Annotated in this window: 37 protein-coding genes and 1 pseudogene; 22 read left to right on the forward strand and 16 right to left on the reverse strand. The window is 72.4% G+C overall.

The genetic code is table 11. From position 1 onward, the window contains the following. Nucleotides 1-467: 467 nt before the first annotated feature. The 4 genes from ABGB17_RS35415 (at nucleotide 468) to ABGB17_RS35430 (ending at nucleotide 5,519) form a co-directional block, all read left to right on the forward strand. Nucleotides 468-2,066: an ABC-F family ATP-binding cassette domain-containing protein gene (locus ABGB17_RS35415; RefSeq protein ID WP_347638088.1), complete on the forward strand. Its 1,599-nt coding sequence runs from the start codon at nucleotides 468-470 to the stop codon at nucleotides 2,064-2,066. Nucleotides 2,067-2,180: 114 nt separating this feature from the next. Then, nucleotides 2,181-2,396, forward strand: a complete 216-nt coding sequence (locus ABGB17_RS35420) for a helix-turn-helix domain-containing protein (RefSeq protein WP_093173121.1) — start codon at nucleotides 2,181-2,183, stop codon at nucleotides 2,394-2,396. A gap of 323 nt (nucleotides 2,397-2,719) precedes the next feature. Continuing rightward, entirely contained in the window at nucleotides 2,720-3,535 is an 816-nt protein-coding gene (locus ABGB17_RS35425) for an enoyl-CoA hydratase/isomerase family protein (RefSeq protein ID WP_347638091.1), read from the forward strand. A gap of 109 nt (nucleotides 3,536-3,644) precedes the next feature. After that, nucleotides 3,645-5,519, forward strand: a complete 1,875-nt coding sequence (locus ABGB17_RS35430; protein ID WP_347638093.1) for an ABC transporter ATP-binding protein — start codon at nucleotides 3,645-3,647, stop codon at nucleotides 5,517-5,519. A 12-nt stretch (nucleotides 5,520-5,531) separates the two neighbouring features. Here the strand turns inward: ABGB17_RS35430 and ABGB17_RS35435 are convergent, their stop codons facing one another. Then, nucleotides 5,532-6,443 (reverse strand): sulfotransferase, encoded by a 912-nt coding sequence (locus tag ABGB17_RS35435; protein ID WP_347638095.1) that lies wholly within the window; start codon nucleotides 6,441-6,443, stop codon nucleotides 5,532-5,534. Nucleotides 6,444-6,614: 171 nt separating this feature from the next. Here ABGB17_RS35435 and ABGB17_RS35440 point away from each other — a divergent pair, with 171 nt between their 5' ends. Both ABGB17_RS35440 and ABGB17_RS35445 read left to right on the forward strand, forming a co-directional pair. Then, nucleotides 6,615-7,541 (forward strand): LD-carboxypeptidase, encoded by a 927-nt coding sequence (locus tag ABGB17_RS35440; RefSeq protein ID WP_347638097.1) that lies wholly within the window; start codon nucleotides 6,615-6,617, stop codon nucleotides 7,539-7,541. 38 nt (nucleotides 7,542-7,579) lie between these two features. Further along, nucleotides 7,580-8,521, forward strand: coding sequence for a hypothetical protein (locus tag ABGB17_RS35445; RefSeq protein WP_347638099.1), 942 nt, complete (start codon nucleotides 7,580-7,582; stop codon nucleotides 8,519-8,521). Nucleotides 8,522-8,598: 77 nt separating this feature from the next. Here ABGB17_RS35445 and ABGB17_RS35450 read toward each other — a convergent pair whose 3' ends face one another. Both ABGB17_RS35450 and ABGB17_RS35455 read right to left on the reverse strand, forming a co-directional pair. Further along, nucleotides 8,599-10,407, reverse strand: coding sequence for a glycoside hydrolase family 15 protein (locus tag ABGB17_RS35450; protein WP_347638101.1), 1,809 nt, complete (start codon nucleotides 10,405-10,407; stop codon nucleotides 8,599-8,601). Nucleotides 10,408-10,416: 9 nt separating this feature from the next. Next, nucleotides 10,417-11,049: a hypothetical protein gene (locus ABGB17_RS35455; RefSeq protein WP_347638103.1), complete on the reverse strand. Its 633-nt coding sequence runs from the start codon at nucleotides 11,047-11,049 to the stop codon at nucleotides 10,417-10,419. Nucleotides 11,050-11,111: 62 nt separating this feature from the next. Between ABGB17_RS35455 and ABGB17_RS35460 the strand changes: the two genes are divergently transcribed. Then, nucleotides 11,112-12,554, forward strand: coding sequence for a PLP-dependent aminotransferase family protein (locus ABGB17_RS35460; RefSeq protein WP_347638105.1), 1,443 nt, complete (start codon nucleotides 11,112-11,114; stop codon nucleotides 12,552-12,554). Here ABGB17_RS35460 and ABGB17_RS35465 read toward each other — a convergent pair. Further along, the gene (locus ABGB17_RS35465) at nucleotides 12,538-14,046 is read right to left on the reverse strand and encodes an oligopeptide:H+ symporter (protein WP_347638108.1); all 1,509 of its coding nucleotides are present in this window, start codon (nucleotides 14,044-14,046) and stop codon (nucleotides 12,538-12,540) included. The two genes, ABGB17_RS35460 and ABGB17_RS35465, sit on opposite strands and share 17 nt — an antisense overlap. A gap of 269 nt (nucleotides 14,047-14,315) precedes the next feature. Here ABGB17_RS35465 and ABGB17_RS35470 point away from each other — a divergent pair, with 269 nt between their 5' ends. Next, nucleotides 14,316-16,154, forward strand: coding sequence for an AMP-dependent synthetase/ligase (locus ABGB17_RS35470; protein ID WP_347638110.1), 1,839 nt, complete (start codon nucleotides 14,316-14,318; stop codon nucleotides 16,152-16,154). A gap of 186 nt (nucleotides 16,155-16,340) precedes the next feature. After that, complete coding sequence (locus tag ABGB17_RS35475; RefSeq protein ID WP_347638112.1) at nucleotides 16,341-17,159, forward strand: hypothetical protein; 819 nt, start codon at nucleotides 16,341-16,343, stop codon at nucleotides 17,157-17,159. A gap of 54 nt (nucleotides 17,160-17,213) precedes the next feature. On the opposite strand, the gene ABGB17_RS35480 is transcribed toward ABGB17_RS35475, so the two are convergent. Both ABGB17_RS35480 and mihF read right to left on the reverse strand, forming a co-directional pair. Further along, on the reverse strand, nucleotides 17,214-17,519 hold the full coding sequence (locus ABGB17_RS35480; protein WP_347638114.1) for a hypothetical protein: 306 nt from the start codon (nucleotides 17,517-17,519) through the stop codon (nucleotides 17,214-17,216). 137 nt (nucleotides 17,520-17,656) lie between these two features. After that, the gene (gene mihF, locus ABGB17_RS35485; protein WP_347638116.1) at nucleotides 17,657-17,962 is read right to left on the reverse strand and encodes an integration host factor, actinobacterial type; all 306 of its coding nucleotides are present in this window, start codon (nucleotides 17,960-17,962) and stop codon (nucleotides 17,657-17,659) included. Between the two features lie 269 nt (nucleotides 17,963-18,231). Between mihF and ABGB17_RS35490 the strand changes: the two genes are divergently transcribed. Together ABGB17_RS35490 and ABGB17_RS35495 are read left to right on the forward strand one after the other, a co-directional pair. After that, nucleotides 18,232-19,515 carry a M14 family metallopeptidase gene (locus tag ABGB17_RS35490; protein ID WP_347638118.1) on the forward strand — a complete coding sequence of 428 codons (1,284 nt, stop codon included), beginning with the start codon at nucleotides 18,232-18,234 and terminating at the stop codon, nucleotides 19,513-19,515. A gap of 271 nt (nucleotides 19,516-19,786) precedes the next feature. Continuing rightward, on the forward strand, nucleotides 19,787-21,463 hold the full coding sequence (locus ABGB17_RS35495) for a DEAD/DEAH box helicase (RefSeq protein ID WP_347638120.1): 1,677 nt from the start codon (nucleotides 19,787-19,789) through the stop codon (nucleotides 21,461-21,463). Between the two features lie 115 nt (nucleotides 21,464-21,578). Here ABGB17_RS35495 and ABGB17_RS35500 read toward each other — a convergent pair whose 3' ends face one another. The 4 genes from ABGB17_RS35500 to ABGB17_RS35515 form a co-directional block, all read right to left on the reverse strand. Next, nucleotides 21,579-22,967: an FAD-dependent monooxygenase gene (locus ABGB17_RS35500; protein WP_347638122.1), complete on the reverse strand. Its 1,389-nt coding sequence runs from the start codon at nucleotides 22,965-22,967 to the stop codon at nucleotides 21,579-21,581. A 220-nt stretch (nucleotides 22,968-23,187) separates the two neighbouring features. Next, entirely contained in the window at nucleotides 23,188-23,712 is a 525-nt protein-coding gene (locus tag ABGB17_RS35505) for an isoprenylcysteine carboxylmethyltransferase family protein (RefSeq protein ID WP_347638124.1), read from the reverse strand. Nucleotides 23,713-23,759: 47 nt separating this feature from the next. Next, the gene (locus tag ABGB17_RS35510; RefSeq protein WP_347638126.1) at nucleotides 23,760-24,815 is read right to left on the reverse strand and encodes a 3-oxoacyl-[acyl-carrier-protein] synthase III C-terminal domain-containing protein; all 1,056 of its coding nucleotides are present in this window, start codon (nucleotides 24,813-24,815) and stop codon (nucleotides 23,760-23,762) included. 237 nt (nucleotides 24,816-25,052) lie between these two features. Beyond that, on the reverse strand, nucleotides 25,053-26,051 hold the full coding sequence (locus ABGB17_RS35515; RefSeq protein WP_347638128.1) for a glycosyltransferase: 999 nt from the start codon (nucleotides 26,049-26,051) through the stop codon (nucleotides 25,053-25,055). Nucleotides 26,052-26,508: 457 nt separating this feature from the next. Between ABGB17_RS35515 and moaA the strand changes: the two genes are divergently transcribed. The 3 genes from moaA to ABGB17_RS35530 are packed head-to-tail and all read left to right on the forward strand — an operon-like array spanning nucleotide 26,509 to nucleotide 28,360. Then, a complete protein-coding gene (moaA, locus tag ABGB17_RS35520) occupies nucleotides 26,509-27,498 on the forward strand; it encodes a GTP 3',8-cyclase MoaA (protein WP_347638130.1) in 990 nt (329 codons plus the stop codon). Nucleotides 27,499-27,503: 5 nt separating this feature from the next. Beyond that, the gene (locus ABGB17_RS35525) at nucleotides 27,504-28,106 is read left to right on the forward strand and encodes a molybdenum cofactor guanylyltransferase (RefSeq protein WP_347638132.1); all 603 of its coding nucleotides are present in this window, start codon (nucleotides 27,504-27,506) and stop codon (nucleotides 28,104-28,106) included. Further along, entirely contained in the window at nucleotides 28,103-28,360 is a 258-nt protein-coding gene (locus ABGB17_RS35530; RefSeq protein ID WP_347638134.1) for a DUF6457 domain-containing protein, read from the forward strand. Before ABGB17_RS35525 ends, ABGB17_RS35530 begins: the two co-directional genes overlap by 4 nt. 300 nt (nucleotides 28,361-28,660) lie before the next feature. Here ABGB17_RS35530 and ABGB17_RS35535 read toward each other — a convergent pair whose 3' ends face one another. Then, on the reverse strand, nucleotides 28,661-28,972 hold the full coding sequence (locus ABGB17_RS35535) for a DUF3099 domain-containing protein (protein ID WP_347638136.1): 312 nt from the start codon (nucleotides 28,970-28,972) through the stop codon (nucleotides 28,661-28,663). Between the two features lie 101 nt (nucleotides 28,973-29,073). Here ABGB17_RS35535 and ABGB17_RS35540 point away from each other — a divergent pair, with 101 nt between their 5' ends. Then, nucleotides 29,074-29,286, forward strand: coding sequence for a dodecin (locus tag ABGB17_RS35540; protein ID WP_347638138.1), 213 nt, complete (start codon nucleotides 29,074-29,076; stop codon nucleotides 29,284-29,286). Nucleotides 29,287-29,436: 150 nt separating this feature from the next. Here the strand turns inward: ABGB17_RS35540 and ABGB17_RS35545 are convergent, their stop codons facing one another. Together ABGB17_RS35545 and ABGB17_RS35550 are read right to left on the reverse strand one after the other, a co-directional pair. Next, nucleotides 29,437-30,804, reverse strand: coding sequence for a metallopeptidase TldD-related protein (locus tag ABGB17_RS35545; protein ID WP_347638140.1), 1,368 nt, complete (start codon nucleotides 30,802-30,804; stop codon nucleotides 29,437-29,439). Continuing rightward, nucleotides 30,801-32,300, reverse strand: a complete 1,500-nt coding sequence (locus ABGB17_RS35550) for a TldD/PmbA family protein (protein WP_347638142.1) — start codon at nucleotides 32,298-32,300, stop codon at nucleotides 30,801-30,803. Before ABGB17_RS35550 ends, ABGB17_RS35545 begins: the two co-directional genes overlap by 4 nt. A gap of 76 nt (nucleotides 32,301-32,376) precedes the next feature. Between ABGB17_RS35550 and fabG the strand changes: the two genes are divergently transcribed. Together fabG and fabI are read left to right on the forward strand one after the other, a co-directional pair. Next, the gene (fabG, locus tag ABGB17_RS35555; RefSeq protein ID WP_347638144.1) at nucleotides 32,377-33,081 is read left to right on the forward strand and encodes a 3-oxoacyl-ACP reductase FabG; all 705 of its coding nucleotides are present in this window, start codon (nucleotides 32,377-32,379) and stop codon (nucleotides 33,079-33,081) included. A 2-nt stretch (nucleotides 33,082-33,083) separates the two neighbouring features. Further along, nucleotides 33,084-33,848: an enoyl-ACP reductase FabI gene (gene fabI / locus ABGB17_RS35560; RefSeq protein WP_347638146.1), complete on the forward strand. Its 765-nt coding sequence runs from the start codon at nucleotides 33,084-33,086 to the stop codon at nucleotides 33,846-33,848. Between the two features lie 177 nt (nucleotides 33,849-34,025). On the opposite strand, the gene ABGB17_RS35565 is transcribed toward fabI, so the two are convergent. Continuing rightward, on the reverse strand, nucleotides 34,026-35,009 hold the full coding sequence (locus tag ABGB17_RS35565; protein ID WP_347638148.1) for a hypothetical protein: 984 nt from the start codon (nucleotides 35,007-35,009) through the stop codon (nucleotides 34,026-34,028). 309 nt (nucleotides 35,010-35,318) lie between these two features. Then, nucleotides 35,319-36,266 carry an aldo/keto reductase gene (locus ABGB17_RS35570; protein ID WP_347638150.1) on the reverse strand — a complete coding sequence of 316 codons (948 nt, stop codon included), beginning with the start codon at nucleotides 36,264-36,266 and terminating at the stop codon, nucleotides 35,319-35,321. A 208-nt stretch (nucleotides 36,267-36,474) separates the two neighbouring features. Between ABGB17_RS35570 and ABGB17_RS35575 the strand changes: the two genes are divergently transcribed. The 5 genes from ABGB17_RS35575 to ABGB17_RS35595 are packed head-to-tail and all read left to right on the forward strand — an operon-like array spanning nucleotide 36,475 to nucleotide 39,675. Next, complete coding sequence (locus tag ABGB17_RS35575) at nucleotides 36,475-36,831, forward strand: undecaprenyl-diphosphate phosphatase (RefSeq protein ID WP_347638152.1); 357 nt, start codon at nucleotides 36,475-36,477, stop codon at nucleotides 36,829-36,831. A 9-nt stretch (nucleotides 36,832-36,840) separates the two neighbouring features. Then, entirely contained in the window at nucleotides 36,841-37,554 is a 714-nt protein-coding gene (locus tag ABGB17_RS35580; protein ID WP_347638154.1) for a histidine phosphatase family protein, read from the forward strand. A gap of 9 nt (nucleotides 37,555-37,563) precedes the next feature. Beyond that, nucleotides 37,564-38,127: a DUF3090 domain-containing protein gene (locus tag ABGB17_RS35585; RefSeq protein WP_347638156.1), complete on the forward strand. Its 564-nt coding sequence runs from the start codon at nucleotides 37,564-37,566 to the stop codon at nucleotides 38,125-38,127. After that, entirely contained in the window at nucleotides 38,124-38,888 is a 765-nt protein-coding gene (locus tag ABGB17_RS35590; RefSeq protein WP_347638158.1) for an SCO1664 family protein, read from the forward strand. Before ABGB17_RS35585 ends, ABGB17_RS35590 begins: the two co-directional genes overlap by 4 nt. 37 nt (nucleotides 38,889-38,925) lie before the next feature. Then, nucleotides 38,926-39,675: an NRDE family protein gene (locus ABGB17_RS35595; protein ID WP_347638160.1), complete on the forward strand. Its 750-nt coding sequence runs from the start codon at nucleotides 38,926-38,928 to the stop codon at nucleotides 39,673-39,675. A 514-nt stretch (nucleotides 39,676-40,189) separates the two neighbouring features. Here ABGB17_RS35595 and ABGB17_RS35600 read toward each other — a convergent pair. Then, nucleotides 40,190-41,492 (reverse strand): annotated as a pseudogene (locus tag ABGB17_RS35600) (hypothetical protein); the annotation flags it as partial.

Below are 41,492 nucleotides of genomic sequence, written 5' to 3' on the forward strand. Positions count from 1 at the left end.
GGGGTGTTGGGGTCGGTGGTGGGCTGGGGTGTTGGGGTCGGTGGTGGGCTGGGGTGTTGGGGTCGGTGGTGGGCTGGGGTGTTGGGGTCGGTGGTGGGCTGGGGTGTTGGGGTCGGTGGTGGGCTGGGGTGTTGGGGTCGGTGGTGGGCCGAGGTGCTGAGGTCGGTGGTGGGCCGAGGTGCTGAGGTCGGTGGTGGGCCGAGGTGCTGAGGTCGGTGGTGGGCCGGGATGTTGGGGTCGGTGGTGGGCTGGGGTGCTGAGGCCGGGGTGGGTGGTGGGGGGGTGGGTGGATAACCAGGAGTGCTTGGGGGAGGGGGGTCGTACACTAGCTCTATGCGCACTCCCGATTGATCGGCGCAGCATGGACGAGGGGCGGGCCTGCCGGTGGGTCGCCCGCTGTGGTCGTTCTTCACGTCGGCGTTTTCGAAAGATCCCCGTCACCCGTTTCCGGGAGTGTTTCCCTCATCATGATCATCGCGTCTGAAGTCGAACTGCGCGCCGGGTCGCGCCTGCTCATCGAAGGGGCGTCCTTCCGGGTGAACCCGGGGGACCGCATCGGGCTCGTCGGCAGGAACGGCGCGGGGAAGACCACGCTGTGCAAGGTGCTGGCGGGGGAGGGGCTGCCGGCGGCGGGGACCGTGTCGTCGACCGGGAGTGTGGGGTATCTGCCGCAGGATCCGCGCACGGGCGATCTCAGCACGCTGGCACGCGACCGGGTGTTGTCGGCCCGGGGGCTGGACGAGGTGCTGCGGGAGTTGCGGGCGGCCGAGGCCGGCATGGCGTCGGAGGACTCGCGGGTGCGGGACCGGGCGGTGCGGGCGTACGGGCGCCTGGAGGACCGGCTGCACGTGCTGGGAGGGTACGCGGCGGAGGCGGAGGCGGCGTCGATCGCTTCCAGCCTGGGGCTGCCGGACCGGGTGCTGACCCAGCCGCTGGAGACCCTGTCCGGCGGGCAGCGGCGGCGTGTGGAACTGGCCCGCATCTTGTTCAGCGGAGCGGAGACTCTCCTGCTCGACGAGCCGACAAACCACCTCGATGCCGACTCAATCGGGTGGCTTCGTGATTTTTTACGATCCCACCAGGGCGGTTTGATCATTATCAGCCACGACGTCGGGCTTCTTGAAGCCACGGTCAACCGCGTCCTGCACCTCGACGCCAACCGCTGCGTCATCGACACCTACAATGTCGGCTGGACCGCCTACCTCGCCCAGCGCGAGACCGACGAGCGCCGCCGCAAGCGCGAGCGGGCCAACGCCGAGCGCCAGGCCTCCCAGCTCCTGTCCCAGGCCGACCGCATGCGCGCCAAGGCCACCAAGGCCAAGGCCGCCCAGGAGATGGAGCGCCGTGCCCGTCGCCTGCTGTCCGGTGTGGAGGAGGAGCGCCGCGGCGACAAGGTCGCCAAGCTCCGATTCCCCGACCCCGCCCCCTGTGGCCGCACGCCGCTGACGGCCACCGGCCTGTCCAAGTCGTACGGCTCGCTCGAGGTCTTCACCGACGTGGACGCCGCCGTCGACCGCGGCAGCCGGGTCGTCGTGCTCGGCCTGAACGGCGCAGGCAAGACCACGCTGCTGCGCGTGCTCGGCGGCCTGGAGAAGCCCGACACCGGCGAGGTCCGTCCGGGCCACGGCCTCAAGCTCGGCTACTACGCCCAGGAGCACGAGACCCTGGACCCCGGCCGCAGCGTGCTGGAGAACATGCGCTCGGCCGGTCCGGACGTCCCGGACGTGGCGCTGCGCAAGGTCCTCGGCTCCTTCCTGTTCTCCGGCGACGACGCCGACAAGCCCGCTTCCGTGTTGTCCGGAGGGGAGAAGACCCGCCTGGCCCTGGCCACTCTCGTGCTCTCCAGCGCCAACGTCCTGTTGCTCGACGAGCCCACCAACAACCTGGATCCGATCAGCCGCGATCAAGTACTTTCGGCATTGAGGTCGTATTCTGGGGCAATTGTCCTGGTAACACATGACGAAGGGGCCGTTGAGGCGCTACGACCGGATAGGGTGATCTTGCTACCGGACGGAGTGGAAGACGCTTGGAGCGATGAATTTTCCGATCTTGTGGCACTCGCCTGATCTTAATTTGAACGGGTACGGATCTTTTCCCATGGAGTAGGTAGCCGATCCGGCCGAAATGACTGATCATGGCGTGAGTAACGCTGCGGAAGTCTGGCACTACAGGAGGTACTCGTGGCCGAGACTCTGAAGAAGGGCACCCGGGTCACCGGGGCCGATCGCGAAAAACTGGCCGCCGACCTGAAGAAGCGCTACGCCGCGGGTGAGAGCATCCGCGCGCTCGCCGCTTCCACCGGCAGGTCGTACGGGTTCATCCACCGCATCCTGAGCGAGTCCGGCGTGACTCTGCGCGGGCGCGGCGGGGCCACCCGGGGCAAGTCGAAGCGCTAGCAGCCGCCTCGGAAACGCGCGACCGCAGCCGCTCGTTCCCGTGCGGTCGCCGGCTCAGCGCACGTCGGTAGAATCTGATTCTGGAACTGCCAGAAGGTTCGGGACGTGACGGGACGGCGACCCACGAAAAGGAGCGGGCGATGCCGGAAGCGACGCTTGGGGGGAGTGCGGCGGCGATCTCGGCGGGAGATCGGGCCGAGCCGGGTACCGACGGAACGCCCGAGCGTGGCGGAGGTTCGCGTGACGAAGGTTCGCGCGGTGAACCAGAGGTGGCGCCCGAGCGGTTCGGGTCGCGGCACGAAGGTTCGCGCGGTGAACCGGAGATGACGTCCGAGGAGCTCGCGGAGATCGGTTTGCGCTTCGAGGTGGGCGGCGAGATCGCGACGATCACATTGGACCGGCCGGACAAGCGGAACGCCCAGACGTTCGCGACCTGGTCGGCACTGGCACGGATCGGCAGGACCCTGCCGGAGCACGTGCGCGTCGTCGTGGTCAGAGGCGAGGGGCCGTCCTTCTCAGCGGGCATCGACCTGCGCATGTTCACGACGAAGGGATTGCCGGGACAGGGCTCGTTCGCGTCCGTGGCCGCGCTCGACGGCGAGACGTTCCTGGCGCGCATCACCGAGGCCCAGCAGGGCTTCCTGTGGCTGCGCCGCCCGGACATCGTGTCGATAGCGGTGGTACAGGGACACGCGATCGGGGCCGGATTCCAACTGGCCCTGTCCTGTGACCTGAGAATTCTGGCCGACGACGCCAAGTTCTGCATGAAGGAAGCCGCCCTCGGGCTGGTCCCCGACCTGACCGGCACCAAGCCGCTGGTCGAGCTCGTCGGCGTGGCGAAAGCCGTGGAGATCTGCCTCACCGCCCGGACCGTGGGGGCCGAGGAGGCCCTGCGCCTCGGCCTGGCCGAGCGGGTGGTGCCGCGAGAGAGGCTGGACGAGGCGGTGGGTGAGCTGGCGGCCGCGCTGCTCACCACCGACCGGGCCGCGGCGGCGGCCACCAAACGCCTGCTGCTCGGTGCCGCGGACCGCACCCTGGAGGAACAGAGCGCCGCCGAGCGCGCCGAGCAGGCCGAACGGCTGCGGGCGCTGTTCGGGGCGAAGGGCGCCGCGCGGAGGGACGGTTCCGCCCAGAGCTGAGCGGGGAATCGCGCGATCGGTCCGCGCGCTTCGCCGGAGTGGGAACGGGGGGCGTGGCACGCCTCCGGCCCACGCGGGGCCAGGGTTCGGCGAGGACGACAGGGCGGCGATGTCGATGTTGGGCGGGGGATACGGACCCCAGGTGATGCGGTCCCTGAGGCGGGACAGCTCGGTCACCAAGGAACGGCTGACGCCGGGCACGGTGCCGCGCATCGCCCGGTACGCCGGGCCGTACCGGCGGCAGATCGCCGCGTTCCTGCTCCTCGTCGTGGTGGACGCGATGATCGTCATCGCCAACCCGCTGCTGCTCAAATCGATCATCGACGAGGGCATCACGCCCCGCCGCACCGACGTGGTGATCATGCTGGCCCTGGTGATCGCCGGGCTGGCCCTGGTGGACGCCGGCCTCAGCCTGGTGCAGCGGTGGTTCTCCTCCCGCATCGGCGAGGGCCTGATCTACGACCTGCGCACCGAGGTGTTCGACCACGTGCAGCGCATGCCGGTGGCGTTCTTCATGCGGGCGCAGACCGGCGCCCTGGTGTCCCGGCTGAACAGCGACGTCATCGGCGCCCAGCGCGCCATCACCAGCACCCTGTCCACCGTCGTCTCCAACGTCGTGAGCCTCGTCATGGTGCTCGGCGCGATGCTCGTGCTGTCCTGGCAGGTCACGCTGGTCGCCCTGGTCCTGCTTCCGGTCTTCGTGTTCCCCGCCCGCTGGGTGGGGCGCCGCATGTCCAAGCTGACCCGCGAGCAGATGCAACTGGACGCGGAGATGAGCTCGGTGATGACCGAGCGCTTCAACGTCGCGGGCGCCATGGTCGCCAAGCTGTACGGCCGCCCGGCGGACGAGGCGGCCCACTTCAGCGAGCGGGCGGGACGGGTGCGCGATCTCGGCATCGTGGTCGGCATGTACGGCACGGTGTTCCGCGTCGCCCTCGGCCTGGTCGCCGCGCTCGCCACCGCGCTGGTGTACGGCGTGGGCGGCGTTTTCGTGATCACCGGCGCGTTCGAGGTGGGCACCCTGGTGGCGCTGGCCGCGATGCTGATGCGGCTGTACGGGCCGCTGACCAGCCTGTCCAACGTCCACGTGGACGTGATGACGGCCCTGGTGAGCTTCGACCGGGTCTTCGAGGTGCTGGACCTCAAGCCGATGGTCGCCGAGCGGCCGGACGCGCGGCCCGTGCCGGACGGCCCGGTCACCGTCGAGTTCGACGACGTGCGCTTCCGCTACCCCGCGGCCGAGGAGGTGTCGCTGGCCTCCCTGGAGTCGGTGGCCCGGCCGGACACCGGCCAGAGCCAGGAGGTGCTGCGCGGCGTCTCCTTCACCGCCCGCCCGGGTGAGCTGGTCGCGCTGGTCGGCCACTCGGGGGCCGGCAAGACGACGATCACCTCGCTGGTGTCGCGCCTGTACGACGTGACCGGCGGCGCGGTGCTGGTCAACGGGCGGGACGTGCGGGAGCTCACCCTGGCGTCGCTGCACGAGACGGTCGGGGTCGTCATGCAGGACGCCCACCTGTACCACGACACCATCGGCGCCAATCTGCGCTACGCCCGGCCCGGCGCCACCGACGAGGAGATCTGGGAGGCGCTGCGGGCCGCGCAGATCTACGAACTGGTCGAGTCGCTGCCCGACGGCCTGGACACCGTGGTCGGCGACCGCGGCTACCGGCTGTCCGGCGGCGAGAAGCAGCGCATCGCGCTGGCCCGGCTGTTGCTGAAGGCCCCCCGGGTGGTGGTGCTCGACGAGGCCACCGCGCACCTGGACTCCGAGTCCGAGGCCGCCGTGCAGCGGGCACTGAAGACGGCCCTGGCCGGCCGCACGTCCCTGGTGATCGCGCACCGGCTGTCCACCATCCGCGAGGCCGACACCATCCTGGTCATCCACGACGGCCGTGTGGTGGAACGCGGCCGCCACGACGACCTGCTCGCCGCCGGCGGCGCGTACGCCGAGCTGTACCGCACCCAGTTCGAGCACCAGAGGTAGCACGGCTCCCGGTCAGTGGCGCAGGCTGCCCTTCGGGGTGGCGATGTAGCCGAGGCGGGTGAGCTCCTCGCGGGCGATCTTCTCGATCAGCGTGACCTCGTCCGGCTTGAGGCGGGTGCGCCACGCCCCAACGCGGGGCGGCGGTGCGCCGTACAGCGCGACCGTGGAGACCCGCGTCTCCAGGAAGTCCGACACCGCGGCCACCGTCTGCTCGGGGGACGCGGCCAGGTCCTCGTACCGCACGGTGAGCAGTTGGTCACGCGGCATCTCCTTGCGCAGCGCCGCGCTCAGCCGTACCGCGCTGCGCCACCGCAGCGCGCACTTGCCCGCCGGGTCCATGCCCGCCCACTTGGGCAGATGGGCCCCGGAGTTCACCCCGAGGAACGGGCTCGGGAACTCGGTCTCGTCGCTGATCATGCCGGGCTTGGCCCACTCCATGGACGCCCGGTCGGCGAGCATGTCGGCGGTGGCGTCCCTGCCGTCCCGGATGAGCTGGATGAGCCGTGCGTCGGGGAACGCCTGGATCAGCACCGGCGCGCTGTACAGCAGGTCGGGCTCGGCGTCGCCGAACCGGGACACCGCGCCGGGCGAGGCGCACGGCCCGCCGCCGGTCACCGCCCCCGCCTCCCGGCAGGCGGCCGGGCACTCGCCGCACGCCCCTGGCACGAGCTGCCAGGCGTCGGCCAGCGCGTCCCGCAGCACCCGCACCGACCCGCCGCCCTTGCTCCGCATGATCGACGGACGCCGCGCGAAGGTCCGCACGACGCTGGCGACACCCGGGCGGCCCATCGTCATGTGGAAGCCGGGGGACCGTTTGAGCGCGCGGGCCAGCAGGGTCACGCCGGAGTGCGGGGCGCCGAGCACGAAGACGGGGCGGCGGACCTTGGTGCCGTTGACGACGAGAATGTGGGGCGGGGGTCGCATAAGTGAGGACAGTCTGACACCCTTTGCGAGGTGAGCGAACCGGTCACGCCCGGCCCGGCCGGGCGGGGCGTCACCTGGGTAAGAGTACCCATGGTGACCGCCATATCGGCAGATTCCCGGTTTTCTCCGGTCCGTACATCCGCTCGCTAAAGGATCTTCAGGAGGCGCGGCATGACCAGCCAGCGGCTCTGGGTGCCGTCCCGGCTGTGCCCCGGCGACCGGGTGGCGATCGTCGCCCCCTCCGGCCCGGTCGATCCGGTGTGGCTGGCGCGCGGCAGGCACGTGCTGACCGAGATGGGGCTGGACGTCGTCGTGATGCCCCGGGTGCTGAACCGCCGCGGCTACCTCGCCGGGTCCGACGCCGGCCGCGCCGCCGACCTGCAGGACGCCTGGTGCGACCCCGCCATCCGCGCGGTGGTCTGCGCCAGGGGCGGCTACGGCGCCACCCGGCTGCTCGGCCTGCTGGACTGGCAGGCCATGGAGGCCGCCCGCCCCAAGATCCTTCTCGGGTCCAGCGACGTCACCGCGCTGCACCAGGCGTTCGCCGTGCGCCTCGGCGTCGCGAGCTGCTTCGGCCCGATGCCCGCCTGCCAGGCCCTCGGCGACCTCGGTGGCCCTGACCCGGCGACGCTCGCCCACCTGTACGCGTCGCTGTTCGAGAACGGCGAGCCCGCCCCGGTCGCCGGGCAGCAGGTGATCGTGCCCGGCCACGCCGAGGGCCCGCTCACCGGCGGCACCCTCAGCCTGCTCGCGTCGCTGTGCGGCACGCCGTACGCCATGCGCGGCCAGGGCCACATCGTGCTGCTGGAGGACGTGAACGAACAGCCGTACCGCGTGGACCGGCTGGTCACCCAGCTCATGCAGTCGGGGGCGCTGGACGGCGTGATCGGGATCGTGCTCGGCTCGTTCGTGGGCTGTGGCGACCCGCTGCCCACCCTGGTGGAACGGCTGGCCGTGCTGGAGGTGCCCATGATCGCCGGGGTGCCCATCGGGCACGGGACCCCCCAGTTCACCGCATGGCTGGGGGCGGACGCGGTCATCGATACCCAATCGTGCTCTTTGACTTGCCTTTTCCGCGATCCGGCTACGGCACTGTAGGCCCGTCCGGGGGAAGACGCGGTAGTTGGGAGCCTCGATTGGGCTGGTTCGCACGGCATCGAGACCGGTGGGGCGCGGCTCCGCGGCACCTGGTCGAGCTGCTCGCCGGGCGCCCCGCCGTCCGCCCGGCCGAGGACGTCGACCTGGACTCCCTGCTCGGCCTGGTCGCCGAGAGCCTCGGCTACGGCTACGCCTTCACCGGCGACGGCGCCGTGCTCGAACTGTCCGCGCCGCGCCGCACGATCACCGTGCGGCTGGCGGGGCTGCGCCTTGAGGCGGCCCGCCGTCCCCGCGAGGACTGGCCGGTGCTGGTGGCCGAGCACCTGAGCGGCGCGGCCGGCCGTGACCCCGACCTGCCCGACGTGTGCGACCTCGCCGAGGTGCGCCCGCTGCTGCGCACCCGCGTGGTGCGCGCCGAGACCCTGGAGGACCCCTCCCGGGTGATCGGCCGCCACATCGCGGCCGACCTGGTGGAGATCCTCACCGTGTCCGGGCGGGCCGTGCGCCCGGCGGAGGCGTTCTGCTGGCCGGTGACGCCGGGCGAGGCGCTGGACCTCGCCGGGCGCAACGTGCTGGACGACGAGAAGCTCACCACCGAGCGCCTGGACCTCGAAGGCGTGCCCGCGTGGCGGCTCGCCGGCTCGGCGGCCGGCGCGGTGGTCCACCTGCGCCGCGTCGAGGACTACCTGCTGGTCTCGCCGGACGGCGTCATGGTGGTGCTGCCGCACCCCGGCGAGATGATCGTCCACCCGGTGGACGGGTTGTCGGTGATGCGCGCCATCGAGCGCATGTGGCTGCTGGCCCGGCGCGAGTACCGTTCCGGCGAGGGCGGCCTCAGCCCGCACGTCTACTGGTGGAACCACGGGCGGCTCACCCGCATCCAGGCCGACCTGGTGGTGCAGAACGGCCAGCGCCGCCTGGTGGTCGCCCCGCCACCGGAGTTCGCCCGCCTCCTGGCCGACCTGGCCCAGGACCGCTAGGCGCCCGGGACCGCCGGTCTCCTGCCCGGGGCCGTCAGGCCGCCGAGGACCGCCGGCCCCCTCGCCCAGGAGAACCGCTAGTCGTCCGACAGGTACGTGTGCCGCGGCCGGGGGTCCGCACGCGACAGGCTGTGCGCGGTGTGGATCAGCGGCACGTGGCTGAACGCCTGCGGGAAGTTGCCCACCTGGCGGCCGTACCGGGGGTCGTACTCCTCGGCGAGCAGCCCGACGTCGTTGCGCAGCGACAGCAGCCGCTCGAACAGCTCGACCGCCTCGCGCCGCCTGCCCACCATCGCCCTGGCCTCCGCCAGCCAGAAGCTGCACGCCAGGAAGGCGCCCTCACCGCCGGTCAGGCCGTCCACGCTGTTCTCCTGCGCGATGGGGTAGCGCAGCAGGAAGTCGTCGGACATCAGCTCGCGCTCCACGGCCTCGATGGTGCCGGCCACCCGAGGGTCGTCCACCGGCAGGAAACCGGTGTGCGGGATGAGCAGCAGCGACGCGTCCAGCTCGCGTGAGCCGTACGACTGGGTGAAGGAGTTGCGCACCGGGTCGTAGCCCTTCTCCAGCACCTCGGCGTGGATGCGGTCGCGCAGCGCGCGCCACCGGTCCACCGGCCCGCTCTGCCCGAAGCGCTCCACCTGGCGGATCGAGCGGTCGGCGGCCACCCAGGCCATGACCTTGGAGTGCACGAAGTGCCGCCGCGGCCCGCGGACCTCCCACAGGCCCTCGTCCGGCTCGTCCCAGTGGGACTCGAGGTAGTCCATCAGCGAGCGCTGGATCGCCCAGGTGCGCGACACCGCCTCCAGGCCGGACACCCGCGACAGGAACAGGCAGTTCATGACCTCGCCGTACACGTCGAGCTGGAACTGGTCGACGGCGGCGTTGCCGAGGCGCACGGGCCGGGAGCCCTCGTAGCCCTCCAGCCAGGGCAGCTCCATCTCCGGCAGACGGCGCTCGCCGGCCACGCCGTACATGATCTGCAGGTCCTGGGGGCGGCCGGCGATGGCCCGCAGCAGCCACTCCCGCCACTCGCGTGCCTCGTCGACGTACCCGGCGCCGAGCAGCGCGTCCAGGGTCATGGTGGCGTCGCGCAGCCAGCAGTAGCGGTAGTCCCAGTTGCGGATGCCGCCGAGGTCCTCGGGCAGTGACGTGGTGGCCGCGGCGACGATGCCGCCGGTGGGGGCGTACGTGAGGCCCTTGAGGGTGATCAGCGACCGCACCACCGCGTCGCGCCACTCGTCCTTGACGCGGGTGTCGCAGCGGGCCACCCAGGCGCGCCACATGCGCTCGGTCTCGGCCAGCTCCTCCTCGGGGTCGATCGGCTCGGGCTTGGGGGAGTGGGAGGGGTGCCAGGTGAACACCAGCGGCACCCGGTCGCCCGCGGACAGCCGGAACGTCGCCTTGTGAGCGTAGTCGCTGCCGCGCAGCGGCACGGGGGAGTGCAGCCACACCGAGTCGGGCCCGCCGACCGCCTGGAGCAGGCCGCCGTTGCGGCGCACCCACGGCACGATGCGGCCGTAGTCGAACCGGATGCGGATCTGGGTGGCCGCCTCGACGGTGCCGGCGACGCACTCCACGATGCGGACGACGTCCGGCGCGGACTGCCGGGGCGGCATGAAGTCGGTGACCCGCAGCGTGCCGCCCTCGGTGTCCCACTCCGTCTCCAGGATGAGGGTGTCCTCGCGGTAGCGGCGCCGCGTGCTGAGCTGCCGTCCCGCGCCCGCCGGGCCGATCCACCAGTGGCCGTTGCGCTCGTCGCCGAGCAGCGAGGCGAAGCACGCCGGGGAGTCGAAACGGGGCAGGCACAGCCAGTCCACGGAGCCGTCGCGCCCGACGAGGGCGGCGGACTGCATGTCGCCGATGATCGCGTAGTCCTCGATCCGCATGGGGTCACGCTAGTGGGTCGCCGCCATCGGCGTGGCCCGTCGCCGCGGCCGGGTCCACGGCATCAGGAACTGGGTGACGGGCCCGATGGCGACGGCGAACACCACGGTGCCCACGCCGACGGTGCCGCCCAGCAGCCAGCCCGCGGCCAGCACGGAGACCTCGATCAGGGTGCGGGCCACGCGGATGGACAGCCCGAGGCGGTGCAGGCCGGTCATCAGGCCGTCGCGGGGGCCGGGCCCGAGGTCGGCGCCGAGGTACAGCCCGGTGGCGCCGCCGACCAGCACCACGGCGGACAGCAGGTACACCCAGCTCACGAAGAGGCTGTCAGGGGCCGGGGCCAGCCAGATGCTCAGGTCGACGAACAGCCCGAGCAGCACGATGTTGCTCACCGTGCCGATGCCGGGCCTCTGGCGCAGCGGGATCCAGAACACCATGACCAGGGCGCCGACCAGGATGATCCAGGTGCCGACCGACAGCCCGGTCCGCACCGCGAGGCCCTGGTGGAAGACGTCCCAGGGGTCGTTGCCGAGGCCGGACCTGATCTGCAGGCCCACACCCGCGCCGTACAGGACGAGCCCCGCGTACAGGCGGAGCAGGCGAGAGCGGAGAGAATCAGGTGCAGGGAGGGATATTTCGCTCATAGAGGTGCAATGGTGGTGGCCGCTGGTTTGCCGATAAAGAGCCAATCAGCAAAAGTGGCTTTATGGATCGCCATCTCAGCGGGCCGCAGCTCGCCCGGTTGCTCGATCTGCCGACCGGCGCCCGGCCGTACTACCGGGCGCTGGCCGAGGCGGTGCGGACCCTGATCCTGGACGGCCGCCTGCCGGTGCGGGTGCGCATGCCCGCCGAGCGCCACCTCGCCGCGGCGCTCGGCGTGAGCCGCACCACCGTCACCACCGCCTACGACCGGCTCCGCGAGCGCGGCTACCTCGACAGCCGCCAGGGCGCGGGAAGCTGGACGGCCCTGCCCGACCCCGGGGCGCTCGGCGTGGACAACCCCTGGATCGCCTCGGCCGACGACGGCCTGCTGCCGTTGCACATCGCCGCGCCCTCGGCCACCGCCCTGCTGCCCGACGCCGTGGCCGCCGCCACCGATGCCTACCCTCGGTACGGCCTCGGCATGGGCTACGACCCCCTCGGCGTGCCGGCGCTGCGCGCGGCCATCGCCGAGAGGTACGGCGCGCGGGGCGTGCCCACCCGGCCGGAGCAGATCCTCGTCACCTGCGGCGCCCAGCAGGCCATCCACCTGCTGATGACGCTGCTCGGCGGGGCCGGCGACCCGATCGTGGTGGAGTCGCCCACCTACCCGCACGCCCTGGACGCCGCCCGGCTGCGCGGCGCCCGCCTGGTGCCGGTGGGCATCCAGGACGACGGCTGGCACCTGGACCTGCTGGAGGGCGCCCTGCGCCAGTCGGCGGCGCGGCTGGCGTACCTGATCCCCGACTTCCACAACCCGGTGGGGCGCCTCATGGACGACGCCGCCCGGGCGGCGCTCGCCGCGACGGCGCGGCGGTACGACGCCACGGTGCTGGTGGACGAGAGCTGGGCGGAGCTGGCCATCGACGAGGTGCCCGCGGCGGCCCCGCTCGCGGCGTACGACACCGACGGCCGGGTGATCAGCGTCGGCTCGGCGTCCAAGCTGTGGTGGGGCGGCCTGCGCATCGGCTGGGTCCGCGCGACGGCCGCCCTGGTGCGCCGCCTGGCCGTGCTGAGGTCGGCGATGGACATCGCGGCGCCGCTGTTCGAGCAGCTCATGGTGGTCCACCTCATGGAACGCGTCGAGGAGGGCAGGGCCGAGCGGCGCCGGGGGATGGGCGCGTCCCGCGCGGCGCTCGTCGAGGCGCTGCGGGCCGCGCTGCCCGGGTGGGAGTTCACCCCGCCTCCGGGCGGCGGGGCGCTGTGGGTGCGGCTGGACGCGCCGGTGGCCACGCCGCTGGCCGACGCCGCCGCCGCGCGCGGGGTGCGCCTGGCGCCCGGCCCGTGGTTCGGCGTGGACGGCACGCTGGAGCGCTACCTGCGCCTGCCGTTCACGCTGCCGCCGGACGCGCTGCGCGAAGGGGTGCGTGCCCTGGCCGAGGCGCACGCCTCCGGCCTCGCCACGCCGCGCGGCGGGCCCGCCAGGGCGCCGCTCATGCCGTCCCTGTGACGGCGGCCTCCTCGCGCTCCTCGCCCATCAGCACCCGCAGGCGGTGGGCGAAGGCCAGCAGCACGGCCGCGGCGGCCACGGCGACCGCCGCCAGGGTGGAGAAGTACATCGGCTGGGACATGTGGCCGAGCAGCCGCGCGGTCTGCCCGCCGATGGCGTCCCCGACCGCGAACGACAGGTACCACACCCCGAGCATCTGGCTGCGGAACGCCCGCGGGGCCAGCTCGACGGTCACCGACAACCCGACCGGGCTCAGCGACAGCTCGCCGAACACCTGGATCAGGTAGACCCAGAAGAGCCACCAGACCGAGATGCGGCCGGACTGCGCGAGGTCGGCGGCCAGCGCCATGACCACGAAGCTCACGCCGATCATGAACAGGCCGAACGCGAACTTGTGCGCGGCGCCCACCCGGTCGCCGAGCCGCACCCACAGCAACGCGAAGACCGGCACGAAGATCATGATCATGAGAGGGTTGAACGACTGGGTGGTGGCGGCCGTGATGGAGTGGCCGAACAGCCGCAGGTCGGTCTTGGTGGCGGCGAAGTCGTTCAGCACGGTCGGCGCCAGGTCGTAGATCATCCAGAAGATCGCGGCGGCGGCGAACAGCCAGACGTACGCCTTCATCCTGGAGCGTTCCATGGCGGTCAGGCCGTGGTCGCCCAGCAGGATGTAGGCGAAGTAGGCGATCGGGATGCAGACGGTGAACAGGGTGAGCGCCACCGTGAAGCGGTCCACGGTGAGCGTGCCGGTCAGCGCCCACAGGATAATCGCCGCCGCGCCCACGGCCAGGGCGGTCAGCGCCCCGCGTGTGAACCGCGCACGCTCCTGCGGCGTGAGGCGGTGCCCCGGGGCGTCCCCCGCCCCGCGCAGGTGGCGGGCGCCGCGGACGTACTGCACGAGGCCGAGCGCCATGCCCACGGCCGCCGCGCCGAAGCCGAGGTGCCAGCGGCCGCCGGTGGCGAGGTTGCTCACCACGTACGGCGCGGCGAACGCGCCGAGGTTGATGCCGAGGTAGAAGATGGAGAACCCCGCGTCCCGCCGCGCGTTGTCGTCATCCGGGTACAGCCGTCCCACCATGGTGGAGATGTTCGGCTTGAGCAGGCCGGTGCCCACCACGATCAGCCCGAGCCCCGCCCACACCGCCGCCGCGCCGCCCGTGGGCACGGCCATGCAGATGTGGCCCAGCATGATGACGCAGCCGCCGATCAGCACGGCCCTGCGGGCGCCGAGCACCCGGTCGGCGAGCCAGCCGCCGGGCAGCGCCAGCAGGTAGACCAGCGCGCCGTAGACGCCCACCACGGCCGTCGCGGTCGGCTTGGGCAGGCCGAGCCCGCCCTCGGCCGCGGTGGCGATCAGGAAGAAGTACAGGATGGCGCGCAGGCCGTAGAAGCTGAACCTCTCCCACATCTCGGTGAAGAAGAGGGTGACGATGCCGCGCGGATGGCCGAAGATCGTCTCAGGCTCCGCGCGCACGCCGAGGTCTCGGGCCATGACTGGTCCGCCTTCCCCGTCGGGTGCCGTTACGGCGCGCGACCTCCCCCGGGCCGCGTGGAATGTCTTGAATGTAGTAGATATTGCCAAATGTCGGAAACGGTTGGTCAAGTGCGGTGTCAGAAGGTGGTGAAACGGTAACGCATGGTGACGGCATGAGCGCTCCAGGTCACCATGCCGTTCCTCTCACCTGAGGGGTCTTGCTCCTTGTGATCGCCTGTGGTGCGATGCATGCCACCGCGTGCAAGTGAGCACTTTCTGGAGGCGAAATGGCCGACCCCCGGGTCATCTCCGACCGTGACGAGATCGAGAGGCAGATAGCCGGACTCACCATCTGCGAGCAATTCAGGAGAACGGCGGAGCAGCACCCCGACGATCCCGCCTACTCCGACCTGGCGGAGGACGGGTGGAGCACCCTGACCTACTCCGAGGCCCGGCGGCGCGTCCTCGCCATCGCGGCCGGCCTGCACGAGCTCGGCCTGCGGGCCGGCGAGGCGGTCGCGCTGATGATGGTGAACCGCAGCGAGCACGTCCTCGCCGACCTCGGCGCGGTGCACGCCGGCGGCGTGCCGTGCTCCATCTACTCGACGTTCACCCCCGAGCAGATCGCCTTCGTCGCCACCGACGTCGAGGCCAGGTACGCGGTGGTCGGCGCCGCCGACCTTGAGCGCTGGCGGCCGATCCTGCCCCGGCTCACCGGCCTGCGCAAGGTGATCGTGCTGGACGCCGCCCCCGAGGGCGAGCTGTTCATGGGCTGGGACGAACTGGTGGAGCTCGGCGAGCGGCTGCTTGAGGCCGACCCCGCCGCGGTGGAGGCCCGCGCCGCCGCCGTCACCCCCGGCGACACCCTCACCGTGCTGTACACCTCCGGCACCACCGGCAACCCCAAGGGCGTGCCGCTGACCCACCACAACGTCTGCTTCGAGGTCGTGGTCACCGACCGCATGGCCGGGGTGCCGTCGGGCGGCGCGCAGATCTCCTACCTCACCTACGCGCACATCGCCGAGCGGGTGCTCAGCCTCTACCTGCCGCTGATCAAGGCGTCCCACATCCACTTCTGCCCCGACATGACCCAGCTCGGCACGGTGCTCGGCCAGGTCAAGCCGGTCGCGTTCTTCGGGGTGCCGCGGGTGTGGGAGAAGATGATGGCCCGCCTTCAGGCCCTGCTCGCCACCCAGCCGCCGGAGCAGCAGGAGCAGGTGCGGGCCGCCATGGCCGCGGGCCTCGCCTACATCGAGGCCGGCCAGTACGGCCGCACCCCGGGCCCGGAGGTCGTCGCGGCGTACGAGAAGGCCGACGCGGCGCTGCTGTCCATCATCCGCGGCATGATCGGCTTCGGGAACGCCCTCTGGCTCGGCACCGCCGCGGCCCCCATGCCGCTGGAGGTGCAGCGCTTCTTCGCCGGGCTCGGCCTGAAGGTGCTCGACGTGTACGGCATGACCGAGACCAGCGGCGCGTTCACCGCCAACAGCTCGGCGGCGTACAAGCTCGGCACGGTCGGCCGTCCCGGGGAGGGCGTCGAGGTGCGCATCGCCGAGGACGGCGAGATCATCACCCGCAGCCCCGCCAACACCGCCGGCTACCTCAACCGGCCCGAGGCCACGGCCGAGCTGCTCGACGAGGACGGCTGGCTGCACACCGGCGACGTCGGCGCCATCGACGAGGACGGCTTCGTCAGCATCGTGGACCGCAAGAAGGAGCTCATCATCACCGCGGGCGGCGAGAACATGTCGCCGGCCAACACCGAGGGCTACCTCAAGGAGCACCCGCTCATCGGCCAGGCCCTGGTGTACGGCGACCGGCGGCCGTACGTCGTGGCCGTCCTCACCCTGGACGGCGAGGTGGCGCCGGTGTGGGCGCAGGGCCGCGGCATCGCCTACGGCTCGCTGGCCGAGCTGGCCGAGCACCCCGACGTGCTCAAGGAGGCGGAGGCCGCGGTGACGGCGGCCAACGACAAACTGGCCCGGGTGCAGCAGGTCAAGAAGTGGCGCCTGCTGCCGGACGAGTGGACCGCGGAGACCGAGGAACTGACCCCGAGCCTGAAGCTCAAGCGCCGCGTCATCCACGCCAAGTACGCAGACGTCATCGAAGCGATGTACGTCAGCTGATCGGACATAAGCCTCAATATCCGGACAAAGACCTTAAAAAGGGGTGCGGATCGAGGTTTGGTGTCTGATTCGTAATCATTTATCTCCGCCTAATGTGCAACTTTCTTCCCTTAGTTGGCGTCTATGGGACGTAGGGCACACCCCACCCTGGGATGCCTTTCTCTACGGGGAGAGGAAATTTCCACCATGTTTCAACGCATCGCCACCGTTCTGGTGGCGGCCGCCATGGGCGCCTCGGCGCTCGCGGTGGCGGCTCCGGCGCTCGCAGACCCGGCGCCGGACGCGGTCTCCATCGAATCCGTATCGGTGACCCCCGACCCGGTGGTCATCCACGGACGCGAGAAGGTCGCGGTGACGGCCACGGTCACGACCGTGGGCGCCGAAGACGTCAAGATCGGCTTCGGCCCCGCGGGCGGGTCCGCCTGCAACCCCTGCCCCGGTTCCGCCCCGGCCTCCGCGAGCCCGGAGGTCAAGAAGTGGGACCGGACGATCGTCCTCGACCGGCACGACCCGAGTGGTAAGTGGTTCGTGTACGTGGAGGCGATCGGCGCCGGCGGGAAGGTCGCCGAGGCCAAGGCGTCCTTCTACGTCAAGCACGTCCGTCCCCACCACGGCCCGCGCGCCACGCGCGTCGCCGGCTTCGACGCCTCGCCCGAGCCGGTGAAGAAGGGCCGCAAGCTCTCCCTCACCGGGAAGCTGCAGGTCGCCCGTTGCTACGGCGACTGGTGGTGGGACGGCGACGCCTACGTCGTCGGCGGCTCGCGCTGCGACGACGGGTACCGCTGGCACAACTGGCGTTACGTCGGCTGGAAGGACATCAAGGTGTTCTTCAAGCGGGCGCACGGCAGCAAGTGGGAGTACGTCGACACGATCACCACCAACCCGGACGGGAGCTTCTACACGAAGATCCCGGCCTACTGGTCGGGCACCTGGAAGGTCGTGTTCCCGGGCTCGCGCGGTCTGTACGGCTCCTCGGCGACCGACTACGTGAAGGTCGTCCGATAGGCCGGGTTCGAAGGACGCCCGGTCCCCGGCTCGCCGCCGGGGGCCGGGCGTTCGTCATTCGTCACGGGGGCGCGCGTCGCGCGCCAGCTCCAGGGCCGTGAGGTCGACGGCGCTCAGCGTGAAGATGTTGGCGATCCGCTCCAGGGGCATGCCCCGGTCCCCGAGCTGGGTGATGGTGACCGCGGCGCGCAGCAGGATCCGGCCGAGCACCACCTCGTCCACGTCCGGCATGTCCTTGCGCAGGAAGTCCGCCAGTTGCTGGCCCACCTCCCGGTCGGCGTGGACGCGGGGGTCGTTGAGCTCCGGGCTGGACAGGATGGCCGCCAGATCCCCGCGCTCGTCTTCGGTCAGCTTGCCCAAAGGTCGCCTCCCTGAGCGATGTCGGTACCGCGAGACTATTCGCTCCCGACCGCCGGGGGAACGGCGCCCCTGCGAAGATCGGCCGGCCCCCGCGTCCGTGGGACGGGGGGCCGGCCGATCGCGCTCGCGTGCGCCGTTCAGGAAAGGGCCTCGACCAGCTTGCGGCGCTGCTGGACGCCGAGCCCGCCGATGCGGCGCCGGTCGTCGACACCGGCGCGCTGCATCAGCGCCGCCGCCTTGGTGGGGCCGATGCCGGACAGCGCACGCAGAGCCTGGGAGACCTTGATCCGCTTGACCGTTTCGTCGTCCCGCCGCAGGAGCTCGGCCAGGGTGACGTCGCCGGTCTTCAGCTGGGCGAGGAGCGCGGCACGCGCCTGCCGCACCTCGGTGGCCTTGACGAGGGCCGCCTGGCGTTGCTCCGGGGTGAGAGGGGGGAGGGCCATAGGGTTACTCCTTGACGGACGAAGATCGTTCTTGGCCGGGGCCCCGGCCATCTGCGTGTTCGCCCGTCTGTTACCCCGGTCACGGGCGTTAATCATGCTTTCGCCAAGGATGTCGCCGGCTGGGGCCGTTTCGCCGTCGAAAGATCCAGGCTTGACCCTCTATGTGGGCCCATGTCAGGAAAATTGGGCCTTTTCAGTACGGCCTTCCGCCCTGAATCTCGTGGGGGACACGTGACAAAACCCAAGAGCACGTGTCAAGGAGGAAACAGGTGAGACATCGTCTTCTCGTCGGTCTCATGATCCTGGTGGTGACCCTCGCCACCGGGATCGGCGGCGTGGGGGCCTCGGCCGAGCCGGCCCCGAACCACCAGTACCGTGTCGAGGGCCCCACCACGGCCCCGCAGCGCACGTCCGTCGCGGCCACCGGCGCCTCGATCGACGAGGTCGCGGACACGTCGGTGGTGGTGACGGCCTCGGAGAGCGAGGTCGCGGCCATCAAGGCGCTCGGGTACACCGTCACCCGGCTGCCCCGCCCGCTGTCGCCGGTGGTGCCGAAGCCCCAGGACTTCCCCTCAGCCGACTCCGGCTACCACAACTACGCGGAGATGACCGCGGTCGTGAACCAGGTCGTGGCCGCGTACCCGTCCATCACCAGCAAGTTCACCTACGGCACGTCCTACGGCGGCCGCGCCCTGATCGGCATCAAGATCAGCGACAACGTGACGACGGACGAGAACGAGCCCGAGGTGCTGTTCACCCACCACCAGCACGCGCGCGAGCACCTCACCGTCGAGATGGCGATCCACCTGCTCAACTGGCTCACCAGCAGCTACGCCTCCAACACCAGGATCAGGAACCTCGTCAACTCCCGTGAGATCTGGATCCTGCCCGACCTCAACCCCGACGGCGGCGAGTACGACATCGCCACCGGCTCCTACCGCTCCTGGCGCAAGAACCGCCAGCCCAACTCCGGCTCCACCGCCGTCGGCACCGACCTGAACCGCAACTGGGCTTACCGCTGGGGCTGCTGCGGCGGCTCCTCCACCTCCCCCTCCAGCGACACCTACCGCGGCTCCGCCGCCGAGTCCGCGACCGAGGTCCGCGCCACCGCCAACTGGATCCGCACCCGCGTAGTAGGCGGCGTCCAGCAGATCAAGACCCACATCGACTGGCACACCTACAGCGAACTGGTCCTCTGGCCCTACGGCTACACCTACAACGACACCGCCACCGGCCTCACCCAGGACGACCACGACGCCCTGGAAGCCCTGGGCCGCAACCTGGCCTCCACCAACGGCTACACCCCCCAGCAGTCCAGCGACCTGTACATCACCGACGGCACCATCAACGACTGGCTCTGGGGCAACTGGAAGACCTTCTCCTACACCTTCGAGATGTACCCCCGCACCAGCAGCCCCGGCTTCTACCCCCCCGACGAGAGAATCCAGACCGAGACGACCCGCAACAACGAAGCAGTCCTGAGACTCCTCGAATACTCCGACTGCCCCTACAGAATCACCGGCAAGCAGTCCCAGTACTGCCCCGCCGCCTGACCCTGGACCCCGCACGCACGGCCCGCCCACAGCGGCGGGCCGTGCCGCGTGGACAGGGCTGTCGGGAGGCTGAAGTAGGATTTCCTGTTCAGGAGGCATGGACGGGCGGGTCCGCGGTGAGCGGGAGGCCCCTGGTGCGCTGAAGGTACGATCCCGGGCCGGGTTGTGAGCGCCGGTGACGGCCACCCCGGCGGACGTTGAGCATGCCGTCGCAGTGGAACATGGGGTGCAGACACCTCATGTGCGTCCGTCAGGAACGAGGAGCCCGATCATGACCCCCGACGCCATCGATGACACCGCCAGCTTCGCCGAGCTCGGGCTGCGGCCTGAGTTGCTGCAGGCGCTCGGTGATCTCGGGTATGAGGAGCCGACGCCGATCCAGCGGGAGGCGATCCCGCTGTTGCTCAGCGGGCGTGACCTGCTGGGGCAGGCCGCCACGGGGACGGGGAAGACGGCGGCGTTCGCGCTTCCGATCCTGCAGCGGATGCGGGTGGGGGGGACGCGGGAGGCACCCACGGCGCTGGTGCTGGTGCCGACCCGGGAGCTGGCGGTGCAGGTGTCGGAGGCGGTGCACCGGTACGGGCGCGATCTCGGGACCCGGGTGCTGCCGATCTACGGGGGGCAGCCGATCGGGCGGCAACTGCGCGAGCTCCAGCGAGGAGTGGACGTCGTGGTCGCCACGCCGGGGCGGGCACTGGACCACATCGGGCGCAAGACGCTGCGGCTGGACTCGCTGGAGATGGTGGTCCTCGACGAGGCCGACGAGATGCTCGACATGGGGTTCGCCGACGACATCGAGGCGATCCTGCAGGAGACGCCCGCCGAGCGGCAGACCGTGCTGTTCTCCGCCACCATGCCGCCCCGCATCGACGCCATCGCGCGCAGCCACCTGCGCCAGCCCGAGCGGGTGCAGATCGAGCGGGAGCCCACCGCGCCGGGGGAGGGGCCGCTGGTCCGGCAGAGCGCCTACGTCGTGCCGCGGGCGCACAAGCCGGCTGCGCTCGGGCGGGTGCTGGACGTCGAGGCGCCTGAGGCGACCATCGTGTTCTGCCGCACCCGCGAGGAGGTCGACAGCCTCACCGAGACCATGAACGGCCGCGGCTACCGCGCCGAGGCCCTGCACGGCGGCATGGGCCAGGAGCAGCGCGACCGCGTCATGGCCCGGCTGCGCAACGGCACCGCCGACCTGCTGGTGGCGACCGACGTCGCGGCGCGCGGGCTCGACATCGAGCACCTCACCCACGTGGTCAACTACAACGTCCCCTCGGCACCGGAGTCGTACGTGCACCGCGTGGGCCGCGTCGGGCGCGCCGGCCGCGAGGGCGTGGCGATCACACTGGCCGAGCCGCGCGAGCACCGCATGCTGAAGACGATCGAGCGGGTCACCAAGAACCGCATCACCGTCGAGAAGGTGCCCACCGTGGCCGACCTGCGGGCCCGCCGCCTGGAGCTGACCCGCGCCGCCCTGGAGGAGAGCATCCTCGAGGACGACCTGGAGCACTTCCGCGTGGTGGTGGACACCCTCGCCGACGAGTTCGACGTGATGGAGATCGCCATGGCGGCCGTCAAACTGGCCCACGAGGCCGGCGGAGGCGCCGCCGACGACCAGGAGATCCCCGACGTCCCCCTGCGCGCCGAACGCGAAGGCCGCCCCCGCCGCGACCCCGTGCGCGACGAACGCCGTCCCCGCACCCCCGGCCGCGGCATGACCCGCATCTTCATCGGCGCCGGCCGCAGCTCCGGCATCCGCCCCCAGGACCTGGTGGGCGCCATCGCCAACGAATCCCGCCTGAGCGGCCGCGACATCGGCGCCATCGAGATCGCCGACCGCTTCTCCCTGGTGGAGGTCCCCGACCACGCCACCGACGACGTCATCGCCGCCCTCCGCCAGAGCACCATCAAGGGCAAGAAGCCCACCGTTCGCCGCGAAAGATTCGAATCCCGCTGACCTCGCCCCGCCAGGCGCGCCTCTGCTCCCACGCACGGCCTTCTCCCGCGTGCGCGGCGCTGCGGGTCTCTCCGGGAGGTGGCACGGCGGACCCGGCGCCCTCCGTACGGCGGGGTCAGGCGAGGGCGTTCACGGCGGCGGAGAAGACGCGGGGCAGGGCGCGGGCGCCCGGGACGATGAGGCGTGCCGGGGCCGGGTGGCGGCGGGCGGCGAGCAGGGCGCCCGTGAGGAGGCGGTGGGTGCGGGAGAGGCGGAGCCAGGCACGGTCGTAGGACTCGGGGTGTCCCGCGCGCAGGGCGGCGACCAGGGCCTCGGCGGACAGCAGGGCCAGGGAGACGCCCTCGCCGGTCAGGGCGTCCAGGTAGCCGGCGGCGTCGCCGACCAGGAGCACCCGTCCGGAGACGCGGGATCGTACGCGGCGGCGCATGGGGCCGGCGCCGCGTACGGAGGTCGCCGCCGGCCCGGTCAGGCGGGCCAGCAGGGCGGGGAACGCGCTCAGGTGCTCGTCGTAGGTCCGTCTCTCCGAGCCGAGGACGGCCACCCCCACCAGGTCGTCGGCCACCGGGGTCACGTACGCCTCGCTCCGCGCCGCCCAGTGCACCTCGACGAAGTCGGTCCAGGGAGCCACCCGGTAGTGGCGGCGCAGGCCGTACCGCCGCGCCGCCGCGCCCTCCGGCAGCCCGAGACCGAGCATGTCCCGCAACGGCGAGCGCAGCCCGTCGGCAGCCACCAGCCAGCGCGCCCGGAACGTCTCGGTCTCCGCGTCCCCCATGGTCTTCGCGTTGTCCATGGTGCTCGTGTTGTCGGTGGTGCTGGCGTTGTCGGTGGTGGCGTTGCCGGTGGTGCTCGCGTTGTCTGCGGTGACGTGGTCGGTGGTGCTTGCGTTGTCAACGGTGCTCGCGTTGCCGCCCACGGTGCTCGCGTTGCCGACGGTACGTGCGTCGACGTCGATGGTGCTTGCGGTGCCTATGGTCCTGGCGTCGATGCCAGTGGTGACTGCGGTGCCTATGGTGCTGGAGGTACCGATGGTGCCCGCGTCGACCAGGATCTCCGCGATGTTCCGGCCCTGCGTGCCGTCCATGGCGGCCGTGCCACGCGGCAGGGTGGTCCGGAGGGTGCGGACCTGCGCCTCCACGGAGTCCGGTCCCTGCCGGACGCCGGTGACCTTCCCCTGGACCACCCGGACGCCGAGGGCGGCGGCGCGGGCGGTGAGGGCGGCGTGGAGGCAGGTGCGGCGGACGCCCAGGCCGGGGCCGGCGCGGAAGGGGGCGTCGGCGTGCCTGTGGGGGTCGAGGTAGCGGATGCCGCGCAGGGGATGTCCGGCGGGGTGGACGCCGAGGGCGTGCAGGGCCGCGACGCCGGTGGGCATCAGGCCCTCGCCGCACGCTTTGTCCACGGGGGAGGCGCGCGGTTCCACGACCACGACGCTCATGCCGGCGAGCGCGGCGTTGACGGCGGTGGCCAGGCCGGCGGGACCGCCGCCGGCCACCAGGACGTCGATCACGCGGACCCTCCACGAGCGTCGATCACACGGGCTGTCCGGGTGCCGGTCACGCGGGCCCTCCGGGAGTGTCGGTCACGGGGGCTGTCCGGGTGTCGGTCACGCGGGCTGTCCGGGTGCCGGTCACGTGGGCCCTCCGGGAGTGTCGGTCACGGGGGCTGTCCGGGTGTCGGTCACGTGGGCCCTCCGGGAGGGTCGGTCACGGAGGCTGTCCAGGTGTCGGTCACGTGGGTTCTCCGAGGGTGAGGGCTCGCTCCTCGCAGCGGATCCGTACCACCATCAGGGCGGCGTTCAGCGTGGTGAAGGTCAGGGCCGTGATCCATGCGCCGTGCACCAGTGGCAGTGCCGCACCTTCCACCGCTACCGCCACGTAGTTGGGGTGCCGGAGCCATCGCAGCCGGTAGGGGCCGCGCGTCACCAGCGGCAGCCCGGGTACCACGATCACCTTGGTGTTCCACTGGGGGCCGAGGGCCGTGATGCACCACCACCGCAGGCCTTGCGCCGCGACGACCAGGGCGAGCATCGGCCAGCCGAGCGCGGGCGTGAACGGGCGGTCCAGCAGGCCGGTTTCCAGCAGGCAGCCGGCGAGCAGCCCGGTGTGCAGCGCGACCATCCACGGGTAGTGGCCCGCGCCGAACGTCCGGCCGCCGCGGGCGAGGCTCCAGCGGGCGTTGCGCCGCGCGACCACGAGCTCGGCGAGCCGTTCCACCCCGACGAGCAGGACCAGCAGTACGTACCAGAAGGACATGTCTCCGAACGATACGGGCCAGGCGATCAACGGGCCCGGATGCGCCGTCACCAGCGCAGCAGGACGAGCTCGGAGCAGAACCCGGGGCCGAGGGCCATCATCAGCCCCGGCGTGCCGGGCGGCGGTTGCCGTTCGAGCGTGTCGCGCAGCACGTGCAGCACCGACGAGGACGACAGGTTGCCGATGCCGGCCAGCGACCGCCACGTGACGTCCAGCGCCCCGGCGGGCAGCTCCAGGGTCTCCGCGACCGCGTCGAGCACCTTCGGGCCGCCGGGGTGGCACACCCACGCCGTCACGTCGGCGGGCGTCAGCCCGTGGTCGCCGAGGAACCCGTGCACGTCGTCGGCGAGGTGGGTGCGCACGACGTCCGGCACGCTCGTGTCGAGCACCACGCGGAACCCGCTGTCGGTGACGTCCCAGCCCATCACCGACTCGGTGCCCGGGTACAGGTGCCCGCGCGCCCCCACCACCGTGACGCCGGGGCCGTCCGGGCGGCGGCCGGGCCCGCAGGCGACGACGGCGGCGGCGCCGTCCCCGAACAGGGCGCTCGCCACGAAGTTGACCGGCGTCGCGTCGGCGCGCTGCAACGTGAGCGAGCACAGCTCCACCGACAGCAGCACGGCCACGTGGTCGGGCCACCCGCGCAGGTAGTCGTGCAGCCGGGCGATGCCGGCCGCGCCCGCCACGCAGCCGAGCCCGAAGACGGGCAGGCGCTTGACGTCGGGCCGCATCCCGAGCCGCCCGGCGAGCCGCGCGTCGATGGAGGGCGCCGCGATGCCGGTCACCGACGTGAACATGATCATGTCCACGTCGCGCGGCGTCAGCCCGGCCGCCTCCAGCGCGCCGCTCACCGCCTCGGCGCCCAGCTCGACCGCGGTCTCGACGAACACCTCGTTGGCGGACCCGAAGCCGTCGAGCTTGCCGTACTCCTCCAGCGGCAGCGCCAGGTGCCGGTACTCGACGCGTGCCGCCTGGTGCAGGCGGCGCAGCAGCCGCCGGTCGGCGTCCGGGGGGAGACAGATGCGGGCGAAAGCCTCGGTGATCTCGGACTGGGGGTAGCGGTTGGGGGGCAGCACACCGTGCACAGCGGTGATTCGGGTCATAGGGTTCCCGCTTCGCCGAGAGTGGGGGACACCTGAAGTTTGCCCATCCCCGCAGGGGCCATGCCTCGCGCGACCCGAGGTGATCAGCGGAATTGCACCCGGTCGCGCAATCAATGCGGACGGTGATCCCGGCCGTTTCCCGGATGCCGGAATCCGGCCCCCGGCGGTGCGTGCGCACGCCGGGCGGGCCGGGGACGAGGTGACGGGAACAGGCCGAAGGTGAGAGCGGCGCCGGCGTCAGGGACGGTGGCGGGCGGCGGCCAGCAGGTACGCCTCACGCAGGCCGTCGGTGAGCATGCGGGAGTCGTAGCGGACCGCCGTGCGGGAGGCCAGGGCGCCCCAGCGGGCGCGGGTGGCGGCGTCCTCCAGGCCGCGCAGCAGGGCGACGTACTCGGGGACGGTCCCGGCGTGCAGGTAGGCGTCCTTGAGCCACTCCTGGTAGCAGGGCAGGTCGGTGAGGACGAGCGGCAGGCCCGCGGTCGCGGCCTCGAGGGTGGCGAGGCCGAACGTCTCGTGCTTGGACGGCAGGAAGAACACGTCGGCGGCGGCGCAGTACGCGAAGACGTCCTCACGCGGCACGAGGCCGGTGAAGGTGACGTTGGCCGGGGCGTCCGCGCGCAGCCGGGTCAGCTCCTCGCGGGCGTCGGAGAGCAGGCCGAACTGCATGCCGCCCACCCAGACGAACCGCAGGTGCGGCAGGCTCCTGGCGCACGCCACGAACTCCTCCACCCCCTTGCGCGGCTGGATCTGCCCCACGCCGAGCACCACCGCCCGGTCGTCCCAGCCGAAGCCGGCCCGCAGCTCGGCGCGCCGGTCCAGCAGGGGGCGGATGCGCCGCTCGTCGATCGCGTTGCTCATCGGGAGGATGGGGCCGCGCACCCCGAGCTCCTCCAGCTCCGTCGTGGTCGCCTTGCTGACCGAGAGCACCAGGTCGGCCATGTCGAAGACGGCCCGCATGTACTTGCGCACCAGGCCGTGCACCAGGTGGCTGCCCCTGATGCTGCCGGCGAGCGTCTCCGGGGTGACGTGCGCGCTGATCAGTTTCGGGCCGCGGTGGGCCAGCATCCGGATCACGGCGATCGGGCCCATGGTGTGAACGTGGAGAATTACGTCACGCCGGTAGGCGCGTCTTCCAGAAACACGGGTGAAATCCGGCATGTCATCGACGGCGCGTACGCTTTCCTCGAAAACACTGTGGACGCCGTGGCCGCGCACCGTGTACGCCGACTCGGACATCACACTCACCGGCAGCGGCGGCCGTCGCGCCTCCGCGCTCTCCGTGGTCAGGGGCGCGTCGTCGCCGGAGTGGGGGAGGGACGGTGGGGGGGTCGCCCGGACGGCACGGGAAAACGTACGTCGTCCACGAATTCGCCGGATGCGTTCATTAATCGCGGCCACGGCCTCATGTTAGGGCAAAACACCCGATGACGCTATATACCTGAGTAGCGATAGAAATAGCCGAATATCCATATTGCCGTAAAGAAAGTCAGGTGCCGTGTTCACCCGAGCCGGTTAACGCGCCGTCCCGTCCCGGCCGGCGGGAATCGGCCGGGGGGCGCCGGGGTTTGTCGGTGCGGAGGTGTTTAGTGTGAGGGGGTCCGGTCGTCCGGCAAGGGCGCGGGGGGACCGTAGGGTTGAGGGGTCGGGGTGATGTCGGACCGGCTGGGTTGTGTGGGGGGAAGAGGAGGATTTGGTGCTAGTCGACTCCTTCGGGCGGGTGGCGACGGACCTTCGGGTGTCGCTGACCGACCGGTGCAATCTGCGCTGCGCCTACTGCATGCCGCCGGAGGGGCTGGACTGGCTGCCCAAGCCTGAGCTGCTGACCGCGGACGAGATCTGCAGGCTCGTCGCGATCGGGGTGGAGCGGCTCGGCATCACCGAGGTGCGGTACACCGGGGGAGAGCCCCTGCTGCGTCGCGAGCTGACCGGCATCGTGGCGCGGACCACCGCGCTGCGGCCGCGGCCGCACGTGTCCATCACCTCCAACGGCATCGGTCTCGCCCGGCTCGCCGCGCCGCTTGCGGCGGCGGGCCTCGACCGCGTCAACATCTCCCTGGACACGCTGGACCGCGAGACCTTCGTGCGGCTCGCGCACCGGGACCGGCTGGCGGACGTGCTGGCCGGGCTCTCCGCGGCCGTGGAGGCCGGGCTGCTCCCCGTGAAGGTGAACACCGTGCTGATGCGCGGCGTCAACGAGCACGAGGCGTCCGGGCTGCTGCGGTACTGCCTGGAGCAGGGGTACGAGCTGCGGTTCATCGAGCAGATGCCGCTGGACGCGCAGCACGGGTGGCGGCGCGAGGACATGGTGACCGCGGACGAGATCCTGGAGGCGCTGAGCCGGGAGTTCTCGCTCACGCCGGACGATCCGGCGGGCCGGGGCAGCGCCCCCGCCGAGATCTTCCTCGTGGACGGCGGCCCCGCGCGGGTCGGCGTGATCGGCTCGGTCACCCGGCCGTTCTGCGGCGCCTGCGACCGGGTGCGGCTCACCGCCGACGGCCAGGTACGCAACTGCCTGTTCGCCACCGAGGAGTCCGACCTGCGCGCCGCCCTGCGCGGCGGCGCCACCGACGACGAGATCGCCGCACGCTGGACGTCCGCCGTCCGCGTCAAGCGCGCCGGCCACGGCATCGACGACCCGGCGTTCCTCCAGCCCTCCCGCCCCATGTCGGCCATCGGCGGCTGAGACCCATGCCCGGCACACCCGAGGCGGCGGCGCGGTACGACGCGGTGGTGCTCGCCGGAGGCGCGGCACGCAGGTTCGGCGGGGCCGACAAGCCCGGCGCGGAGGTGGGCGGACGCCCCTTGATCGAGCGGGTCGCGGCCGCCGTCCCCGGCGCGGCGCGTCTGGTGGTGGTGGGCCCCGCACGGACCGGCCTGGACGGGGCTCTGTTCGTCCAGGAGAGCCCGCCGGGCGGCGGTCCGGTACCCGCGCTGCGGGCGGGTCTCCAGGCCGTCACGGCGCCCTGGATCGCCTTGCTCGCCGCGGATCTGCCGTTCCTGCGCTCCGATCACGTCACCCGCCTGCTGTGCGCGTCCGAGGCCGCCGCCGGGGCCGTCCTGGTGGACGACGAGGGCCGGGAGCAGTGGCTCGCCGGGGTGTGGCGCACCGCCCCTCTCAGGGAAGCTCTGCGCGCTTACGAAGGCCGTTCCCTCCACGGCCTGCTGAGCCCTCTGGGTCCGGTGTGTCTCACCCCGCGGTTCGAGGACTCCGCCCCTCCGCCGTGGTTCGATTGCGACACCCCCGCCGACCTGGCCACCGCCCGCGGAACGACACCATGGAGGACACGATGAACGTGCTGGCCGAGTGGACGGCCCTGGTCTGCAAGGAGCTGGGCATCGACCAGGAGACCGTGGACCGCGACGCCGTCCTGGACCTGACGAGGGACGTGGCCCACGGCGTGGCACGCCCCGCCGCCCCCCTGACGGCCTATCTGCTGGGCCTGGCCCAGGGCGCCGGCACCGCCCCGCCCGACGCCCACGCCCGCCTCACCGCCCTGGCCCGCAACTGGGGCCAGGCCACCGCGGAGACCCTGGGCGACCACTGACCCCCGCCGTCACGGCGCCGGTGAAGGAGCGTCCCCGCGGGGCCGCGGGAAAGTGGCCGGATGTGGACACCCGGCTCGGTGCCGTGGAGTACCGATAACGGCGAGAGAGTGCGGCGCTGAGAGAAACGGACAAAGGTCCGAGAATGGGCGACGCCGGGTGGTTACGGGGGCAAACCACCCGGCGTCGCTTCATCGGCGTTCCGACGGGGGCCCGGAACGCCGGCACGAGCGCTCCGACGGGGGACCAGAGCGCTTGCTTAAAGCGTACACCTACAACCCATGGGTTGCGTCAAGAGTTAGTCACGACCCGATCTCGCGTCGGTGGCGTGGTATCTCGGTTTGGTTAGGTTTCTCCGCGTCGAAGCCCGAGCTCGCTCCGCGGTTCGGCTGGTTGGCGCCGATCACGGCGAAGTAGGGGAGGAAGACGGCTCCGGCCACGAAAACGAGGCGGATCGGCCAGGGGACGTTCAGCACCACGGCCAGGATGAGGCACACGGTGCGGATGCCCATCTGGACGAAATAGATCTTCTCACGGCGACCGATGTCGGCGGAGAGGGACGGCTGCGCGTCGGTGACCTGGTGTACGACCTTGCGGTCGCGCCTGACCTTCACACCATCCACGGTAGCCCCACGGCGCACCGGGGTGGGAGGCGGCACGAGAGGGCCCGGCGTCATACGATCAAGGTCAGGGCCGCCCATGTGAGGAGAACAGGATGACGGATCGTACGTACCGCGTGACCGAGATCGTCGGCACGTCCCCCGAGAGCGTGGACCAGGCGATACGGAACGGGATCCGCCGGGCCGCCGAGACTCTGCGCCACCTGGACTGGTTCGAGGTCACCGAGGTGCGCGGCCACATCCAGGACGGCGAGATCGGGCACTACCAGGTGGGCATGAAGGTCGGCTTCCGCCTGGAGGACTCCTGACGGCCGGGAGAGCCCGGCACGGCCGGAAGGGCTCGTGAACAGCCCGAGCGACTCCTGACCGCCCGCAGGACCGAAGCGGGAAGGGCCGCCGCCCCGCGCGTGGCCGAGCCGGTGCCGGGACGAACGACCCGGCACCGGCGAAGGACGGTGTCAGTTGGCCTGGCTCACCGTGGACATGTTGAAGTCCGGCACCCGCACGGCCGGCATGATGGACCGGGTGAAGTAGTCGCTCCACTCCCGGGGCAGCGTCTGCTCCTCGGCGCCGACCTCGGTCATGCGGCCGAGCAGGTCCACCGGGCTCTCGTTGAACCGGAAGTTGTTGACCTCGCCCACGATCTCGCCGTGCTCCACGAGGTACACCCCGTCCCGGGTCAGCCCGGTGAGCAGCAGCGACTGCGGGTCCACCTCGCGGATGTACCACAGGCAGGTGAGCAGCAGCCCCCGCTCGGTGCCCGCCACCATCTCCTCGGGCGTGCGCCCGCCCGCGGGCCCCTTCATGATCAGGTTGTCGATCTGCGGGGTGACCGGCAGCCCGGTCAGCTCGGCGGAGTGGCGGGTCTGTATCAGCGACGTCAGCGTGCCGTCCTTGATCCAGTCGGTGGCCGTCAGCGGCAGCCCGTTGTCGAACACCGACTGCTCGCGCCCGCTGGTGTGCGCGATCACGAACGGCGCGCTCTCGATGCCCGGCGCCGCCGGGTCGCTGTACAGCCGGACCGGCGTGCCCGTCAGCGACTCCCCGACGCGGGTGCCGCCGTCCGCCTTGGAGAACACCGTGCGGCCGTCCGCGGCGTCGCGGGCCCCCGACGACCAGTACAGGTAGATCATCAGGTCGCCCACCGCCGACGGCGGGATCACCGTCTCGTACCGCCCGGGCGGCAGGTCCAGCCGCCGCTTGGCCCAGTCGAGCCGGCGGGCCAGCGTGGCGTCCAGCGCGGCGACGTCCACGTCGGTGAAGTCGCGGGTCGCCACCCCGGTCCACGCCGAGCGGGACATGTCCGGCGACTTGGCGTTCAGCTCGAACCGCCCGGTCGGCTGGTCGTGCCGCACCCGCAGCCCCGTCGAGGAGCCGGCGAACGTCGTGGTGAGCAGGTGCTCGGCGAACCCGTACAGCTTGCGCCCCGCGCTCTCGGCCCCGCCGAACACCTCGCCGAGCGCCGGGGCGAACGACCGGAACACCCCGATGGACGTCGGCTCGGCCGGCTGGTCCCAGTCGGGCGACCGGTCTCCCGGCACCAGCGCGCGGGCGTCCTCCGACGGCGGCGCCTCGTGCGAGGCGAGGTCGGCGGCCGTCACCACGTCGGCGAGCTGGTCGGGCCGTACCGCCGAGCGTGACACCACGCCGACGCCCTGCCCGGTCACCGAGATCACCGTGAGCCTGGACGAACGGCTCACGCCGTTGGTGGTCAGGGTGTTCCCGGCGAAGCGGAGGTTCGCGGTGGACCCCTCGTCGACGATCACGACGCAGTCGTCGGCCTTGCTGAGCTCAAGGGCCCGCTCGACGGTCTCCTGAGGAGTCACTTTCCACCCTCCTGAACGGTGTTGAGCACCTTGACCCCGCGGAACAGCGCCGACGGGGAGCCGTGGCTGACCGGCGCGATCTGCCCCGGCTGTCCCTTGCCGCAGTTGAACGCCCCGCCGAGGTAGTACGTCTGCGGGCCGCCGACGGCCTCCAGCGACCGCCAGAAGTCGGTGGTGGTCGCCTGGTAGGCGACGTCGCGCAACTGCCCGGTGAGGCGCCCGTTCTCGATCAGATAGAACCGCTGGGCGGTGAACTGGAAGTTGTACCGCTGCATGTCGATGGACCAGGACTTGTCGCCCATGACGGAGATGCCGCGCTCCACCCGCCCGATCAGCTCGTCGGTGCTCGGGCCGTCGAGCGCGGGCGTCAGCGAGACGTTGGCCATGCGCTGCAGCGGCACGTGCCCGGGGGAGTCGGCGAACGCGCACCCGTTGGACGGGCCGAGCCCCATCAGCAGTGCCATGCGCCGGTCGAGCTGGTAGCCCACCAGCCGTCCCTCGCGCACGATGTCGAACTGCCGGGTGGCCACGCCCTCGTCGTCGTAGCCGACCGACGCGAGGCCGTGCTCGGCGGTGCGGTCGCCGGTGACGTTCATGATCGGCGAGCCGTACTCCAGCACCCCGAGCTTGTCGAACGTCGCGAAGCTGGTGCCCGCGTACGCCGCCTCGTAGCCGAGCGCGCGGTCCAGCTCGGTGGCGTGCCCGATGGACTCGTGGATGGTGAGCCACAGGTTGGACGGGTGGATCACCAGGTCGTACTTGCCCGCCACCACCGAGGGCGCCTTGAGCTTCTCCTCGAGCAGCTCGGGCAGCACCGCCACCTCGGACACGAAGTCCCACCCGGTGCCGGTGAGGTACTCGTAGCCGCGCCCGGCGGGCGGCCCCAGGGTGCGCATGTCGTCGAAGCGCCCGTCCGCCGCGCGCATCGCCGTCAGCACCGGGTGGACGCGCACCCGCTGCTGCGTGGCGTCGGTGCCCGCGGTGTCGGCGTAGAACTTCTGCTCCTTGACCTGCATGAGGGACGCCGACACGTGGTCGACCCGCGGGTCCTTCAGCAGCCCGGCCGACCAGTCGGCGAGCAGCGAGGTCTTCTCCCTGAGCGGCACCTCGAACGGGTCGATCTCGTAGGAGGACACCCACGTGACGCCCGCGTGCACCGGCTCGGGGGCCAGCTCCACCGGCTCACGGTTGATGGGGGCCGCGACCTTGGCCACCTCGATCGCCTCCTCGGCGACGGCGGCGGCGGCCTCGGGGGTCAGCTCGATGCCGGCGGCGAACCCCCAGGTGCCGTCCCTGATGACGCGCACGGCGTACCCGAGGTCGTCGGCGTCCAGCGACCCTTCCAGCCGCGCGTCGAACAGGCTGAGGGTCTCGCCGCGCACCCGTTCCAGGCGGAAGTCGGCGTGCTCGGCGCCCAGGTCACGGGCCCGCTGCAGCGCGGCGTCGGCGAGTTCCCGCAGCGGAAGGGCGAGGAAGTCCGGATCGATCTGGCGCATGTCCACGATCCTAGCCCTGTGATCTTGTACGGCGCGGATAAGGGTTTACCTGCCAGTAGGGGATAGCGTCGGTGGCATGGCTCGATCAGTACTCGTAACCGGTGGCAACCGCGGCATCGGCCTCTCGATCGCCCGCGAACTGGCCGCGGCCGGCGACGCCGTGGCCGTCACCTACCGCTCGGGGGAGCCCCCCGAGGGCCTCTTCGGGGTCAAGTGCGACGTCACCAGCTCCGAGGACGTCGACGTCGCGTTCGCCAAGGCCGAGGCCGAGCACGGCCCCGTCGAGGTCGTCGTCGCCAACGCGGGCGTCACCAGGGACACCCTCCTGCCGCTCATGAAGGAAGAGACCTTCACCGACGTCATCGACACCAACCTCACCGGCTCCTACCGCGTGGCCAAGCGTGCGTGCCGCGGCATGCTGCGCATGCGGCGCGGGCGCATCATCCTGATCTCCTCGGTGGTCGCGCTGTCCGGCCAGGCCGGGCAGAGCAACTACGCCGCGTCCAAGGCCGGCATGATCGGTTTCGCCCGGTCCCTGGCCCGCGAGTTCGGCTCCCGCGGCATCACGGTCAACGTGGTCGCCCCCGGCTTCGTCGAGACCGACATGACGTCGGCGCTGGAGCCGGAGCAGCAGCAGGCGATACTCAAGAACGTCCCGCTCGGCCGGGCCGCCACAGCGGCCGACATCGCGCGGGTGGTCAAGTTCCTGGCGAGCGACGACGCCGCGTACGTCACCGGGGCGGTCATCCCGGTGGACGGCGGCCTTGGGATGGGGCACTGAAAATGGGGATCCTGGACGGCAAGCGCATCCTGGTCAGCGGCGTGCTGACCGACGCCTCGATCGCGTTCTCCGTGGCCAAGCTGGCCCAGCAGGAGGGCGCCCGGGTCGTGCTGACCGGGTTCGGCCGGCTCAGCCTGGTCGAGCGGGTCGCGCAGCGGCTGCCCGAGCCGCCGCCGGTGATCGAGCTGGACGTGCAGAACACCGACCACCTCGACACGCTGGCCGACCGGGTCGGCGAGCACCTCGACGGGCTGGACGGCGTGCTCCACTCCATCGGCTTCGCCCCGCAGACCGCGCTCGGCGGCAACTTCCTCAACACCACCTGGGAGGACGTCGCCACCGCCGTCCACGTGTCCACCTTCTCGTTCAAGTCGCTGGCGGTGGCCTGCCTGCCCCTGATGAAGGAGGGCGGCTCGGTCGTCGGCCTCGACTTCGACGCCACCAAGGCGTGGCCGGTGTACGACTGGATGGGCGTGGCGAAGGCCGGCCTCGAGTCCTGCTCGCGCTACCTCGCCCGCGACCTCGGCAAGCACGGCATCCGGGTGAACCTCGTGGCCGCCGGTCCGCTGCGCACCCTGGCGGCGCGCAGCATCCCCGGCTTCGCCGAGTTCGAGGACACCTGGCCCGCCAAGGCCCCCATGGGCTGGGACCTCACCGACACCCTGCCCACCGCCAAGGCCTGCGTCGCCCTGCTGTCCGACTGGTTCCCCGCCACCACCGGCGAGATCATCCACGTCGACGGCGGCGTCCACGCCATGGGCGGCTGACAGCCGCTCCCCGCGACCCCGGCCTCCTGGATCCCCTGGGCCCCGGCGGCACCCGCCCCTGTTCCCCGGTTGCTCTCCGCGGCCGGGGCGGTGGGCGGCCCCCGGCGTCGCGGATCCCGGCGCCTCTCGCCCCCGGCGACCCCCAGTTCCCGCGACCGGGGGCGGCCGGCGGGCGGGTCAGGCGAGGCGGTGCCGTCCCGTGTCGGGGCGGTGGAGGCCCTGCAGGGGGATGGTCGCCGCCGCCTCGGCGCCGCGGCGGGCCTGGCGGGTGTGGACGACGCGGGCCGCGATGATCGCGGACGCGAGCAGGATCGCGGTGAGCACGGTGCCCGCGGCGTCGTCGGACCTGGTCGGCACCACCACCTTCCCCGCGGCCAGCGGGTCGGCCAGTTCCGGCAGCGGCTGGCCCGGCCACAGCGGGGCGAGCGGCTGGGCGTCGATGTCGGCGGCGTGGCGCGGCGCTTCCGCCGAGAAGGCGCGCTCCAGCCTGCCGTCGCGGTCGCCTCCGGGAGGCGCGGGGAGGCCGGGGGCCGGCGTGGCCTCCGGTGTGGCGGGCGGCGAGCTCTCGCGTCCCCCTGACGGCGTGGCGCGCGGCCGCGCGGTGGGGGCCGGTGTGGAACGGTCCCGTCCGGCGGGTGGCGAGGGGGCCGGGGTGTCCGTGGTCTCGTCGCAGCCGAGCAGCGGCAGGCAGCCGGTCGGCAGGTCGAGCAGGTCGTCGCCCGGATCGGCGTCGTCCTCGGGCAGGGGATCGGCCTGGTGGTCGGTGCGGTCGTCCGGGTCGGAGCCGGTGTCCGGCGGGCCGGATGGCTCGCCCCGGTTCCCCGGGGGTGAGGAGTCGCCGTGCGGGTTCCCCTTCTCCTTCTGCTCGGGCTTGGCGGAGGGTTTGCCGCCGAGCACGTCGTCGGCGGACTGGCGCAGGCCGCCCAGCACGCGGTCGGCGTCCTCCACGAGGTCGCCCACCGTGCCGATCGGGTCGAGCAACCCGCCGCCGGGCCCGGCCGCCGGGGCAGGGTCGCATCGCCCCTCGCCGGGCGCGAGCCACTCGCAGCCCGCCACCCGCGGGGCCGACGCGAACGCGGGCGCCGTCACCAGCAGCGCCGCCCCACCGCTCAGAGCCAGCGTCAGCGCTCCCGCCGAGAGGACGGTCGTGCCCTTGCGCATCGTTCCCCTCCATCGTTTCCACGTATCCCGGAAGGCGCGGGCTCCCCTCTCGAGCCTCCCATAACAATCGTGTGGCACAGCGCCGGTCATTCTCTGAAAAAGAGCGATTCGGTACCGACTAGTGATACGCGAGTGAGTTTCCTGTTCGGCCGCCGCCGGCATTCGCTGTGTCCCCCCAGGGAATATCCCCGCCGGCGCGCCGCCCACCTGCGGCCCGTATGGTACCCCGCCCCGGCGGCGAATGCCGCGCCGTGCCGCCGATAACCCCGCTTTCCGGTTTACCCGCGGCACGTTTCCCGCCCGGCCGGTTCAATCGGTGGCCGAGACGTCGTCCAGCGCCTCGCGGATCTCCATCGGCAGGGTCAGCTCCTCGGACTGCAGCACTCCCTTGAGCTGCGCGTGCGTGCGGGCCCCCACGATGGCCGCCGCCACCCCGGGCTGGTCGCGCACCCACGACAGGGCCACGGCCAGCGGGGACACCGCGAGCCCCTCGGCGGCCGTGGTGACCGACTCCACCACGCGCCGCGAGCGTTCGTCGAGGTAGGGCCGCACGAAGTCGGCGAAGTGCGGGGTGGCGGCCCGCGAGTCGGCCGGGATGCCCATGCGGTACTTGCCGGTCAGCACGCCCCGCCCGAGCGGCGACCAGGCCAGCACCCCGGCACCCACGTGCTCGGCGGCGGGCAGCACCTCGCGTTCGGCTTCCCTGGCCAGCAGGGAGTACTCCACCTGTGCCGACACGACGGGCGCCCGGCCGGGCACCGCGCGCTGCCACACCCCTGCGGCGGCGAGCTGCCAGGCCGAGTAGTTGCACACCCCCGCGTACACGGCGCGCCCCGAGGCGACGGCGGTGTCCACCGCGGCCAGCGTCTCCTCCAGCGGCACCTCGCAGTCGAACGCGTGGAGCTGCCACAGGTCGACCTCGTCCACGCCGAGGCGGTCAAGGGAGGCGTCCAGCGCCGAGATGAGGCTGCGGCGCGAGGCGTTGCGCGACCGCGGCCCGTGCGGGGTCAGCACGGCCTTGGTGGCGACGACGATCTGCGAGCGCGGCACCGAGTCGCGCAGCAGGCGGCCGAGCAGCCGCTCGGCGTCACCCCCCGCGTACACGTCGGCGGTGTCCACGAGCGTGCCCCCGGCGTCGGCGAACGCGACGAGCTGGGCGGCGGCCTCCTCCGCGGAGGTGTCCCGGCCCCAGGTCATGGTGCCCAGCCCCAGCCGGGACACCGACAGACCGCTACGCCCGACCAATCGCTGATCCATGATCCGGCCAGGTTACCGTGTCACCCCTCCACGCCTCCCGCCATGCCACCGTATGGGTCTGACCGCAGCTCAGCGTTCACCGCGGTGATCCAGCCCGGCACCATGCCGGCGGTGCTCCTCTGCTTCCGGCGCGACATCACCCGTGTCTTCCGGACGTGGCTGCGCAGCCTGTGGACCCCGGCGCTGCGCGCGGAAGCCGGACGCCCGCATGGGGTGGTACATCGGCCTCGGCACGATCCCCCTCGCCGTCCTCGGCCTGGTGTTCCAGGGCCCCATCGAGGGGCCGGCCCGCGACCTGTGGCTGAACGCCACCGTGCTGATCGTGTTCGGCCTGGTGCTGCTGCTCGCCGAGCAGGTGGGACGGCAGCGCGCCACCCTCGGCGACCTGACCATGCGCGACGGCCTGGTCATCGGCGGCCTCCAGGCGCTCGCCCTGGTGCCAGGCGCCTCCCGCTCGGGCTCCACCGTCACCGGCGGCCTGTTCCTCGGCTTCACCCGCGAGGCCGCCGCCCGCTACTCGTTCCCGCTGACCCTGCTGTCCCTCGGGGTGATCACAGCCCAATAAGCTTGCGTTGTGACCACATTGCTCCTGGTGCGCCATGGCCTGACCGAGATGACCGGCCAGGCGCTCGCAGGCTGGACCCCGGGCGTCCATCTCAGTGAGCCGGGCCGCGCCCAGGCCGAGGCCCTGGCCGCCCGGCTGGCTCCGCTGACGCTCGACGCCGTGGTCTCCAGCCCCCTGGAGCGCTGCCAGGAGACCGCGGGCGCCGTGCTGGCCGGCCGCGACGGGCTGTCGCTGGAGACCGACGAACGTTTCGGCGAGTGCGGGTACGGCGAGTGGACCGGCCGCACGCTGAAGGAGCTGTCCGAGGAGCCCATGTGGCGGGTCGTGCAGTACCACCCGAGCGCGGCCGTCTTCCCCGGCGGCGAGTCCCTGGCCGGGGTGCAGCGCCGCGCCGTCGCCGCGGTGCGCCACTGGAACGCCAAGCTCGGTGAGAAGGCGACCTACCTGGTGTGCAGCCACGGCGACGTCATCAAGGCGATCGTCGCGGACGCGCTCGGCGCCCACCTGGACCAGTTCCAGCGCGTCACCGCGGACCCCGCGTCGCTCACCGTGATCCGCTACACCGCGCTGAGACCGTTCGTACTCAGAGTGAACGATGTGGGCGGCGGGGTGGAGAATCTTCTCCCCCCACCCCAGGAACCCGAGGGTTCGGACGGGGCCGGCGGGGGAGAAAACCCATCCGAGAGCGACGCCGCTGTCGGCGGCGGAGCCGGGACCACGTAAGGTCGGGCTATGCCGGTCTTCGACTACGATCCGCCAGAGAGGTTCGTGGCCGGTGCCGTAGGGCAACCGGGATCACGCACCTTCTTTCTGCAAGCGCGCGGTCAAGGGCGGATCACGACCGTGGGTCTGGAGAAGTTCCAGGTCGCGGTCCTGGCCGATCGGCTGGACGAGTTGCTCGACGAAGTGCTGCGCCGCAGCGGCGGCACCGCCCCCGTCCCCGCCATGGCCCCCGCCGAGCTCGCCGACCGCGCCCCCCTCGAACAGCCGCTGGACGAGGACTTCCGTGTGGGCACCATGGCCCTCGCGTGGGACCCGGAGAGCGCCCAGGTGGTCATCGAGGCCCAGGAGCTGACCGGCGACGAGGACGCCGAGGAGGAGGAGGTCCCCGCCGACCGGCCCGACTCCGCCGTCCTGCGGGTGCACATCAGCGCGGCGGCCGCCCGGGCCTTCACCCAGCGCGCCCTGGAGATCGTCGCCGCCGGCCGCCCGCCCTGCCCTCTGTGCGGTCAGCCGCTCGACGCCGAGGGGCACATCTGCGTCCGGCTCAACGGCCACCGGGGGGACCGTAGGTGAGTGCAGAGAGCGACCCCCGGCTCAGCAGCATTCCCGGTTCTTCGGGACTCGACGACGCCACCGCCCTGCGCCTGCTGCGCGAGGGCACGCTCGAGGTCGCGGGCCGTCTCGTCGAGGCGACCAACATGACGCTCTACTGCACCATCCGCCTGGACGGCGTCACCGCCGAATGCGTGTACAAGCCGGTCCGCGGCGAACGCCCGCTGTGGGACTTCCCCGACGGCACGCTCGCCGCCCGCGAGGTCGCCGCGTTCGAGGTGTCCGCGGCCACCGGGTGGCGCATCGTGCCGCCCAGCGTCTACCGCGACGGCCCGCTCGGCCCCGGCATGTGCCAGCTCTGGATCGACACCGACCCCGAGGTCGACCTGATGGCGCTGATCCGCAGCCGGGACCCGTCGCTGCGCCGCATGGCCATCTTCGACGCCGTCGTCAACAACGCCGACCGCAAGGGCGGCCACCTGCTGCCGCTGCAGGACGGCCACATCTACGGCGTCGACCACGGGGTGTGCTTCTCCCCGGAGGACAAGCTGCGTACCGTGTTGTGGCAGTGGCGCGGCAAGCCGCTGCCCCGCGAGGCGCTGAACGTGCTGGCCCGCCTGGAACGTGAGATCGAGCGCGGCAGGCTCGGCCGCCGGCTGCGCGAGCTGCTCACCCTGACCGAGGTCGAGGCGACCTGGGAGCGCGTGCGGCGCCTGCTCAGCACCGGCATCCACCCCTACCCGTCCGACGACTGGCCGGCCATCCCCTGGCCCCCCATCTGAGCCGCGACGGTTCCGCGAGCAAGAGAGAAGTACGCACGTGTGCACGGTCATCGCCGGGGTCGAGCCCGGCGCGGGTACGCCGGTGGTGCTCGCCGGTGTACGGGACGAGCTCGCCGACCGCCCCTGGCGCGGCCCGGCGGCGCACTGGCCGCGGTTCCCCGGCCTCGTCGGCGGGCTGGACCTCCAGGGCGGCGGCACGTGGCTGGCGGCCGACCCCGCCGTCCCCCGGGTCGCGGCGCTGCTCAACGGCGTCGGCCGGCCGGCGCCCCCCGCGATCCGCAGGTCCCGCGGCGACCTGCCGCTGCGAGCGGCGGCCCACGGCGGGCCACCCGGCGGCGACCTGACGGTCTACGACCCGTTCCACCTGATGGTCGCCGAGCTCGGCGGGGTGCGCATGTGGCACTGGGACGGGGAACACCTCACCGAGGACAAGCTCCCGGCGGGCCTGCACGTCGTGGTCAACGACGGCCTGGTCACCGGGGACACCGACCTCAAGGCCAGGTGGTTCGCCCCACGTTTCGCCGCCGCCCCCCGCCCGTCCGCCACCGACCCCGGCGACACGTCATGGACGGCCTGGCGGGAACTCGCCTCAGGCGCCGGCCTGCCCGTCACCGACCCACGGGCCCTGGTGGTACGGCGCCAACTCGACGACGGCCGCGTATGGGGCACCTCCTCGCTCACCCTGGTCGCCCTCAGCGACACAGGCCTACGCTACGACTTCAACCCCCGCCCCCCCGACCCGTCCACCTGGACAACCGTGCACCCCCCACCCCACAGCACCCACTGAACCACCACAAGAAGCTGCCGACGTCCCGGCACCACCCCACGCCACCCCCACGACGCCCTCTCCCGTGCGCGTCTCCCGGGCTGCCCATCCCGCGCGCCACTTCAGGGTGGCCGGGCCGGTGCGCCGCTTTGGGGCGACCTGCCCCGCGCGCTGCCTTCGCGTGGCCGGGCCGGTGCGCTGCTCTGGGGTGGCCCGTCCCGCATGCCGCTTTCGGGTGGTCGGCCCGGTGCACCGCTCTGGGGCGGCCCGGCCCGCGCGCTGCCGGGTGGGGCCGGTGCGCTCCTTTCGGGTGGCCTCGTTCCGCGCGCCGCTTCGGACGGCCGGGCGGGTGCACCGCTCCGGGGTGGCCCCTCCCGCACGCTGCTTTCGGGTGGCGGGGCCGGTGCGCCGCTTTGGGGCGGCCCGGCCGGACGCGTTGCCTCGGGGCCGGCCGGTCGTGCCGTCCGCCCGTCCGGGCCTTGGCGGCGGACGCCGTCTTGCCTGGTGGCCGGCCCGCGGTGTCTCCCTCGGGAGGTCAGCAGCGCACGCCGCCCCAGATGATGGTGACCGTGCGGCTGCCGCCGTTGGAGGTGAACCGCACCTTGGACGTGCTGCAGTACGGTGTGCCGTACGCGGTGATGGTCGCCGAGCTGCCTGCGCGGATGCGTCCCCGGGTGCTGCTCAGCAGGGCGCCCTCGCTGATCGTGGCGCGCCAGCTCACCGCGCCGCCCGGGGCCCGCAGCTTGATGTTGACGGCGAAGTCGTAGTCGGACTTCACGCGCACCTGGGCCGGGCTCACCACCAGGACGGGTGCCGGCTCGTGCGCGGTGGCCGCCGGGGGGGCCGGCACCGGCTTCTCGGTCTTCTTCGGCTTCTCGCGTGTCGGCGAGGGCACCGGTGTCGGGTCGACGGTCGCGCCGGGCGGCGGCGGGGGGCTCTCCGGTGCGGCCGGCGGCGTCACCGGCTCCTCGGGGGTCACCGCCGCGCCGGGGATGCGCGCTGGGGGCGGGTCGCCGGGTGAGGCGACCAGCGCGACCACCACCGTGACGGCCAGCGCCAGCGCCGCCCCGGCGATGATGTACGCGCGGTCCCGGTGTCCCCGCCCGTGCCTGCCGCTCACCGGTGTCTCCGGCGGCGGCTCCTGCGGGCCCGGTGCCAGAGGCACCGCGGCGAGCGCCACCGGCACCGCGGCGGCGGATGCCGCGCGGCCCGATGTGCCGCCGGCCGCCCCTGGGCGGCCGGCGCTGCCGGGCGTCCCCGGACCGGCCGTGGTGCGAGGCGCCCCCAGGCGGCCCCCGGCGCCGGGTGCCCCCGGGCCGCCCGCGGTGCCGGGCGCCGACAGGCTCCCCGCAGCGCCGGGGGTTCCCGAGCCGGTCATGATGCGGGGCGCCCCCGTGTGGCCCGCGGTGCCGGCTGTCCCGCTGTGGCCGGTGGTGCCGGTGGTGCCGGTGGTCCCGGTGTGGCCGGTGGTGCCGGTGGCCCCGGTGTGGCCCGCGGTGCCGGCCGTCCCGCTGTGGCCGGCGGTGCCGGCCGTCCCGCTGTGGCCGGCGGTGCCGGCCGTCCCGCTGTGGCCGGCGGTGCCGGCCGTCCCGGTCTGGCCGGTGGTGCCGGTCGTCCCCCTGCGGCCCGCGGTGCCGGGCGTCCCGGGGCGAGCGGGTATGCCGGATGACGCCGGACCGCCCGGTGCCGGGGCTCGACGGCCTGGTGTGGCTGGTGGTGCGGCATGACTCGATGTGACGGGTGGTGCGGGGACGCCCGGTACGGCGGGCGGGGGCGCCGGGGTGCCCGGTGGTGATGTACGGCCCAGGAAGGCGGGTGGTGGGGTGCGGTTGGGCGGG

Origin of the sequence: Sphaerisporangium sp. B11E5, assembly GCF_039871875.1 — a bacterium.
In the GTDB taxonomy this organism is placed as follows: domain Bacteria; phylum Actinomycetota; class Actinomycetes; order Streptosporangiales; family Streptosporangiaceae; genus Sphaerisporangium.

Excerpts from the sequence above, each read along its gene's own strand:
- ABGB17_RS35495 (WP_347638120.1), top strand. The coding sequence starts at position 19,787 with ATGACCCCCGACGCCATCGATGACACCGCCAGCTTCGCCGAGCTCGGG.
- ABGB17_RS35540 (WP_347638138.1), top strand. The coding sequence starts at position 29,074 with ATGACGGATCGTACGTACCGCGTGACCGAGATCGTCGGCACGTCCCCC.
- ABGB17_RS35505 (WP_347638124.1), bottom strand. The coding sequence starts at position 23,712 with ATGTCCTTCTGGTACGTACTGCTGGTCCTGCTCGTCGGGGTGGAACGG.
- fabI (WP_347638146.1), top strand. The coding sequence starts at position 33,084 with ATGGGGATCCTGGACGGCAAGCGCATCCTGGTCAGCGGCGTGCTGACC.
- ABGB17_RS35575 (WP_347638152.1), top strand. The coding sequence starts at position 36,475 with ATGGGGTGGTACATCGGCCTCGGCACGATCCCCCTCGCCGTCCTCGGC.
- ABGB17_RS35565 (WP_347638148.1), bottom strand. The coding sequence starts at position 35,009 with ATGCGCAAGGGCACGACCGTCCTCTCGGCGGGAGCGCTGACGCTGGCT.
- ABGB17_RS35435 (WP_347638095.1), bottom strand. The coding sequence starts at position 6,443 with ATGCGACCCCCGCCCCACATTCTCGTCGTCAACGGCACCAAGGTCCGC.
- ABGB17_RS35465 (WP_347638108.1), bottom strand. The coding sequence starts at position 14,046 with ATGGCCCGAGACCTCGGCGTGCGCGCGGAGCCTGAGACGATCTTCGGC.
- ABGB17_RS35475 (WP_347638112.1), top strand. The coding sequence starts at position 16,341 with ATGTTTCAACGCATCGCCACCGTTCTGGTGGCGGCCGCCATGGGCGCC.
- ABGB17_RS35415 (WP_347638088.1), top strand. The coding sequence starts at position 468 with ATGATCATCGCGTCTGAAGTCGAACTGCGCGCCGGGTCGCGCCTGCTC.
- ABGB17_RS35550 (WP_347638142.1), bottom strand. The coding sequence starts at position 32,300 with ATGCGCCAGATCGATCCGGACTTCCTCGCCCTTCCGCTGCGGGAACTC.
- ABGB17_RS35440 (WP_347638097.1), top strand. The coding sequence starts at position 6,615 with ATGACCAGCCAGCGGCTCTGGGTGCCGTCCCGGCTGTGCCCCGGCGAC.
- ABGB17_RS35510 (WP_347638126.1), bottom strand. The coding sequence starts at position 24,815 with ATGACCCGAATCACCGCTGTGCACGGTGTGCTGCCCCCCAACCGCTAC.
- ABGB17_RS35460 (WP_347638105.1), top strand. The coding sequence starts at position 11,112 with ATGGATCGCCATCTCAGCGGGCCGCAGCTCGCCCGGTTGCTCGATCTG.
- ABGB17_RS35530 (WP_347638134.1), top strand. The coding sequence starts at position 28,103 with ATGAACGTGCTGGCCGAGTGGACGGCCCTGGTCTGCAAGGAGCTGGGC.
- ABGB17_RS35430 (WP_347638093.1), top strand. The coding sequence starts at position 3,645 with ATGTCGATGTTGGGCGGGGGATACGGACCCCAGGTGATGCGGTCCCTG.
- ABGB17_RS35470 (WP_347638110.1), top strand. The coding sequence starts at position 14,316 with ATGGCCGACCCCCGGGTCATCTCCGACCGTGACGAGATCGAGAGGCAG.
- ABGB17_RS35455 (WP_347638103.1), bottom strand. The coding sequence starts at position 11,049 with ATGAGCGAAATATCCCTCCCTGCACCTGATTCTCTCCGCTCTCGCCTG.
- ABGB17_RS35585 (WP_347638156.1), top strand. The coding sequence starts at position 37,564 with ATGCCGGTCTTCGACTACGATCCGCCAGAGAGGTTCGTGGCCGGTGCC.
- ABGB17_RS35570 (WP_347638150.1), bottom strand. The coding sequence starts at position 36,266 with ATGGATCAGCGATTGGTCGGGCGTAGCGGTCTGTCGGTGTCCCGGCTG.
- mihF (WP_347638116.1), bottom strand. The coding sequence starts at position 17,962 with ATGGCCCTCCCCCCTCTCACCCCGGAGCAACGCCAGGCGGCCCTCGTC.
- ABGB17_RS35425 (WP_347638091.1), top strand. The coding sequence starts at position 2,720 with ATGACGTCCGAGGAGCTCGCGGAGATCGGTTTGCGCTTCGAGGTGGGC.
- ABGB17_RS35450 (WP_347638101.1), bottom strand. The coding sequence starts at position 10,407 with ATGCGGATCGAGGACTACGCGATCATCGGCGACATGCAGTCCGCCGCC.
- ABGB17_RS35525 (WP_347638132.1), top strand. The coding sequence starts at position 27,504 with ATGCCCGGCACACCCGAGGCGGCGGCGCGGTACGACGCGGTGGTGCTC.
- fabG (WP_347638144.1), top strand. The coding sequence starts at position 32,377 with ATGGCTCGATCAGTACTCGTAACCGGTGGCAACCGCGGCATCGGCCTC.
- ABGB17_RS35515 (WP_347638128.1), bottom strand. The coding sequence starts at position 26,051 with ATGTCCGAGTCGGCGTACACGGTGCGCGGCCACGGCGTCCACAGTGTT.